This is a genomic window from Gilliamella sp. B14384G12, assembly GCF_016101825.1.
Lineage (GTDB): Bacteria > Pseudomonadota > Gammaproteobacteria > Enterobacterales > Orbaceae > Gilliamella > Gilliamella apicola_N.
In genome coordinates this window covers 57,672-115,342 of the sequence record NZ_JACFPU010000010.1, presented here as the reverse complement: position 1 = coordinate 115,342, position 57,671 = coordinate 57,672, and the positions used below count along the sequence as shown (strand labels likewise).

Genomic DNA, 57,671 nt, shown 5'->3' with positions numbered 1-57,671 from the left:
CTACGACTAACAATATATTCCAAATCCTCAACCCGATAAAACTCAAGGCGTTGCACAATACCAAAACGATCACGTAATGGCGAGGTTAACGAACCCGCTCGCGTTGTTGCACCAATAAGTGTAAATGGAGGCAAATCGATTTTAATTGAACGTGCTGCGGGACCTTCCCCTATCATAATATCAAGCTGATAGTCTTCCATAGCTGGATATAAAATTTCTTCTACTACAGGTGAAAGGCGATGGATTTCATCAATAAATAGCACATCGTTAGGCTCTAAATTGGTTAACATTGCAGCTAAATCACCTGCTTTTTCTAATACAGGGCCAGAAGTAGTACGTAAATTAACGTTCATTTCGTTAGCAACAATATTCGCTAAAGTTGTTTTACCTAGTCCTGGCGGACCAAAAATTAACACATGATCAAGTGCATCGCTACGTTGCTTGGCAGCTTGAATAAAAATTTTCATCTGTTCACGTACTTGTGCTTGCCCAATATATTCGTCCAAACTTTTAGGACGAATAGCACGATCCAGTGATTCTTCTTCCTTTTTGGCTTGAGGTGCAATCAAGCGATCCGCTTCAATCATAGTAAATCCCTATTTATAATGCTGATTTTAATGCTTCGCGAATAAGCGTTTCACAATCCATATCAGGTAATATAACTTTATTAATAATTCGACTGGCTTCTTGTGGTTTATAACCTAATGCGATGAGTGCTGATACAGCTTCGCTTTCTATTTGGTTAGATGATTTTTTAACGCTGCTGGCTTCTATAACTGTACTTATCGGTGAAAGCTGCTCAGCAAAACGTTTAAGGCGATCTTTCATTTCCACAATCAAACGTTCTGCTGTTTTAGTGCCAACACCTGGCAATTTAACTAAAGTTTTAATTTCACCCTGCTCAACGGCATTAATAAATTGTTGTGCAGACATTCCAGACAAAATTGCCAACGCTAATTTAGGGCCTACACCATTGACCTTAATCAATTCACGAAACAATTCTCGTTCTTGCTCTTGATTAAAGCCATATAATATTTGCGCATCTTCCCGCACCACAAAATGGGTTAATACAATGACCTCTTGCCCATTGTCAGGAAGTTCATAAAAACAGGTCATCGGCATAAAAACCTCATAGCCGACGCCACCCACTTCAATCAGAACTTTAGGTGGTTGCTTTTCAATAATGGTTCCACGTAGACGACCTATCACAATTTATCCTTAGTAATTTACTGTTGGTTGAAATAATTGACGGCTCTTGAAAATAAAATATTCATTATTTAATCATTAATTTTTATTTGACGAACAAGAGTAGCAATTAATTTGAAAGTAATTGGTCGTTAGTTTACCTGATAGAAAAAAATTAATAAAGAAAAACTGTATAAATAGACAGGCAATAGCTGAAAGAAATTCGCCGATTACTGTTTAATAATCGGCAAAAAAGTAAGATTAAATTAATATAATAAAATCAATTAAAACGGCATTTTAAAGCCTGGTGGTAACTGCATACCGCCAGTTACTTGTGCCATTCGCTCTTTTTGTGCGTCATCTAAACGACGAGTCGCATCATTGTAGGCAGCAGCAATTAGATCTTCCAACATCTCTTTATCATCTTCCGTAACTAAAGAGGGATCAATTTCAACACGTTTACAGTTATGTGAACCATTTATTGTTACTTTAACTAAACCAGCACCTGATTCACCTGTCACCTCTAATTTGGCAATCTCTTCTTGTGCTTGTTGCATTTTTGCTTGCATTTGTTGAGCTTGCTTCATTAAATTGCCCAAACCACCTTTTCCACCTGAAAACATATTTATTCCTCATTAAAAAATTTAGCCCATAATTATACAGGACGAATGCTCGCCTCATCAATCTTCGCTTCAAAATATTGACAGATCATCGATACTTTTGGATCTTCATTTATGGTCACCTTAGCTTGTGCAAGCTTTTGTTGATAAAGATCTTCACGCATTTCTAAAGGCGTTTTATTATCCTTATTATCATCAAGAATGATCTTAACATTTAATGCTCGTTGGCGATAATTAGCTATCGCTTTTTCAACTTTAGCCACATTACTTGATGAGTTGATCAGATGTTTTACCGCAGATCGCATATGTAAAATGATATTATTTTCATCTGTCTGTTCAATAAACGAATTACTGACAATTTGTTTGATAAGTGGCGATAAATCCAACTGTTCTATTTCAAAACACCACGCATCTTTCTCTGCCATTTCCTCAATTAATTTTTTTGTCATTTCAGGTGTTTTATCACCGTTGAGCGATTCCCGAAAAGTTTTAGTGTCAATAATTAAATCATCTTTAGTCTCAACATAACCACAAGCTTGCCACTGATAATTTTCAGCCGTAATGACTTCTTCTGTCTCATTGTCATGCTCATCTTCATCATTATCTTTAATATCGACTTGTTTATTATCAGCGAGTTGAGTAATATTTTTAGCATGAGTTAATGATGAATGAATTACCTCTGATTTTGGCTGCAAAGGCTCGACTTTGGGTTCAGACTTTTTTGTTTTTTGTTCTCCTTTGATTAACTGCATCCTCATTTCTAATATGTTTTTTGTAACAGAGGATGCATCATCAGGAATAGATAGATCTTGAACATTTGATTGAGCAATCGGTACAGGTTGAGAGTCAACAGGTATGTTGCTATTTTGATTTGAAGTTAAGTTAGATTCCGATTCTGGATTACTCTTTTTTTTTGATAAAATCTGAGTTGATTGTATGTGTGACTTAGGTTCAGCAACAATTGATGGCTCAACCTGTGGTTTAATACTCGGTTTAGGTGCTATAGTTGTATCATTATTTTTAGGCATGAAAGCTAAAGCACGTAAAAAACTCATTTCAGTACCAATTTTTTTATCTGGAGCATACGCCAAATCTTTTCTACCCATCAATAGGATTTGATAATATAACTGCACATCATTTGGCGCCATATATTTTGCTAGAAAACGAATTCGTTCTTCTTGATCGGTATAATCGCCTAATGCGGTTGGTACAACTTGCAACAAAGCAATTTGATGTAAAAGCGCAATACTTTCTGCTAATAAATTATCCCAATCTGCACCTTGTGCTGCTGCCATATCAATTTGCTGCATTAAGGCATTACCCTCATTATGGTACAGTGCTTCGATCAGTGAAAAAGGGATGGATTTATCAAGAGTACCTAACATCAACGTCACTGATGCTGTATCAACTTCGCCATTACCAAGTGCGATGGCTTGGTCAGTTAAACTTAATGCATCACGCATACTGCCATTAGCCGCTTTAGCCAATAACGATATCGCTTTTGGATCGTTTTTAATCTGCTCCAATTTTAAAATATGAGTAAGTTGCTCACCAATGAGCGACGTATCAAGAACATTTAAATGTAAATGCAAGCAGCGCGACAATATAGTAATAGGTAATTTTTGAGGATCAGTCGTAGCTAACAAAAATTTGACGTGTTCTGGTGGCTCTTCTAAAGTTTTGAGTAATGCGTTAAAGCTACTGCGTGATAGCATATGCACTTCGTCAATTAGATAGACTTTAAAACGACCCTTAGTAGGAAGATATTGAATGTTATCCAAGATCTCCCTAGTATCCTCTACTTTAGTTCTAGAAGCAGCATCAATTTCAAGCAGATCAACAAAGCGTCCTAACTCAATATCACGGCAATTATCACATTCACCGCAAGGTGTGGCGGTTATACCTGTTTCGCAGTTTAAACCTTTTGCTAATAGACGAGCAATAGATGTTTTTCCTACGCCTCGAGTACCCGAAAACAGATAAGCATGATGAACTCGTCCCAGAGATAGCGCGTTAGATAAAATTTTTAAAACATGCTGTTGACCAACCACTTCAGAAAATGATTTAGGTCGCCATTTACGTGCTAGAACTTGATAACTCATAATCACCATTGTTTATTACTAATGAAATTGGTTTTTATCATAGCATAAAGTCCTAAGTTAGTCTGCAACAAGACAATAACCGGCCTAATATTAGACAGCATCTTTTTACATAAATGTATACTTAACCTGAAACTTTTTTTCAAAGTAGTGATAAACTAATTAATTTAATATTAGACTTAATAGAATTGAAAAAGTAAATTCCTTTCGTTAAAAAATCCTTATTTAATAAAAAATAAGCAATCAATATTAACTAATAATTAAGAGCGAGTATCCAATCATGTACAGTCTCTTTATGATATGATATTTTTAAAACATTTTCTTATTAATGGAGAAAAATTTTGAATATATTAAAAACTCTAAATAATAAAACAGATATACCGTTTGAAATTTCAAAAGGAATTGAGATGAATTCATCATATATTGAATTTTTAGATACCAACCCAAAAATAAAAATAGGTTATGGAACTAAACTCAATTCCGCATCGATAACCGTTCGAAAAGGTGGAGAGTTAGAAATCGGCGATCTATGCGAATTAAGAGGTCGAATTATCATTGAACCAAATTGCAAATTATTTATAGGCAATGGATTAATTTGTAATGATATGATTTTTATACATGTGGCTGAAAATGGAGCAATTCATATCGGTGATGATTGTTTATTTGCCAACTGTAGGATTTATAACTCAGACATGCATGGTGTTTATGATATGCAAACACGCAAAAGAATAAATCCTCCTAAAGATGTTATCATTGAAGATAAAGTCTGGTTAGCCCGCGATACGATTGTATTAAAAGGTGCAAAAATCAATAAAGGCTGCGTTGTTGGTGCAAGAACTATTGTTAATAGATCATTTTCAGATTTTTCAATGATTGCTGGCTCTCCAGCCAAAACAATAAAAACAGGAATAATGTGGACACGCAACGCTTACGAAACACCTCCTGAACTTATTCATCCTGATTTTCCCCTCAGTAAGTTTTGTTCACTTGCTATGCAATTTAAACATGATGAAGTGATATCAATTGGCATGCTACTTTGGAGCAAGAGAAAAGAGATTACTGGATCAGATTATTATATTATTTACTACTTAGCCAGAGCTATTTTACTTGAGTATTTTAAGCAACAAAATGTTGATGTGGTAAAAATTGGTGATATAGACATAACACTTATTGAAATATATGATACGTTATACGATTGCTTTGAAAAAAGTAAAAGAAAAAACTGGCCATGTGGTTGTTACGCTCGACTTGCAGCTAAATGTGCAGGAAATACAGAACAAGCTGATCACTTATATAACACAATTAAACCTTTTTTTCCAAGTATTGATGAACCTTTATTTAATTAATAAATACTTTATTATTAATTAAATTTAATGAGTAAGTTAAGTAACAACAATGACTAATCTGTAGGTTCTAGGCAACGTATTTAAACAAAAAAGATGACCCAAAAATATGTGTTGTTGATAATAGAAGTCGTAGGTACAGAATGATGATATATTGAATTTTCAAATTTAGCTATAATCTAAAAAAAGCAATAACTCACAACACCAAATAGCCCAAGGAAAGCTATACTAAAAACAGAATTTTTACATAAATGTATAGCTACCCTGAAACTTTTTTACAAAATTTAATTTTGATTTAAATAAGCCCAAGCATATTGCGCATAGAATTCAGCGCCTAATGCCATACCATCTTCATCCACATTAAAACAACCATGATGATGTGGCCATTGGGTATCTTTATCAGGATTACCCGAACCAACTAAAGCAAAAGCACCCGGTATATTTTCTGTATAGTAACTAAAATCCTCACCACCTGTTGTCGGTGCTTCAAAGTATAGTGCTTCTTCACCAAATGATTCGACAATTACTTTTTGTGCTAGTAATGCGCTTTCTTTATCATTGATTACTGGCAAAGTGCCATAGATGTACTCAACTTCGGCTGTTGCGCGGTACATTGCAGCAACTTGATTAGCATAACGCCGAATTGCTGATTCAATTTTGTCACGCACGGCAACGTTAAAACAACGTACTGTTCCATCTAATACCGCATTTTCGGCAATAACATTAAAGCGTGTACCAACATCCATACGACCAATTGTCACAACAGCGGGATCAAGTGGCGACACTTCGCGCGACACAATGGATTGGACATTCATAACAAATGCGGAAGCAACCATTACTGCATCAACGGTATCATGTGGCATAGAACCATGCCCACCTCTTCCTTTAAAACGCACAGTCAATAAATCAGCAGAAGCAAAACTCGATCCAACTACACAAGATATTTTTCCAACTGGCATTTGTGACCAAATATGCATACCAAATGCACTATCTACTCCATCAAGCACACCTTGTTTAATCATGCCTTTGGCACCTTGAGCAACCTCTTCAGCGGGTTGAAAAACAAGTCTTACATTACCTTTTAGTTGATCGCGAATCTCATAAAGCGCTTTTGCCGCTGTCAGTAACATAGAAGCATGGGTATCGTGGCCGCAAGCGTGCATTTTACCATCAATCGCTGATTTATAATCAATGTTTTCACTCAGTTCTTGTACTGGTAACGCATCAATATCTGCTCTTAATAAAATTCTTTTACCTGGTTTACCTCCTTGAATTTCAGCAATAATCCCTGTAGGTTCCGTACGTCGATAGGCAATTCCTATTTTATCAAGCTCCTGAGCAATTCTATCTGTGGTTCTAAACTCTTCCCACGGTAATTCAGGATGACGATGAAGATCGCGACGAAAAGCGACCATCTCATCAATATTTTGTTGTATTAATTTTTTTATGTTTGGATTCGTCATTTTACTACCTTTAATATTTCAATTTGTTCTACTTTTATAACACTAGCCATTGTTGAGCTATCATTAAATAAATACTGTTAATTTCCATTAATTGCTATTGATAATGCTAATAAATGTGATTATCAAATTTTTTTGGATGTTATAATTAATTATTGCACTGCTGATGCAGGGCCTACTATCATATTTACCATAATACCTGCTAATACAACTGAAACGATAGTTACCGATATAAATCCTCCAATCAACATTGGTGCTAACATATGACTAGTTAGTATTTCTTTCTCTTTTGGATCTTTAGTTAAATTATTAATGACTTCATTAGTGATTATGTAATCGGCAGGAAAACCATACAACGCTGTAAGCGCAATTGAAAAAGCCAGTTCTTTACTCACTTTTAATATTTTGCCTACAATAACTGAAAAAATAAACATACCGACAACTGCAGATAAAATAAAGATGACTAGGGGCGTTAGCAAACGCATAAGCATTTCGGGTGTTGCTCGACTTAATGTATCAAAAATAAATAACATTAACCCCATCACAGTTATTCCAAATCCACCTGCTTTTTTTAATGGATGGCGTTCTAAAAAACCAAATGACGCAGCTATTACACCAAATAACAAACATAATACAAATGGACTTACACTAACTATCGGTTTTAAAACTTCTGAAACAAAGTAAGCTAAAAAACCGATGACCGCAATACGTAAAAAAATGAAATACGATGAATTATAGCTTGAGGGAATTTTTGCAAACAAACTTGGCATTGGATTTTCGTCTGACGATATTGCTTGTTGTTTATCAATGGAGGATTTAGGGTCATCACTTACATGCCAAGTGCCTGCATGATATTGCTTTAAAACTTTTCGCCCTTCGCGCTTTAGCATAATAGAAGTAAGTGGATAACCAATAAATCCTTGCATCACATAAATAATAATGGCAAAAACAGCCAAATCAGGCAATCCTGCGTCTTTTGCCCCATTAGCCATAATAATTGCCGAAACAATACCACCCACTAAAGGAGGAATAGCAACCACTACCGTATTAAAATCGAAGAGCAGATACCCAACTATGATAGCCACAATAATAATACCAACAATTCCTGCAAGAGAAATTAAGATGGTTTTCCATTGCAATAATAATTCTTTAACTGATAAAAGTGTACCCATGTTAACAATGAGTAAATACATAAACATAACAGCAACGACTGTTGGTACTCCTGCTCGTGCCACAATATCGGTAGGAAAGAATGTCCAATATCCTAATAAAAAAAGAACAGCGCAGATAAATACAGACGGAACCCATGCTTTGGTGCGGATCGAAACGATATCGCCAAGATAAAGAATAACCAGTAACAGCACTAATGCCAACATTTGTGGCATGTCATTCATTGGTGACATAAAAACTCCATTTTTACTATTTTTATTTACTATTTTGAAATACTATATTTTTTCGATAATCGTTATTATGGCGGAATTATTCATCAGATTATATATTTTTTACTATAAAATCTTTAATTTCCTCTAAAAATAGATTGCCATATTTTTCCAATTTGATTTTTCCAACTCCCGTAACATTAATTAGCTCTTTTTTACTTGCTGGCGTTGTTTGCACCATTTCTAATAATGTTGCATCGCTAAAAATAATATAAGGTGGTACATCTTCACTATCAGCAATATCTTTACGTAATCGTTTCAGATTATTGAATAACATACGCTCTTCAAAGGATAACATCGCTGTCATATTTATTGATCGAGCATAACGATTTAGGCGGCTTTTCTTAACAATTTCAAGGCGAGGTTTGGCTAGCGATAATGGAATTTCACCTCTGAGTATTTTTCTAGCTTCTTGAGTTAATTGTAAGGTTGGCAAACTTGAAGAAGTTGAAATATTTTGAATCAAATAACCTAAGTGAACCAGCTGTCGAATCACACTTAGCCAATAATTACTAGATTGATTTTTACCAATACCATAAACGGACAATTTATCATGACCATTTTCTTTAATTTGAGAACGAGCAGAACCTCGTAAAACATTAACGATGTATTGTGCGCCATAACGTTGTTCTACTCGATAAATGCAAGATAAAACTTTTTGTGCATCAACTAAGCCATCGTATTGTTCAGGTGGATAAAGACAGATATCACAATTATTACAAGGCTCCGTTCGTTTTTCGCCAAAATAGTTAAGCAATACAATTCGTCGACAAGTTAAACTTTGTGCAAATGACTCCATAGCCTCAATTTTATGTTGTTCAATCTCTTTATGTACCCCATCTGCTTTTTCAGCGATTTGTTGATAATACCAGTTCAAATCATTTTTATTAAACAATAAGATTGCTTCTGCTGGGACGCCATCTCGCCCCGCTCTGCCGGTTTCTTGATAATAGGCTTCGATAGTTCTAGGGCAATCAGCGTGCACGACAAATCTTACATTAGGTTTATTAATCCCCATGCCAAATGCAACGGTAGCAACAATGATTTGCACGTTATCTTTTAAAAATGCTTCCTGCGCTATTTGACGCTCACTGTAAGTAAGCCCTGCATGATAAGCCATAACGGAAAATCCCCGACTGGCAAGTCGAGTCGTCATATCTTCAACTTTGGAACGGCTAGAACAATAAATTATTCCACTATTTCCTTTTTGCGTTTCAATAAAAGAGACCACTTGTTCTGTTAAGTTAAATTTTTCAACAACGGTATATCGGATGTTGGGGCGATCAAAACTACGAACAACAACCAAAGGATCGACCAATTGAAGTTGATGAATGATATCCGTTTGTGTCATCTTATCGGCAGTGGCGGTTAACGCAACAATCGGAACGTTCGGAAATCGAGAGGACAACTGCCCTAATTGTCGATAATCAGGTCTGAAATCATGCCCCCATTGTGATATGCAGTGAGCTTCATCAATCGCAATGAGTGAAGGGGGATGGCTTTGAATCATTGATATAAATGAACCTACGGCAAGCCTTTCAGGAGAGATATATAATAATTTTATCGAGTGATTTAAATATTTTTCAACTACCTCTTGCTGTTCTGCCAAGGACTGGGTAGCATTGAGAAGCGCCGCCGGAATACCGTTAGCAAGCAATTGATCAACCTGATCTTTCATTAATGAAATTAATGGGGAAATGATTAACGCAGTGCTTGGCAATAGTACCGCTGGAATTTGATAGCATAACGATTTTCCCCCACCAGTTGGAATAATTGTTAATGTATCTCGTCCATCGATAATTGATTCAATAATTTCTTTTTGTTGATTTCTAAATGATTTATAACCAAATACATTGTGTAAAACATCTTCAATCTGATCTTTTATCGACATATTAACCAAAACAAATAACCCCCTTTATCAATTTAGGGAGTATAGCTAAAATAATTTCAACAAACCACTACCGACTTACATTTATTTGCTGTTTATATAATGCATAAAATTTTTCGGTTAACAGAAACAATGAGAAAACATTCATCTAACAATCATTTTTAACTTAACAATTAAATACCATTTATTGATTATTTTATCAACACTATGTTTCGACAGATTAAAAAAACGGCTATTTTTAAATTTTTTACTTGATACAAATCGAATTGCCCGTTAATATTTGCGTGTTTCCGATATACGCCCGTAGCTCAGTTGGTTAGAGCATCACCTTGACATGGTGGGGGTCAGTGGTTCGAGTCCACCCGGGCGTACCATTCTTCTTAAGAATTTATAGCTATTTTGATCTTAAGTCTGTTTCCTATAAAATTTTCACTAATCGAATATAGCTAAAATAGCAAGCAGTGATATAATAAAATCAATTAAAATAACAGTAAACTATCCTAATTTATAGATAGTAAGTTCTATTATTCGGCTTTTCTCGTTGATTTCTATTAAACTACATCGACAATATTCCTGTTATAAAGACTGGCAACACTATGTACCAAAAAAACGAAAGGAAAGCATCGTCATAAATAAAAAATTAATATAATCATGTTTAAATTATTTTAATAAAAACAAGAAAAATCAAACCAAAACTAATTGTTAAATATGGGCAATATCAACATTTGTTATCAATAATCATGGTAAATCACCACTACCTTATCACATTAAGATCTTCCCAAAGATATCAAAATAGATCTGTAGGTCGAATATTACCAATCTTTTTTAACCATTTAGCACTGGCTATGATTGAACCCGAGTTATTATCTTTGTCAAGATAAACTCCATTTGCCTTAATTTTATTAAGCAAATCTCTTATTTTCTCTGCTAAAAGTAAGTTATTATCATCATGAATTATTATTGCAGTAATTATTTGGTTAATAGAACTAATTAAATTGTTTACTTCATTAACTAATTCAACTAAAAATCATTATCTCAATTTCGACGTTTTAGATTTAGCAAATAGTTTGATGTAACTTCTAAATGTTTTATCATTATAATTTTTTTCTTGGTTAATTTCGAAATTGGCAATAAATCATATTTGAGTACCATTTCTAAAAAAATAAATTGTTTGATACACAAAAAATTATCGTGAGACCAATAAGATTTGGGAAAAGTCCGAAAATTCAAGAAATCAACCATATCATTTGGTTTATGATAATTAAATCCCTTTTTTTCGAAGATTTTTTATAATTTTTTTAAGTTATCATTCTCAAAAGTTTACCTGAAAAATTATCCTTAAATTAGCAATATAGTTCTTATTAATAATAACGAGTTTTATCTATAGAATATATTGGTTTATCCCTGTGTATACAGGGAACACAAATCATAAACCAGCGTTCCTACTGACTCGGACGGTTTATCCCTGTGTATACAGGGAACACGCAATGCTTCGCGTTCCCTCAGTGAGAAATTGCCGGTTTATCCCTGTGTATACAGGGAACACGGATTTTCAGTATTACTCACCGTTGGAGTTTGCGGTTTATCCCTGTGTATACAGGGAACACTTCTGTTCCTCTCCTCTCGATGTAAAGATCGCCCGGTTTATCCCTGTGTATACAGGGAACACCATTCAAGTGGCTCCGTGCTTTTATTGTAATCGCGGTTTATCCCTGTGTATACAGGGAACACTTTATAAAAAATATGTGGAGCGGGGTGAAAACCGGTTTATCCCTGTGTATACAGGGAACACATTAACGGTGCTGTTTACAGCCTCCCGTATACCGGTTTATCCCTGTGTATACAGGGAACACAATCAGATCGGCTTTGGCTCTGGCAAAAACCGCGGTTTATCCCTGTGTATACAGGGAACACTCTAATTATAACATACTGTTTTATAATTAAAATATTGACTGTCAAATTTCTACCGATTTTTTGGGATATTTTTCATTAAAATCACATTTTATAACACTATGTTTTTATTTAATTAATTAAAATTAATAGAAATTAAAATTACATTCTACGGGATTCTACCGATAAATTTATATTTTTCATATAATTAAAAAAATGGTAAACAATGAAATATATAATTGCGATTTTTGAATAGCAAAAAATGCTATGTAATATTGATGCCCGCCGATTTATCCTTGTGTGTACAGGGAACATAAGGTTAAGCTAAATTGTTTATTGATATTTATACTGAAACGTATGGTTAACCTAAAACTTTTTGACACATTTTACCCCTATATAGAGGAAATACCTGACTTTCTCGGCAACCAATACAAATATCAACTTTTTTGGTAATTGTATCGCCATGGTTATCATAATTTACTCTTTTGGTGAAATTAACTTCACCTTAAGTTTAATTTAAATGTTTATGGTTTTCAGACATAAAAAACCGCTTAATAAAAGTGTCCAACTTTATGGGATCACTTCATCGCCCAAAACGGCTATTTGCTTACTCATGACACATCCTCACATTGTCTTTATATCCACTGTGAATATGCATGTAGTTTATACAATATGGTTATATTAATCTGGTATTTCGTGTTAATAAGTGTAAATAGATATTTGGCTATGAGAGGTTATCTGAAAAAGTTAGAGATTTGACAAACCACATTTGTGCACCCTGTAATTCTGTAATGGCAATATATACAGGGAACATTAAATTAGCTGCATTCGACGAGGCATTGGAATTGGATTGATCCCTGTACATACAGGGAACACATTTATCTTATAATTAGTGATTTAATAGTTTACTTTTTTGAAAATCAAATTCTTCTTGTGTTAAAACACCACTTTCTTTTAGATCATGTAATTTTTTTAGTTCATCAGAAACAGATAAATTAGAATTATGATTTAATTTAATATTATTATCTTTTTTATTTGGTGACACTGCTGGGATTATTGTTAATTTGTCGCCCAAGCATAAAGGACATCGTTTTTTATAAAAAGGAATAAATAAAACCCAAATAAATCCTGTAAAAAAAACGCCAATTAGTGTGCCCACCCCGATTTTTCGTTTTGGAGTAACATTTCGTTGACAAAGGGTGCAATACTTTACGGCCATCTCAAATTCCTTAATGTTTTGAAAATGCTAATTATATCAAACCTTGTCAAATTTTCCACAAATACAAACTAATTTACTATGCCAATTAAAACCATATAAATCCCCGTTATGCTCTATTGATATTATTTTATAGTCACCATTATATTCGGTTAATTTCGATTCAATGCGAACTAGCGGTTTATCCCTGTATGTACAGGGAACATTTTTAGCAAATTGGCTTTTACCGCCTCTTGAAAGATGAAACAGATACTCTGATAATTTTATCTTCGCCTTAGGTTTAGTTAAAAGTTTAATATAGTTTATTTAAAACCAGACCGAAAACAAAGTAAAGTTTACTTTTTGCTTATTTAGTAAATACTAAATAAAATATAAAAAATAGGAGCTTCTATGAATAAAACTGAATTAAAAGAACTTAGAGCTAAAAATTTAAAACAATGGTTTTCAAATAAAACAGTTCCACCAAAAGAAAAGAGCTATATTTCTCAATTGATTAGTGGTAAGGCTTCTTTTGGGGAAAAATCGGCTCGTCGTTTAGAGTACGATTACGGTATGCCTCAATTCTATTTAGATAAAAATAATACCCAATTAGCAAGATTGAACTGTAATAATCAATATCAACTTGATAATAATACCTATGTAATTGAGGTTTTAAATATAAATGCCAGTGCAGGAAACGGATTTTTGAATAACGATATTGTAGAAGTTATAAAATGTATTGAGTTTTACAATGAACACGCAACAACATTATTTAATGGGATACCGTCAGAAAACTTAAAAATAATTAATGTTTCTGGCGATTCAATGCAAGGAACTTTTGAAAGCGGTGATGCTATATACATAGATATTACGGTTAATCAATTCCAAAGCGATGGTATCTATGTTTTTACTTTTGATCGTGGATTGTATGTAAAACGTTTACAATTAATAAAAAATAAGCTAATTGTTATATCTGATAATAAAAAATATCAAAATTGGGATATTAGTGAAGAAGAAATTGATCAGCTTTATATACATGGCAAAGTAATGTTGAGTCAGTCTATGCTTTTAAGAAAACATGGATAGGTAAGATTAATCATAAATAAATGTTTTCGAGTTTTTTAATAAATTCAAACCGATAACTGAAATGGCGTATATTTTGAGTGTAGGTAAATTGATGATGTTAAGATAGCACGGTTGTTACATCGATAATTTTTATAAAATTCAAATGGATAAATGGAGTGTGTTGAAGAATGGCTTCTGAGATTTGGGATAGCAGAGGGTTATTACCACCTTTCGGTGCAAATGGTTTAGAAATAGAAGATAGATATCCATATAAAACCAATATCATTAATTTTATTGATGTTTTTGGTTTTAATACTCAAAGATTGGATATATTGGATAAATTTATTGATTATATAAAAATAGTAAAAGAATCAGGGATGCAAATACATAAAATATGGATAGATGGTAGTTTTTGTGAGAACTGTGAGACTTTAAGAAAAAGACCCCCAAATGATATAGATGCTGTCATATTCTATACAGTTATTGATAAAAATTTACTAGAAAATAATCTTTATTTAATATCAAATAAATTTGAGGTTAAAACAGAATTTAAAACTGATTCTTATTTCCTGTTAATCCCTCCTAGTTACGCAAATTTAGAATATCAATATGCATTTATAGAAAAGATAGTCTATTGGAGTAGCTTATGGTCACATACAAGAGATTGTGACTGGAAAGGTTTTATAGAATTAGACAATTTTGATGTTGATAATTATAATACTGCCAAAGAATTAATCAAAAATAAGAGAGGTGAAATAAATGAATAGAAATGAATATTTCTCTCTTATGAGTGAAAAAAATACATTAATTAATTTAATATCAAAAACTCCTGATGATTTTCAGTATAAATTAGAGAAGATGAGTTTAAATTCAAGATTGGAGGAAGTAGAAAATAAATTAAAAAGAGTTAATATAAATTTCTTACACTCTCCCTCAAAATTAAAGGTAACTTTTCGAGGTGCTCCTGTATTAGGTACAACAGGTATTTCAAGCTACTTCGGTACAATTGCAATAAAAGCTTTAACTGATGCAATAAATTGTATTCTTAAATCTCTTAATTCGAATAAAAGTGAAAATGCCAATTTAATGATTACAGATATAGCTAAAGGATCATTCGGTTTTGTTCTGGAGGATATAGGAAATCAATCTTTTTCTTTATTACCTGAAGATGATAAAACCACAAATATAGCTATTAATAAATTACAAGAAATTCTAGGTTTTGCAAGCAACTCTGATTCAAACGAATTAATTGAAAATATAATTGAACTAGATCTTAATTCAATAAATAAAATTAAAGATTTTGTTGAAATATTGGATAAAAATAAAGCGGTATGTGCAATTAATTTTAATGAACACTCATTCTCATTCAAAAACAATAATGAAGTTAAAACAGCTTTATCTCACTTAGATATCGCAAAAAAATTAAATATAGATGAAATATTAAATGTAATGTTTCTAGGAGTTTTACCAAATAAAAGAAAATGTGAATTTAAACTTTTAGGTGATAATAATGTTTGTGTAGCAAGTATAGACAAAAAGATTAAAGAACCTGAACTCATAAATCAACATTTACATTCTTATGTTAACGTTTCTTTCAAAACCTCTCAGATCGAAGATAAACCAAAAAAATATTTATTAGTGGACTTACCCTGTTCTTGGTAATTAAAATTATTAAACCCTAATTAACCTGCTAAGCGGGTTTTTTTGTACCTAAAATTCAGTAAATCCCACTTTTATGTACATCCTTTGATTAAAAAACAGGCAATCAAATAATTATTTTAATTGCTTAACTCATTGTTTACTAAACAATTTACTTTTTACGCTTATAAAGTTTGGTTTTTGTTAAATTGTTTACTTTACTTTTGGTTAACTATTTACTAAACCAATCAAAACAAATCAACCTACCGAGCAATTAGCAATACCACGAGTTACTAATTAGGTAGCAAGATTCAAGTAGCTAGCAGGGGCATATGAACATACTGCGGTTTTGGAAAGTAGCAATCACAAGAGTACGCATCGGGTGAGCGACGCAATCACTCCTAGCCTCGAGAGAGACCGACTAGCCATCAAGTTCTGAAGTAAAGATTGCTAATTGCTGTTTATACAGCATTAAAATCAAAGCCCATTCAGTGAGTAATCAGTGAGCTTGAATTTGAATTAGGTATAAGGAATGGTTATGACAGTTAAATCAAGTTTTTGGATTCAGACATTGAATAAGCTATCCAAAATATGATAATCCAAATAGAGGAACAGGACGAAAAAAAGAGTGAATAGAATCATTAATAAAATAATTATATGAGAACATGAATAATGATGATTCTCTCGAAATTGAAGACAAAATTAGAATGGCATTTGGCTAGAAATTTGGTTATTTTAGTTTAGACAATAAAAAACCACATTAAATGGTTTAGAGAAAATGAAACTTTTGAAGTAAAAAGTGAAATTTTGCTTATCAAGATAAATGATTAGGCTTTATTATTTTTTTAATGTGCCTTTGATTATAATTACCTCTCAGGCCAAACCCGCAACATTCAATATGTTTCCCACAAACCACCTATTGTGTATTTAATTCCTTATGCACACTTAGGACTAAGCTCATCATCATAAATCTCACTCCCTTTGGCAAGATTCGGGCAAACATATATAACTTCATTGCAGGCTGGACATTCACATTTATCCTTTCTTAAGATGTTTTCTTTAGGATTTCATCATAACAATTAATTAAGCATTAAATAATAAATTCAATACGGTAAAAAATACCGTTAATTAATTTATGTTATCTTTGTACCATACCTCCGCCCTTGTTATATTAAATTGTGTTGAAATATCCTCATCTCGCGATACATTTTTACTAAAAATATTTCCAAAAATACCTGAAAATGGAAATGCAAACAGTGGCGAAATAACATGATGACTTAATAAGCCATACTGTTCGTTTAATGAATTCATAATAATATTGTTAGATTTATCAATATAGAATTCTAATAATAATTTACAATTTGTTTTATCCATAAAAATTGGGGTAATACCCTCTGCAGTGGTTGAATATGTTGTTTCATTTGTCTTAACCGATGACCTAATGACATGCGCCGATAAATTAGAGTCATCCAATTTAAACAGCATAAAGCCATCGTTATACATTTTACGCATACCTCTGGTTTGTGTTAGCACAATTCCATTTTGCTCTGGTCCTTCAAATTCTAAATATAAATATGTTTTTTTGCCGTCAACAAATAATTGCAGTGAATCCTGTCCAATCTGATCATACAGATCTCTTCTAATATAATTGACTATATTCTTGCACGCCGGGACTGTTGCGATACTCCGAATAGGGCCGGATTTATATAATAAATTACGGGGATTGAAATTAGATTCGTAATTTTTAACAAAATAAAAAAAACCAAAATAAAAATCAGTTGTGTCAATTTGTTTATCTTTACCATAAATATATGACAATTTATTTAACCCATATTTTAAATCGCACAGATACCGGGGAACATCAACCCCTCCATAACTGGTTTTCCCGTTTGTCATATCAAATCTAGGTAAAATCCTATACGAGTTAACTACATCCACTCATAATATCTTTGTGCATAACATAGCTACCCGTGGCATTTTCATATGAAGCTTGACGATAAACGCACGCAACGTTGTTAGTTTCACACCAAACATAAACTTCCATGGTTGGCTGGTTAATGAATTTCTTAACATCTTTCGCGAGTACAATTGATAAATATTTTGTACCTGTGCCAGTGTATTGGCTTGCATAACCAAATGGAGAATTAGATTTACTATCCATAAAATTAATTGATTGATACTGTGTGGAATCATTAATAATAACGGTATTTGAATATAAACGACTCGCTAGCCACATTGCTTGATATTTGTGTCCCAAATCACCAAAATGTAATCCGTCGGGTTGTAATTCCCCCCATTTATATTGATTGTTATTCTGTAACCAACTAATCATTGCATTGGATAAATCAAAAAATGGGATATTATATTTTTGGGCTAAATATTCCTTAGCTTGATTATATTGTTGAGTAACATCTATTTTATCCCTTTCGCTTCCGTCCTTTTTTGATAGGTATGTTAGATTACATGATAGCAACACAGGGGTTGAACCATCTTTTATAACTTTTTTAATTAATAGCTCTGTTTGATTAATATATCGATATAGCCGATTAGTTCTAGCGGCGTCATTTAGTCCAAAGTTGATGATAACCATATCACATACTCCGTAGTACGGATTTTTTGTGATATTGACCTCATAATTATCTGTTGCCCAACCGTTTTCTATTCGTTGTCCGCTAAATCCTGCATTAAAAACGTTTATATTATTATTATGATACATTTCTCTAAGCAACAATTGTAACTGAGCTGGCCACGCATTAGGGGCATTGAGATTATGATCTGTTCCTGTAATATTTTTTTTATGGTTTGTTGTATTGATACCATCGGTGGTCGAATCACCATAACATGCAATTTTAACATCTTCCCCGGTCGCCATTTTTGCCATTATTAGATGTAGCTTATTGTAGTCTTCGGGGAAAGTATCTAATATCCGCTGTTTACTTTCACCGGTTTGTTGCTTAATGACTGACATGATTTATCTCCTTACATATTCATGTTGTATTATTTTTGGAAAGTGTTTTGATTTTAACTGGTAACTTCTATTACTGCTTTTTAGTTACTAAATAATTATCTTTGTTAAATCATTTTTAGCCAATTAAGCAAAATTGTGACAAATTGAAATACAATATGAAAAGGTATTGTCGATCTATTAAGCAAAAATCAATGGTATTAACCATATTGGTTCATTGTTTTAGTAAATTGAGAGTAACGGAAATAAGAATGGTCGCCATTAACCTCACTGATAGATGGCTGGAGATGATGCAAATCGCCCTCTCTCATTAAACGTCACACCCTTTTTGTACTCTTTACGTCCACCATTGCGCTAACACTGCAAATGACATCCAAAAATTTTCAGCAAACATGACATACTCCCATTCTATACAAGATGTCCGTTCCTGATTTTTCTGAGTATATAACCGAACATAATAAAATCAGCATTACCCTTTTTACCATTAAACAGGAATTCATAACCGTAATAAAACGTGGTTAGTTCAAGGTCTGATGAGTAAATATGGACCAAGTGGGTTTTAGCATTGTTAAAAATTTTAAACTGAATTAGTAACAAAAAGGAGGAACAGCAGGAGAGCAAATTCAACGAAACTTATAATAAATCGGATATGTATCCTAAAACAAAAAGCCCTCAAACGAGAGCTTTATAAAATCCTATTATAAATAATTTAGTATACGGCCTTTCCCAGTGTGTACAGGGAACATTTACGAAAACAAATTTACAATCATATAAGAAGCTGCCGCTTTTATGGTTTCAAAGGTTAACTCACCACCTTTACCTTTAATAAGATTCTTTATTTTGTTCCAATTTGTATCACTTCTAATATTATCTAAAAATTCATGTCCTGCTAACGTTAAGTCTTGAGCATAATATTCATACATCATTCGATCACTACTTGAATTAATGGCTTCAACTAAACGTGCATCATTAAGTAGTTTTATATGATAACCAACAATCTCAGGATCATAGCCTTTAATCGAAAATGACGATATTTTCATATCACATGGAGAGTCTTCTATAGCTAGCATTATTTTTCTAATTAATTCCCAATCTCTTTTCATCTTTTAACACTGAAGTTCCAAATAGTTACAACTGAAATAAATAAAGTAATTAAATTATACACAATATAATTAATTGATCACTTTGATTTATGCCTAATTCTTAACGCTTCATTTTCCATTATTTAAATGTCGTTAAAAATAGTCTCGCTTTCTGCGATATTAATAATTTTCATAAACCACTGCATACAATTATAATCCAGACCAATTATACCGTTTATACTCGTTCACCACTATGTAGACATAGCCTTAAACAACTTGAACGCGTTAAAATTATCTTTCCATATCTCAACATACTCATTATCGTAATCCGACTCAATTAACCCAAACGTTGCCAATTCCTCCGGTTTATCCCTGTGCATACAGGGAACACAAATGCCTGCGCCTCGCGTGCGCGTATATTCGCGGTTTATCCCTGTGCATACAGGGAACACTCCAATTATAACATACTGTTTTATAATTAAAATATTGACCGTCAAATTTCTACCGATTTTTTTGGTTATTTTTCATTAAAATCACATTCTATAACACTATGTTTTTATTTAATTAATTAAAATTGATGGAAATTAAAATTAGATTCTACGGGATTCTACCGATAAGTTCATATTTTTCAGATAATTAAAAAATGGTGAACAATGAAATATAGAATTGCGATTTTTGAATAGAAAAAAATGCTATGTAATATTGACGCCTCCTGATTTATCCCTGTGTGCACAGGGAACATCGTAGTGGGCGGAATGCCCATTGAAACTTGCGCAGTTTATCCCTGCGCGAACAGGGAACATTGATTAGTTAGTAGAACAATTTTTTTGCAATTTTTTAAAGGCTTTTGCAAAGCCAGCTAGAGAGAACTCAAAATCTTTAGTTTTTGAATATTCAGCTCTAACCACTAACTTTTTCCCTTTTTTTATCAAATTATTAATTTCATTAATATCAGAAAATTCATATCCTATCTCTTTTTTAGTCCAATCCATTTCAAATGGAGTTTTTTTGTCCACTCTTAATACGACTTTTGTTGAATTTCCTCTCTCGTTTATTTTTGGTAAATCATTTATATCAAATGATAAGAGGCTAACTGAATTACAAGTAAATAAAAACGTAGCAGTTTCATTATTCAATTTTGTTTTATCAATCGTGAAGATTCTAACTGTTTTCTCATCAGTAATAGGGTCTTCATTGATATCAACTATCCAGTTACCGGTTTTTACTGAGCCGCAAAAAACAAAAAAGGGGACAAACAACAAGCAAAACAAAATTTTCTTCATACCATTTCCTTAATCTTTACATTTATTTACAATATTATTTTATTTAATAGATTTTGGCAATAAAAAACCCTCATTAGAGGGTTGAATTGATTTGATACTTTATGCTAAAAAACAATATTTTTAATAGCTACAACTAATATTATGCCATCGGGTTATTACTATTGAATCTTGCGCATCATTTACTCTTAATAATTTATTGTCTTTTAAGAAAGCCCAATATAATTTTTTTCCTGTGTAACTGCCAAATGAATTTTTAGCATTGACATATAGGCAGACCGAATATCCGGTGACAACCTCCCCATATTCAATTATGAAATCTTTCTGAGGTTTAGAAATGTTAGAATATTTTGCAGAATCAGGATCTTTCAATACGTCCCGAAAATACGATTTTATCTTAGGAAAAAAATTTACTGGTTTGTTACCAAATTTTTCATTCTCGAAGTCAATAGATAAATCAAGAGTACAATTACCCCATTTAAAAACAAGATTACCTATTTTAGTCGTAATCACATACTTTGTTCTATCATTTGCAAGAACATATACTTTCTCTGAGTCCTCTGCAATAGATAAATTATCTGCAAATTCTGTAAATTCTGTAAATTTAGGCGATTTATGCTCCTTGTGTGTTAAATCTTTAGCAACAAATCTATCATTGGTTACCCGAACAGTTCCATTCGCCAAATAGTTTAGATTTTCTTCTGTTTCAGTACCCATTGCATATTTACAATTATAGAAATCATCAGCAAATACAAAAAATGGGAATAACAGCAAACAATAAAAAATCTTTTCCATACCATTTCCTTATTCTTTATGTTTTTTTGCAATGGTATGTTATTTGATAAAGTTTGGCAATGAAAAACCGCCACGCGAGCGGTTTGTAGTAGTTTTGTATTTTATCCCTGTGCATACAGGGAACGCCGCTAATCATTTTTTTATATTTTCATTACAAACGGTTTATCCCTGTGTATACAGGGAACACGCTGAGTTGTCAGAACGAGATCTAAAAATAGGCGGTTTATCCCTGTGTATACAGGGAACACGATCTTTTGTAATTGGAACGGTTCTATTTCTCCGGTTTATCCCTGTGTATACAGGGAACACCCTAATTATAACATACTGTTTTATAATTAAAATATTGACTGGCAAATTTCTACCGATTTTTTTGGATATTTTTCATTAAAATCACATTCTATAACACTATGTTTTTATTTAATTAATTAAAATTAATGTAAGTTAAAATTAGATTCTACGGGATTCTACCGATAAATTTATATTTTTCATACAATTAAAAAAATAGAAAACAATAAAATGTAGAATTGTGATTTTTTTGAATAGCAAAAAATGCTATGTAATATTGACGCCCCGCCGATTTATCCCTGTGTGTACAGGGAACACAATGGAGCAACAGCGTCTCCTAGAGATTCCGACGGTTTATCCCTGTGCATACAGGGAACTCACGACATCGATTTGATCGGTGATGTTCATGAACGGTTTATCCCTGTGCATACAGGGAACTCCTCCATGTATTTCCTGTCGAGTTGTAGATGAACGGTTTATCCCTGTGCATACAGGGAACTCCCCAATTATAACATACTGTTTTATAATTAAAATATTGACCGTCAAATTTCTACCGATTTTTTAGGTTATTTTTTATTAAAATTACAATCTATAACAATATGTTTTTATTTGATTAATTAAAATTAATGGTGATTAATATTAGATCCTACCAATAAGTTTATATTTTTCATGTAATTAAAAAATAGAAAACAATAAAATATAGAATAGTGATTTTTTTGAATAATAAAAAAATGCTATGTGATATTGCACTAGGTTACGTTATGGCAGGTTCAACAAGTGACTTTTATATTTAGGGTGTAAATAGTTAGATTACTATAAATAAAAGATGGCTGTTTTAACAGCCATCTTTTTTCACAGAAAAATATTTATTAGTTCAATTTATTTAGAAGTTAATCTCAGTACCTACAAAGTAGCGTCGGCCTTCTAGAGTTTTACCAAAGTCAGCGTTTGAAACATCTTTGTCAAATAAGTTATAAACCCCACCATAAATCTTAGCATTTTTATTTATTTGGAAAGATGCCCCCACATCCCAGAAAGTATAGCCTGGATATTCAATTTTCTTACCACTACGATCCGTTGTACTTTCAACGCCATAATAAGCAACTTTAGTCCATAAATCCCAGTCTTGAGCAACATACCAATCAAGTTGGGTATTGAATTTTTGCTTTGGTGTACGGTTTAAAGGTCTCCCCTTATTATTTCCTGTTTTTTGTTCTGATTTATTCCAAGAGTAGTTAGAACTTAACAAGAAATCAGTAAATAATGGTGTTTTAAATGATAGCTCTAAGCCTTTAAGATCTGCTTTATCCACATTCTCACGCCCCTGAACAAAATCAAATTTTTCACGATATCCATTGATCTGGCAATTTCTAGATCCAGCTTCACCTCGGCAAATATAATAAGATTGGATTTTATCTTTATATTTGGTATAAAAAGCTGTTACAGATGCATCAACACCATATTCATTGGTATAACCAACACCAATTTCAAATGAATTCGTTTTTTCAGGTTTTAAATTTGGATTTCCCATTATCATCCCTCTATTACCTGTTCCTGATCCACCTGTAACTTGTCCCCAGTCAGAGACAACTTGGCGTAGTTGTGGTGTTGCAAATCCAGTTGAATAGCCACCTTTTAAAGTAAAGTTATCATCAATATTCCAAACACTATAAATTTTTGGATTCCAGTTATGTCCATAATTTTCATCTCTATTATAACGTACGCCAGCAGTGATACTCCAATTATCAACGATTCTCATCTCGTTATCTGCAAACAACGCATAACTCCAACGATCAATTTTTGTTAAGTTTGTATTTAACTGATTACCACCATCATGAAGTTCTTGATAAGTATATTCTCCACCAGCGGTTAATATATTAATTGAGAAAGGGATGGTCACACGAGAGTCAACATTAGTATTGCGAATTTTCATTTTTCTTTCTGGATTATTATTGCTTTCATGAGCAATAAAAGATGTCGTTGAGACATCACCAAACAAACCATTATGAGTCAAAGCAAAAGAGTTGCGACGGTTATCTCGGTTGAAATCGCCACGATTAACTGGTCTTGTTTTTCCTCCTGTAGCATTACTATTTTGTAAAGATCGCCCAAAGTCGAGATCAAATGTTTGGGTTTCAGTTGCATTAAGCGATATTTTACCATTTAGGCTACGTAATTTTTGTGCGGAATGACCATTTAAGAATTCATCTTCATGGCGTTTGGTATATTGACCATATAATTGAATTCCTAAAATATCATCAATAATGGGTCCCATTGTGGAAAAACTACCAATATAGGTATTTTTTTCATCTGAACGGTAAGGAATAACTGACTCAATACGTAAACCTCCGTGCCATTCGTTAGACACTTTTTTAGTGATAATATTAACGACCCCACCCATAGCATCTGAACCATATAAAGAAGACATAGGTCCACGGACAACCTCAATTCGTTCGATAACCGTTAACGGTGGTAACCACCCTTGCTCAAAACCTGAATTATCACTATTAGGTCTGGTTTCACGGGTGCTGACTTTTTTACCATCAATTAATAATAAAGTGTATTTGGCATCCATACCACGAATACTAATATCGGTCGAATCACCACCACCAGTTATAGTAACACCTGGTATATCTTTGAGTGCGTCAGTTACATCACGATAAGATTTTTTGCTAATTTCTTCTGGTGTGATCACTGAAATTGTTGCTGGAGCTTCTTTAATTTGTTGTGAAAATCCTGATGCTGTCACCACCATGGTATCAATGTCTTTATCGCTTGCAGCCATAGCTATGCTAGACAATGATAATAAAAGACTAGTGTTAATGACATGTGTTGCCAATTTAAACTTAGTATTCATTTGTATAACCCTATTATTTATATTGATATTTTCAACCTCAATCCGGACGTACAATATACTATATGAGAATAGTTATCAATATCTTTTCTAAAAATTATTTATTACTAGACAATTTATACACTTTAAACAATAATAGTTATCATTTGCGTTGTAAACAAAGGAACCTATATGAAAATCAAAAAAAAATTACTATTAAGCACATTAGCTGCACTTGTCTTAGGATTAGCAGGTTGTCAATCTTCAATGACAGTAACTACAGACAATAATCAATCAGTTGTAGTACCTAAATCACCAAGTAAAGTTGTCGTGATGAACTATGGTGCACTAGATACTTTAGATGCTTTAGGTAAAGGTTCAATTGTTATAGGGGCGCCTCTTTCTGTTCTACCTTCTTATCTTGAGCAGTATAAAAATGCAAACATTGCTGACACCGGTAATATGAAAGAACCGAGTATAGATGCAATCAAACAAGCTAAACCACAACTGATTATTATTGATGGTCGTCAAGCCAGTAAAACTCAAGAGCTATCTAAAATTGCACCTGTAATTAATTTAAGCGTTGATGCAAAAAACTACCTTGAATCAACTAAGAAGCATATCAATCTATTAGCAGATATCACTGGCACTGAAAAAACCGCAAGTACATTAATTCAAGCCCTTGATGTAAAAATAAATAATTCCCAATCTGTTGCTCAATCGAGTCCTAAAAAAGCAATTGTTGCAATCCATAATGATGGTAAAATGATTTTAATTAATGCAAGTTCAAGTGCAGCGTTAATCCATGATGTTTTAAAAGTAAAACGTGCCGTTCCATTTTTTATTCAACCAATAAATAATGGTGAAAGACCAAAACCAACTTTTATTGACAATAATTACGTCAGTGATGTTAAACCTGACATTATTTATGTCGTTGATCGTAGTAAAGCAATTGGTCAAACGGCTATGAAAGAAGACTTTTTTGATGCAAAAATATTAGCTGCAAGCAATACTCAAGTGGTTTATCTAACACCAGATCTTTGGTACTTATCTGGTGGTGGTGCAGAAAGTTTAGATCGTCAAATTGATGAAGTAATTAATGGTCTAAAATAATATTGTTATTGTTAATTGTTTAACTTCCTATTTGCCCTTATGCTGTTAGTAAGGGTTTTTTTATTATATAGGTATCTTAATTGTTTTTATCACTGTTCTTAGTATTCTAGAGTTTTAAAATACATTGTAAAGCTATCAATGCTGCTCAACTTTGGGTTTACTGAAAACAGTACCAAAAATTGCTGTATAATGATGGATTATTTGATACTTAAATGATGGCATGCCAAAAATTTAGATTTTATTATTGAACCAATAATTAATGTATGAAAATAATCTATCTATTTAACATGAATAAATTTATTATTTAAGAATAATCCTTTTGCTCTTATCAATACTTCAACTTTTAAGTAGTCCTTTTTTAAAATCTTAAAAATACGATTCCAATATGCTACTTTTAAATTTTTAAGATGACACATTTAATAAATGTAGTTCAAAAAGAACAAGTTTATAGTGCTCTCTAATTACAATATTATAAACCGTTATAAAATAGTGTATCGAATTTATTTGACGTAGATTATTTACCTAAACAACAATTAACGAGACTGATCCATCAGTTCCTATTAAAGATAAATTATAATTTACCTTCTATAATCAACAGTCATGTTTGATATAGGGCTTTTATAATTTTATTTTATATAAATCATAACACCCTAAAAATTTTTATTAGCATCAATTTAAATATGTTAGAATGCTCGCCTATTGTCTAAATCTAAATTGACAAACTTTTAAATTCTCGATAAATACCTCTATAAATTTTAAAATTATTAAAAATACTATGAATATATCATCCCCAACAATTGGATTTGTGAGCCTCGGTTGTCCTAAAAATTTGGTTGACTCAGAGCGAATATTAACTGAACTGCGTACCCAAGGTTATCAAGTGGTACCTACTTATGAAAATGCTGATTTGGTAATTGTTAACACTTGTGGATTTATTGACAGTGCGGTACAAGAATCGCTTGAAGCCATTGGTGAAGCACTTGATGAAAATGGTAAAGTGATTGTTACCGGTTGTCTTGGCGCTAAAGAAGATCAGATCCGAAGTGTACACCCAAAAGTACTTGAAATTTCTGGCCCCCATAGTTACGAAGCGGTGCTAAGTCATGTAAATAAATATGCTCCAAAACCTGCATATAACCCATTTACCAGCTTAGTACCCGAGCAAGGGGTAAAGTTAACGCCTAAGCATTATGCATACTTAAAGATTTCAGAAGGTTGTAATCATAGCTGCACATTTTGCATCATCCCTTCTTTACGTGGTGAGATGGTCAGTCGTCCTATTGGTAATGTACTTGATGAAGCAAAACGATTAGTTGACAGCGGAGTAAAAGAACTTTTAGTCATTGCTCAAGATACTTCAGCTTATGGTATTGACATCAAAAACCGCACCAACTTTTGGAATGGTATGCCTTTAAAAACCAATATCCAAACACTCTGTGAACAATTATCTAGTCTTGGTATTTGGGTGAGATTACATTATATGTACCCATATCCGAGTGTTGATGATTTAATTCCATTGATGGCGGAAGGAAAAATCTTACCTTATTTAGATGTCCCATTACAACATGCCAGCCCAACGGTTTTAAAATCAATGAAACGTCCTGGGACAATTGAAAAAACACTTGAACGAATTCATCATTGGCGTGAAATTTGCCCGGAAATCACTCTGCGTTCAACGTTTATCGTTGGTTATCCCGGCGAAACTGAACAAGATTTTGAATTATTACTCGACTTTTTAGAAAAAGCGCAATTAGATCGCGTTGGTTGCTTTCCTTATAGCCCTGTTGAAGGTGCAGCAGCGAATGAATTAGCTAACCAAGTTCCAGACGAAATCAAACAACAACGATTTGATAGGTTTATGCAGTTGCAGCAAAAGATATCAATGCAAAAATTACAAGCTAAAATAGGTAAAACCTTAGCGGTTATTATTGATGAAGTTGATGAAGAAGGTGCAATAGGTCGTAGTATGGCTGATGCGCCTGAAATTGATGGTGTTGTATATTTAAATGAAGAAAAAGATGTCAACGTCGGGGACATTGTTCAAGTCATTATTGAGCATTCTGATGAATATGACTTATGGGGAACGGTTAAACGGTAATAAATCATGAAACAACATTATAAACATGAAATAAAAAATCTTGGTAAATTGGCTGTACCAGTACTTATTGCACAAGTATCACAAACAGCCATCACTTTTGTTGACACCATTATGGCAGGACATTACAGTAAAACGGCATTATCTGGTGTTGCAATCGCCGTATCAATTTGGTTACCAACAGTTTTGTTTGGTCAAGGACTATTAACCGTTTTAACCCCCATCATTGCCAACTTAAATGGTGCAGCTAAACGAGACCAAGTTGCGAATCACACACGTCAAGGTGTAGTGATCGCCCTATTTTTATCTGTGTTGATAATGTTGATTTTATATCATTCAGACCAAATAATCGGTCTAAGAAGTTCCGTAGATCACCCTATTGATCCCGAAATGATGGACGTGGCCGTAAAATTTTTACGAGCAATCATGTGGGGAGTACCTGCATTCTTGCTGTTTTTAGTTTATCGCAATCAATGTGAGGGGTTATCCAATACTAAACCAGCTATGGTAATCATATTTATAGCGTTACTTGCTAATATTCCAATTAACTATGTTTTAATTTATGGCAAGTTAGGATTACCTGCATTTGGTGGTGTTGGTTGTGGCATTACTGCTGCCATCATTTTTTGGCTAATGTTTGGATTAATCCGCTTTTATACCTTAACTACTGCAAGTCAACGTGATATTCGTGAAACACAATTGACCAAATGGGTTGATTTTAGTGTAATCAAAAATATCGTTGTCCTAGGTATGCCTCTGGCACTAGCCTATTTTTTCGAAATGAGCTTGTTTGCTGTGATAGCTTTACTGATTGCTCCACTTGGTCAAGTCACTGTTGCTGCACATCAAATTATCTTTACTATCAGTAGTTTAACGTTTGCAATACCATTATCGTTAGGTGTAGCATCAAGTATCCGTGTAGGTTTTTTACTCGGTAATAAAAAAACATCATTAGCAAAACAAACAGCTTATATTAGTTTGGCGATATCGTTAATGATTGCCGTGATAGTGGCATTAGTTCTGGTTATTTTTAGAACGCCAATTATTCATATATTCACAGAAGAAGTAGATGTTATTACTATTTGCTTGCAACTGATCATTTTACTCGCTATCTATCAAACCTCTGATTATCTTCAAGTTGTAGCAAGTAACGTATTACGTGGTTACAAAGATACGAAAAGTATTTTTTACATCACGCTTATCTCTTATTGGGGCGTTGGTCTACCAGTTGGATACATTTTAGGATTAACTGATTTAATTATGCAGCCAATAGGTGCTGCAGGTTTTTGGATAGGAATTATATTAGGACTGGCGGTTGCTGCATTTTTACTTATTGCTAGAATGATCTACATTCAAAAACAACCCAAAGAAGTAATTTTAAATAAATCTTCAAGATAATATATAACATGAAAAGGATTAATATAGTTTTTGTTTCAATTATACAAAATATGTTAATCCTTTAATCGTTATGGACGCCCTACTATTCCATCAAAAGTGGGAACATTAACCCATGATAGTAAATTACACGAAACTGGAATTTCATTGTTTTTCTTCATGAATATCTGTTATTTAACTCGCTCACAATCCCATACGACAGTTGGTCCATATGAGTTATTCTTTATATATGTTACAAAATTCATACCTAAAAATATTTAAGGCATTTTATTGGTACTATAAATTATTAAGGTACATTGTTTCTAGCTATATGGTTTGTTTGTTATTTAAACGGTATTACTTACAGCTTAACCTCTTTTTGCACATTGATGATTTTTAACTGCTTAGTGCAATAATTCTAATGCATAGCATAACAAATAATCCAATATATTTATCTTCATTTAAAATAAATATAAGTTGATTAAAATAAAATTATTAATATAATTCTACATTTTATCAATTAATTGCATTAAAATGAATTTAATTGATATATCTGAACAAAAAAATATTCAAATTAAAGATTGGAATAATAAGTTATTTCCATTTAATGATTTGAAAAAAGATCCTAATCCATATTAAAAGATTTAATTTTTTGACTAAAAACATCATACCATCACTAAATTACTAGTGATGGTTTTTAAATTTAATTAAAAATAACAAAATCACAAAAAAATCAATAAATAACCAATCAACTTAAATCAAAACAAATGTTATCTCCAATATTCAATTTTGGAAATACATCTAGTTTAATTTCTAGTTAATATATAAATGGATTTTCAGGAATAGGATTGAATTTTCTAAAGAACATAAAATAAGCATAAAAAACTTCGCTAAAGTTATTAGCGAAGTTTTATTCTGTTAATCAGACTATAATTTATTTCAATAAACTTTTCGCCTGATTTAAGACATTATCAATAGTAAAACCGAATTCTTTAAATAGTTGATCGGCTGGACCTGACTCACCAAATGTTGTCATACCAACAACTTTACCGTTAAGACCAACATATTTATACCAATAATCACTGATACCTGCTTCGATCGCTAAGCGAGCCGTCACTGAAGATGGTAATACAGATTCTTTATAAGTTGCATCTTGTTTATCAAATGCATCTGTCGATGGCATTGAGACAACTCTTACTTTTTTACCAGCTTCGGTAAGTTTATGATATGCCTCAACAGCAAGTTCAACTTCCGATCCAGTAGCAATGATAATTAGTTCTGGTGTGCCAGTACAATCATTAAGAATATAACCACCACGATAAACATTAGCTAATTGCTCAGCACTACGTTCTTGTTGTTTAAGATTTTGTCTTGAGAAGATTAGCGCTGTTGGACCATCTTTGCGTTCTATCGCATATTGCCAAGCGATAGCTGATTCAACTTGGTCACATGGACGCCAAGTACTGACATTTGGTGTAACACGTAAACTTGCCATTTGTTCAACAGGTTGATGTGTTGGTCCATCTTCACCTAAACCAATAGAATCATGAGTATAAACGAATAATGAACGAATCTTCATTAACGCAGCCATACGGATAGCATTACGTGCGTATTCCATGAACATTAGGAATGTTGCACCATAAGGAATAAAGCCGCCATGTAATGCGATACCATTCATGATCGCTGACATACCAAATTCACGTACACCATAGTGGATATAATTACCATTTGGGTTGGCTAAAATCTCTTTTGAACCTGACCACATGGTTAAATTACTTGGTGCTAAGTCGGCAGAGCCACCTAAAAATTCAGGTAAGGTAGGAGCAAACGCTTCAATCGCATTTTGTGATGCTTTACGTGTTGCAATTGTTGCTGGATTTGCTTGTAGTTTATTCACAAAATCTTTTGCTACTTGTTGCCAATTAGCAGGTAGATCGCCACTTACTCGACGTTTAAATTCCTGAGCCAAATCAGGATAAGCTTTAGCATATGCGTCAAAACGTGCATTCCACTCATCTTCAACGTGTTTACCTTTGGCTTTTGCATCCCAAGCATCATAATATTCTTTTGGAATTTCAAAGGCAGGATAATTCCAACCAAGTTCCTTACGTGTTGCTTCGATTTCAGCATCACCTAAAGGCGCGCCATGACTTTCGTGGCTACCCGCTTTATTTGGTGAACCAAAACCAATAATTGTTTTACACATTAACAATGACGGTTTATCGGTTACTGCTTGTGCTTGTTCAATGGCTTCTTTTAAAGCTTTAGCATCATGACCATCAATGCCACGAATTACATGCCAACCATAAGCTTCGAAGCGTTTTGCCGTATCATCAGTAAACCAACCATCAATTTCACCATCAATTGAAATACCATTTTCATCATAAAATGCAATAAGCTTGCCTAATTTAAGAGTACCTGCTAATGAACATACTTCGTGTGAAATACCTTCCATCATACAACCATCACCCATAAATACATAAGTATGATGGTCAACAATGGTATGGCCTGATTTATTAAATTGCGCAGCTAATGTTCTTTCAGCAATAGCCATACCTACAGCATTAGCAATACCTTGTCCTAACGGGCCTGTTGTTGTTTCAACACCCGGAACATAACCATATTCAGGGTGACCTGCAGTTTTTGAATGCAATTGACGAAAATTTTTAAGATCATCAATCGTGACATTGTAGCCAGTTAAATGCAGCAAGCTATAAATCAACATAGATGCATGGCCATTTGATAATACAAAACGATCGCGATCCGCCCAATTAGGGTTAGTAGGATTATGTTTTAAAAATCCACGCCAAAGTACTTCCGCCATATCGGCCATACCCATTGGTGCACCTGGATGACCAGATTTAGCTTTTTGCACACCATCCATACTTAATGCTCTTATCGCATTCGCTAGTTCGCGGTGAGATAAAGTCGTTGCATTCATGTTGTAATCTCCAAAATATTTTTAATTAAAAATTCCTAATCTAGCAAGTTACTATTCTTAGCAACAAATGCTGTCACCTGCCAAATTTGTTAATCAAATCGAATTAAATAATGTAAAAATGGGGAGCTAGCTCCCCATTGTATTCTATATGTTTAAAGTAATGCACTAAGCATATCTTCTAATTTGCCTTGGTCAACAGCAAAAGCACGGATACCTTCAGCAAGTTTTTCAACTGCCATGGCATCACTATTGTGTTGCCATCTAAATTCAGCCTCGGTCATCGGTACTGGGCGATCGACTACCGGTTGATTTGGATTAAGTTTTTGTGTTACAGGAGCTGTTGATTGTTGCATTTCAGCAAGCAAACTCGGTGCAATGGTTAGACGGTCACAACCCGCTAATGCTAAAATTTGATCAACTTTACGGAAACTTGCGCCCATCACAATCGTTTTATAACCATGTTGTTTGTAATAATTGAAGATATTACGAACCGAAACTACACCAGGATCTTCGTCTGCAACATATGGATCGATTGGTTTTTTAGCTTGATACCAATCATAGATACGGCCAACAAACGGTGAAATTAAAAAGGCATTTACTTCAGCACATGCTCTTGCTTGTGCAAATGAGAAAAGTAATGTCAAATTACAGTTAATTCCCTCTTTTTCAAGAATTTCTGCTGCTTTAATCCCTTCCCACGTAGAAGCGATTTTAATTAAGATACGTGATTTATCGATACCTTTTGCTTGGTAAAGTTCAATAATACGACGTGCTTTGTCTATACAACCTTGTGTGTCAAATGATAAACGGGCATCCACTTCTGTCGAGATACGACCAGGAACAAATTTTAAAATTTCAGCACCAATATTAACAGCGACTTGATCACACGCATTAACTAATTGTTGTTCTTTACTCCCACCCAGTTTTTTAGCGGTTTCTACAGCAGAATCGATTAGATAGCGATACTGAGGAAGTTGAGCTGCTTTCAGTACAAGGGATGGGTTGGTAGTGGCATCTTCAGGGGAAAATTGTTTAATTGAATCGATATCTCCAGTATCGGCAACAACTACAGTAAATTTTTTAAATTCATCTAATTGACTCATACTTCTTTTATCCTCTACAGCTTTTAGTTTAATAAAAATATAATAGCATTTATTCAAAAATAAAACGACAGTGCCCTATTGCTATTTCGCACACATAATAGATTAAAAAACAGACAAATATAAGGTAAAATTAAATATCGAAATGTTCTCATTGTTTGCAAATTTAATCTGCTTTTAACCAAAAAAATTCTAACTAATAGTGATTATTTACTATAGAGCTGATCATAATGGTTGATACGCTCAACTTTAGTCGTCAATCCACCACCTTCAAATTCAGAATTTGACCATGATTGCACAAGTTTTTTAGTTAGCTCAAGGCCAATTACTCTAGCACCCATTGTCATAATTTGACCATTATTGCTCTTTCTGGCACGATCAGCCGAAAATATATCGTGACATTAAGCTGCACGAATACCGGGTAACTTATTTTATTGGCAGCAATGGCAACACCGATACCTGTCCCACAAATCAAGATACCTTGCTCTGCATACCTGCTTTGATAGAACAGACTACGTCTTTTGCAATATCAGAACAAAAAAGCGTTTTTTATCTATTTGTCACTACTATAATCAACAATTTCAATCCTTTATTTAGTCAAATAATCAACTATATTATTTCTAAATTCAAAAGCGGCATCATCAACACCAATGGCTATTGGTTTCATATTATTTTACCTCAATTTAATTCAAAAAATGAACATAGGTTCATATTAATATCATTTGATAATTTTTAAATATAAATTAATTCAATTATGTGATGAAAGTCTCGAAAATAAAATATTTTTTAAGAAAATATAGCAATAACTTATACTATTAATTACAAAAATCACTACCTAAACACAGTATCTATAGTAAAAATTTTTACATTATTTAATCAAAGGTTGATTGTAAAGACATTTGAACAGAATCATTTTAAAAAGATATGATTTATTTATTTAACCAAACATAAACTATTTGCTGAGTGACATTACAACCTGCACAGGTTTTGCATTGATTAGGTGTGCATGCGGTTTGATTATCCCCCATGATAATTCGCTGAATGCTTCCTTTTTTAATCCAAAAATCCAACATTTGTGCTGTGGCACTGTTAGGTATACGAAAATGTCGGGCAATGTCTTGCAACTCGGCACGATTTTTTAATTGCACATAATCTCGAATTGAAGTTACTAGCATAATAATAAAAGATGCAGGGTTATGTCCTGCATCTTCTCCTTAATTTATGATTGAATGGTTTATAAATAAGATGTTTTAAGGATCTGCTATTTAATAACAGCAGGATGAATTTTTAGAGTTAGATGAACTGACGGTTGTTTGATTAAAAATGGAATATCGTCCTAATATCCGCATAGTGATAATCATAATTAGCATAAATGCCCCACATCCCAAAAGCCACCAAACTGCCGATTGTGAATGTCCAATCAAAGTTGTTTGATAGTAAATTGTTGCAGATAACCAACCAATGATAAAAGTCCAAATGCCAACAAATATCATCCATCTTATACCTGCTTCACGATATACCGCCCCTAAAGCTGCAGCACAGGGAGTATAAAGTAATATAAAAATCAAATAAGCTATGGCGACCGATGGCGTCATAAAGGAATTTTTTATTTGTGATACTGCTGACGAATCCACTGCTAAATCGGATTGTAATGAGTCAATATCATCATTAACAGTAGATAACCCCAAAGGATCTAAAACAGCATCAGACAAATCAACTAGATTTTTAGGAATCGTTTTAAGTGCATCTAAAATCCCTTGCGACAAATTAAATGATTCAGCCTGTTGTGTGGTATCCGTTTCATCCATAGAATAAAGCGAATTTAAGGTGGCAATAACCGATTCTTTGGCAAAAATACCCGTAAAAATACCAACTGTAGCAGGCCAATTTTGTTGATTAATACCCATTGGGGCAAATACTGGTGTAATCTTTTGGCTAACTACAGATAGCATGGAATCTTGTGAATCTTCATGTCCAAATGTTCCATCTCGTCCCCATGAGTTAAGCAAACTCAATACAGTTACCATGATTATAATGGCTTTTCCTGCTTTGAAAATGAAATTTTTCAAACGTTGCCAAGTTAAACTGAGCAAACTGCTTAAAGTAGGAATTCGATATACGGGCATTTCCATAATAAACGGCGTAATCGAACCTTTTAATAAAGTAAATTTAAGCACAAATCCTGTGATAATTGCCACTGCGACACCTAACATATACAAACTAAAAACAATAAATGAAGCATGTCTAGGTGCGAAGATAACCGCAAACAACGCATATACTGGCAATCTTGCTCCGCATGACATAAATGGAATCATACAGATTGACATAATGCGATCGCGCGTGCTTTCTAATGTACGCGTTCCCATAATAGCTGGTACGCCACAACCAAAACCGACTAACATAGGTACAAATGCCTTACCCGGCAAACCGATACAGCGCATACCACGATCGACAACAACTGCTGCCCTTGCCAAATAACCCGAATCTTCTAAAAATGACATACAGAAAAACATTGCCCCAATTACAGGTATAAAAGTTGAAACAGTTTGAATACCGCGTCCGATACCATTGGCCAAAATGGCGATAAGCCAGTTAGGAGCCTGTATGGTTTGCAGTACATGTGCTGTACCATCCACAAACAACGTGCCACATAATCCATCAAAAAAATCAACAAATACTGATCCAAAATTAATCGACAACATGAACATGATATACATTGTTAACAAAAACAATGGAATACCTGTAATGCGTCCTAAAGTAATTTTGTCAAGCATATCAGAAAAGCGAACATTTAATTCACGAGGCTTGTCAATGACCGTTTTACAAATCGCATCAATCGTATCATAGCGCGCAGATGCTAGCGCTACATCAATTTCGTTATCGCACCATGCTGAAAGTGACAGACGACAAGCTGTTAGCTTTTCACTCTCAAGTTGGGTCAAATTGTAGTGTGAATCATCTAATAACACATCTTGCAACTGCCATGGGTTAAATCGACGTAGTTCACTGTCTTCAGGTAATTCATTAATATATCTATCAATAGTAGCTTGCTGTTCATCCCCCAACAAATTGATTGAAGGATTAGCTACTTGGGAAGATACTGTCATCGCTTCAATTTGCTGATACAGTGCTTGCAATCCTATTTTTTTACTTGATGATATCGCCACCACTGGACAACCCAGCAATTTAGATAACTTTGCAACATTAATCTGTTCACCCATTGCTTTAACCGCATCCATCATATTAAGCACAACGATCATAGGCAATTGCAAATCAACTAATTGACAGGTCAAATATAAACTGCGTTGCAAATTTGTCGCATCAATAATATTGACTATCATGCAATCATCTTCACTCAAAACAAACTGTCTTGCAATTAACTCATCTTGCGACACGCATAAGGGATCGGATTCAATTGAATAGGTTCCCGGCAAATCGACAATATCGTATTGCTTCTGATTATAGGCAAACAGACCCGTTTTACGTTCGACAGTAACGCCGGGCCAATTACCCACTCTTTGTTTGGCACCGGTCAACAAATTAAATAATGTTGTTTTGCCACAATTTGGATTACCAATTAGCGCGATCTTCATACTCCGACCTCTAACACTTCGATAAAAGAAGCTTCTTGGCGGCGTAAGCATAATAAAAATCCACGCATATTAATCTCAATGGGGTCACCAAGTGGCGCAGTCCGTACTACCTCGACTTTACAACCCGGTGTAATGCCCATAGCCAGTAATTTACGACGATAAGGTAACGATTTAGGTAAAAATCTAGAAATAACCGCCTCACGCCCTATCGGCAAGTGGTTAAGAGTTAAAGATGACATCATACTTCCTACGTTTATTTAGCTTATTTATTTTTTATCGCACAAATTAAAATGCGAACGATTCGCAATATTAATACACATTAATGTAGAAAAAAACAGATTTTCATGTAAAAAATGGAAAGAATGGTCAAATAATGGGGGTAATTAGAAAATTTTCAATTATTTTTGAATAAAAATGCAGACTATCTTCAGAAAAAACTATTTTAACCTCTTTTTTAAGGTTGGTGCAATTATCACCCGTTAATCTTATTAAGTATAATAAAACAAAATCAGAACGGATACTCTCATTAATCATCCTAATTGCTGATAATAACTTATAGCTGTTATAATCTTTTAATATATTAAAGAAATGGATCCCCCCAATTATGTATATCATCTATGGTATTAAAAACTGCAACACAATGAAAAAAGCGTTTACTTGGCTTGATGATCATCAAGTTCAATATCAGTTTCATAATTATAAAACCGATGGATTATCGGCTGACCTGCTCGACACTTTTTTACAATTAGTAGATTGGCAAAGTTTACTTAATACGCGCGGTACAACATGGCGCAAATTAGATGAGCAGGTTCGTGCCCAAATCAATAATGCACAATCCGCCAAAAAAATTATGTTAGACAATCCATCCATTTTAAAACGTCCTTTACTGATCGATGGTAAGCGTGCTTTGTTAGGATTTTCTGACGAAAGTTATTCACAATTTATATCGCAATCAAAATAAGAACAAAACTATGATGAATGAACCTGTTATTGCGCTGACTACTGCGCTTATTGCTGAAAAATCGATAAGTCCTGACGATAAAAACTGTCAAAACATAATTATCGAACGTTTAAAAAAAATTGGATTTACCATTGAAGAAATCAATATTGGGCAAACCAAAAATTTGTGGGCTTTTCATGGTGATCGTAAAAGTAAAACACTGATGTTTGCAGGTCATACCGACGTAGTGCCCGCAGGTGATGAAACTAAATGGCTTTATCCGCCTTTTACGCCTACCATTGATGAAAATGGTGTACTGTACGGTCGAGGTGCAGCGGACATGAAAAGTGGCGTCGCGGCTATGGTATGTGCAGCAGAAGATTTTATTAAAAGCAATCCGGATCATCATGGCTGTGTGGCTTTTTTATTAACGTCTGATGAAGAAGCTGACGCAAGCGATGGCACCGTTAAAGTAGTCGATTTATTAATCAAACGCCATGAACGCATTGATTATTGTATTGTTGGCGAACCTTCAAGCGATACCTTACTTGGTGATCAAATTAAAAATGGACGCCGTGGATCATTAACTGCAAATTTAGTCGTGCATGGTGTGCAAGGTCATGTTGCTTATCCTCATCTAGCAGATAACCCAGTGCATCGCTTTGCTCCTGCTTTAAATGAATTGGTCAGCACAATTTGGGATAATGGCAATGACTATTTTCCACAAACCACCATGCAAGTCGCAAATATCAACGGCGGAACAGGGGCTGAAAATGTAATACCTGGTGATCTGAGTGTTCAATTCAATTTTCGCTATAGCAGTGAACTTACCGAAACACAAATTAAAGAACGTGTTGAACAAATTCTTCAAAAGCATAATCTAAAATATACCTTAAATTGGCGTCTTTCAGGTCATCCTTTTTTAACCCCACAAGGCGAGCTAACCAATGCCGCTGCCAATGCCATTAAGGATATTACGGGAACAGATACCCGCCTCTCGACCAGTGGCGGGACATCAGATGGGCGTTTTATTGCTAAAATGGGTTGCCAAGTCATTGAGCTTGGTGTGGTTAACAAAACTATCCATAAAGTCAACGAAAATGCCCACTGCCAAGATATTATTAATTTAACCGCAATCTATAGACGTATTTTAGAGACTTTATTACTGGCATAATTAAGCCCGTTTCACTTATCTAAAAGGAGATAATATGGCATGGCTTAAAGATTATTGGTGGATTATTTTAATTATCTTAATTGGAATTTTTATCAACGGCATTAAAGCACTGAATCGGCTAAGTTATAAAAATTATCTGGAAAAAAAGAACGGGATAAAACCCATACCTTACAGCGATGATGATGACGATTGGCCATCATCAAATCAATCAAACAAATAAACTAAGCGTTACCGAAAATCTTGGTTGGTACTTTCAAATACAGCTTGATGACGGTAACGATCTACCCACATAGCTGTTGCACCACAGACAGCAATAGGCATCACAATCAAATTCAGCAACGGTACCATAGTAAAAAAGCTAACTAAACCACCAAACATCAGATTGTCGACTTTGTTTTGCTTTAAAAGTTCACGCATACGGTGGAACTTAATTTTGTGGTTATCAAATGGATAGTCCGCATATTGAATGCTGATTTGCCAAGCGGTAAATAAAAACCATACCACTGGCGTAACCGTTTGTCCAATGACGGGGATAAAATAGGTAAGTAAAATAGGAATAGCCCATAATAGATAATGACCTAATTTTTGCAGCTCACGATTTAATATTCGCGGTAAATCTTTAATTAAGCTCATCCATGTTGTATCGGGTGCAGGCATACCTGTTAATTGCGCTTCAACTTGTTCTGCTAATATTCCATTAAAAGGAGCAGCAATAAAGTTAGTCACCGTACTGAAAAAATAACAAAATAAAATCACCAGCGTTAGGATTACAATAAATACAATGATGTATCCTAACCACTGTAACCAGCTTGGTACATAAGACAATCCCCAATCGACCATGCCACTAAGAACGGTAAAAAACCAATAAAACAGCGCCGACATTAATACAATATTGGCAAGTAAAGGTAAAAAAACAAATTTCTTAATACCTGGACTAAAAGCTAACGACCAACCTTTAAAAAAATATTCAAACCCATTTCTAGCTTGATGATTTTTCGGGCGTGATTGCGTATGGGAATGTCGATGTTGGGTATTATTATCTAGTTGATTAGACGTCACATTTGGTTCCTTTTTATTTACAAGTCAGTCAATACCTCAAGTAGGCATAAACTGGTAATACATTAATATATCGTTTTAAATAAACAGTGCGATATTTTAAACATACCGCCTACTAAGCTCAATAACGTTTAATCATCTTTACTGGCTATTTTATTTACTATTGCATTATTTTAGTGTTAAAGTCCGTTGATTATTTACCAACCAAGTTTTAACTTCGTGTTTGAGGGCTTGCATTAACGCATTTTTTCCCGCTAATTGATAACGATTAATTATATCCATCTGATTATTTTTGCTATCAATTAAGGCTGATAAGATCGGTAATGTTAAGTATTGCTGATGTTGATGTGCATAAAGATTTAATCGACAAAGTGCAGGATAAGTCGCTTCAAATGGACGATAGTAATCACAAAAACCAGCTAATTCACTACAGTCTTGTGCAGTTAAGGATTGATTATCATCAAAAGTAATCATGTCGTTAAACGGTAATTCGATAATATCTTTAAGCCAATAAGCATTGCGCACAAGTTTCTGTTGCAATTGATCAGATAATTGCTGTCCTAACTGGGTTAAAGGTTTAATCGCCATAACTGAATAACTGCCGCTACGGGTCTCTTTATGACTACTAATGTGCACCAAATTAAACCCACATGCCATCCAAAATTGATAATTAGGCTGACTGTACGCAAAGCTCACCGATAAATAATCGATATTTTGGTGATTCGCTTCATCGTATATCGTCTGTACCAGTTTTTTAGCAACATGTTGTCGACGATATGAGTTAATCACCGCAATGCGATTGATGCGTACCGAGCGTAATTTGGCTGCCAGTTTTTCACCTGCATGAGCGACTAATGATTGCGCGACTAAATTACCCTTAGGACGACGCGTACCTTGCCACACTTGCTCAATGAGTGAATCGGATAAATTGCCTTCATTTAACGTAATTGCCGCAGCGATCTGTTGAGTTGTTATTGGATGATTTTGGGATAAGTCATTATTGACCGTGGCTTGCCAAACCGATAAATTTTGCGCATCAAAAAGGCGCCGTAAATCGACTAATGTGGTTTGATAATGAGCACTTTTTAAAAGGTAAAAGATCGTTGTTAATGCGTTTATATTATGTCGATCGAGTTTACAGTAGTTTATGGATGAATCAATTGATATTTGGTTTTCTTTCTCTTCCAATATTCCATTTAACAATAACCGATCGCAAAATAACTCTAATTTGTCACCCGTTTGCCAACGGATAGGGTTATCAAGATAAAAAAACTGATATGATCTATTTTCGAGCAATTTTAATAAAAAACCCTGCCCCGTACCTTCGTATCCTTCAACAGTAGTAGTGAGTAATACTCGACTGTTTTTAGTCTTAGCTAAATACAGTAATTGTTCAAGCATGGGAAGCGGTATCATGGCAGCTTCATCAATAATTAAATAATCAGCAAAATCGTTATGTTGCCAAGCGATTAACTCATCAGGCGCATAAAACGGAGTGTTTGGGTTAGCAAAGACAAAAAAACTATTGAGTGCCGCTTTATTCGGTGCAGTCACAATACAGTTCTTGTTATGACTAAATAACCCTGCTAAAGCCGATTTACCGCGACCACGTTTAGCTATAACGACATTAATGTTTTGTTTACTGTTCAATAATTTTTGTAACGTTACTTGCTGCTGAGTTAAATCGTAAGCTTGCGTGTCGATGTCCGACAATGTTGATAATGGCTGATTACTGTGTGATGATAAGACAGTGTGCTCAATTGCTATATCAAATTCAGCAAGTGTTTTTAGCAAATGATTTACAAAATTCGGCACAGTAATGGGGGTATTGGCTTCATTCCAGCGTAAACTATCTTGGTCTTGCCAAGTTTCAAGTTGCTTCGGTAATAATAAAATCAGCAGACTGCCTTTAACCAATGTACCCGTTAACATTGCAAATGCATCAAGATTAAATCCTATTGTTGCATCAAATATTGCATGCAGATACTCTTGCCCTAATAGCTGTTTGGTTTTAGTAGGTAATAAAGTATTTGGCAAAAAGTCAGGCACATTTGGCTGAATGGTAACGGTGATCCAATCGCCAAAATTTGTCGTTATGGTGTGATTAAGTTGCTCGAATAATTGTGTTGCTTCACCCTGTAACACCCATAATGTTCGTGTGCTTTTAAGGCATGACATGAGTTAACTTTTACCAATCAACAGTGACAATATGCCAGCGGCAATGAGAGGTCCAACGGGAACGCCTTTGAAAAACGCCACACCTATAAGTGTGCCAATGATTAAACCATTAACAATGGTAGGATGAGCACCAATTAACGATATGCCACGAGTACCTAGCCATGACACTAAAATGCCTACAGCGATGGCAACGAGAGATTGCCATGTCGTGAATGATTTTAAAATATCAGCGACTTTTAATGAACCATCGGCTAACGGAACCATCATAGCAGCAGTTAGGATCACAATACCAATAGTTAAACCATATTTATTTAAAAATGGAAAGTAAGCCGCTAACGGTGTAAGTTTAAACATTAGCAGTAAGAGTACTGCAAAAGTCACTGTGTTATTATGAGTTAAATAACACAGTGCTGCGAGACCTAAAAGTAGAAAAAAAGAAATATCAAACTGCGCAAACATTACAACGGAACACCTATTCGTGTTGCCACTTCTTCATAAGCTTCAATAACCCCACCTAAACCTTGTCGGAAACGGTCTTTATCCATTTTTTTCAATGTCTCTTTTTCCCATAGACGGCAACCGTCAGGTGAAAACTCATCACCTAAAGTGATTTCTCCTTTGAATAACCCAAATTCAAGTTTGTAATCAACTAAAATTAAACCTGCTTTATCAAATATATCTGTCAAAATAGTGTTAATTTTGAAGCTGAGTTCTTTCATCGTAGCTAATTGCTCATCTGTCGCCCAGCCAAAAGCCTTACAGTGAGATTCGTTGACCATAGGGTCATGCAGTGCATCGTTTTTTAGGAATAATTCAAACGTTGGAGGATTCAGTACTTTACCTTCTTCAACACCTAAGCGTTTAACTAAAGAACCTGCAGCACGATTACGAACGACGCATTCAACAGGTACCATATCGAGTTTTTTTACTAAAACTTCGTTATCCGACAACAAGGCTTCAACTTGAGTTGGTATACCTGCGTCACGTAGTTTAGTCATAATAAAAAAGTTAAATTTATTATTGACCATTCCTTTACGATCTAACTGCTCAATGCGTAAACCATCAAAAGCAGAAGTATCATTACGAAATTCCAATATTAATAACTCAGGGTTGTCTGTTGCGTAAACAGTTTTTGCTTTACCACGATAAAGCTCATCCAACTTTTTCATGTTTATAACCTTATATCAATTTGCCAACAAATAATTAAGGAGCTAAGCGCTCCCTAAATTCAAACTCATTGCTACTATTTTGCTATTACTTTTTTAAGCATAAATAGCAACTGTGTATCAGTTTATAGCTAAGATCGAGTCATAAAAGCTACAAATTTCAAGCCACACTATGAATTAAAGTTATTGTGAATTAGAAAGTTATAAATTTTCATATTCACAAAATTAAACTGTTTTATCACTTTCCACGGATCTGATCTTTAAGATCCTCTTTAATCCTTTTCATGGACTCAGTATCTTTATCAGCTCCTTTTTTCGCTTCATTCCCGTTCGAGTCTTTCACTTGTGGTTCTCGAAAAGATTGCGGAGCAATATCATCCATTAACGAATTAAATAAACCAACAACATAACGCTGAACTTCAATTGGTTGTGAAGAGATATCTTCAGCACCACGAGCTAACGAATCCAAGCTAAGAGTAATAGTTTGGGTATCACCAACAATTTTACGTTTAAAAGTAAACGACGCTTCCGCTGTTTGAGTTTCATCCGCTCGAACTATAAAAGCTTTGCCTGTTTTTATAGTTAAGTTATCACTACTACTTATAGGAATGTTTTTGTTGTTTAAAGTATTTGGAATTTTATTCCATACATCAGCACTGAGTGGTGAATTAAAAGTAAGGACACCATTATTATAAATAACAAAGGAATCAGAAACGGTTGGAATAGGTACAACAGGTGCTCGAATATCAACTTGTTTACCTAAATTACCCTTAGAATCAAGTTTATAAATATAAAAATCAGCTACTTCTGCTGGTATTGTCATACCTTTGGGAACAATTAAAGGCTTTAGAGCAGGTGAGTTTAAATAATCTTCATTACCATCAATTTCGCGCTTATAATTTTGATCGCTACCACACCCTACAAGGAATAGAGAAACGATAGCCGTCAAAATAGCGGTTTTTTTTACGACATAATTACGCAATATAGTTTTATCAAACATAGATATCTGCTTTTAAATTAATAGTTGTATGAAAATAAATTACAGTAAATTAGCATCTTTTAATGCTTGCTCTACCGCTGGAATTGAAGATTCAGACAGCGATATCATTGGTAAACGGATTGTACCATTGTCTATTAAACCTAATCGAGTACACGCCCATTTTACGGGTGTTGGATTTGGCTCAATGAACAAATTGTTGTGCAGTGCTAATAGACTGTCATTTACCGCTCGTGCTTCTTGAATTTGATTATTTGCAGCTAATTTACAAACCGCTGCAACTTGTTTTGCTGCAACATTTGCAGTAACCGAAATGACGCCATCTCCACCTAAAATCATAAAATCTAAGAAAGTTGCGTCATCACCACTTAAAAGTTTGAACTGATCACCGACTAATCTTCGGGTTTTATAAACACGAGAGAGATCACCGGTAGCATCTTTTAAAGCAACGATATTTTTAATTTTTGACAAACGTCCGACTGTTTCGGGTTTAATGTCACTACTAGTACGACCTGGTACATTGTATAGGATTTGAGGTAATTCGGTACTTTCAGCAATGGCTTTAAAATGCTGATACATACCTTCTTGCGTTGGTTTATTATAATAAGGAGCCACAGTTAAACAACCAATTACACCAATATTTTCAACTTTATTAGTCAATTCAATTGCTTCTTTGGTTGCATTTGCGCCTGTTCCTGCAATGATATTAATACGCCCATCAGCATAATCGATGGTGCGCTTAATAACATCAATATGCTCATTGTGATCGAGCGTTGCTGATTCACCAGTTGTTCCAACAGAAACAATAGCTGATGTACCATTAGCAATATGATATTCGACCAATTTTTTTAAGCTTACGTGGTCTACATTTCCTTTTGAATCCATTGGTGTAATAAGGGCGACCAGACTTCCTGTAAACATAAAATGACCTCTCATATTATCTGTTTTCAAAACAGCTTTGAAGATTATAAAAACTACGAATAAGTATGCGTTATTTCTAAGTTAAATTCAACTTTTGTTATGCTGGATTATCGATATCGACAAAAATACATTGCAAGCCATAGCGACTTGCTAACCATTCACCTAGCTTTTTTATGCCATAACGTTCGGTTGCATGATGACCCGCTGCATAAAAATTAATACCATATTCACGGGCAATATGAATAGTGCGCTCGGATACTTCACCTGTAAAAAATGCATCACAACCCAGTTGAGCTGCTTGCTCAATAAAGTCTTGTCCACCACCACTGCACCACCCAATACGCTCAATGATTTGCGGTGCATTATCACCACAAAACAATACTTGGGGCTTACCATTATGTAATACTTGCTCTAACTGTTGTTTAAACTGTAAGGCTGTAAGCGGATTGTTTAAGGAACCTGTGAACATGAAATCGGTTATATCATCGTGTTTATCAACCTTGATATCCAACAAATTCGCCAGTTCAACATTATTACCCAATTCAAGATGACCATCTAAAGGCAAATGATAACTGTACAAATTAATATCATGTGACAAAAGCGTTTTTATTCGTCGATATTTTATGCCCGTAATAGTTTGCGGTTCATTTTTCCAAAAAAAACCATGATGTACCAGCACGGCATCAGCTTGCAATTCCACAGCTTTATCTAACAATAATTGACAAGCCGTAACGCCTGTAACAATTTTCTTAACCTCATTTCGACCTTCTACCTGCAATCCATTAGGTGCATAGTCTCGGTATCGACTTATTTGTAATTCATTATTAATTATTTGTTCAAGTTCATTACGATGCATTTTATCTATCTTATTAAAAGAAGTTATAGTTAATAATTATAATCACTTTTATCAATTATCTCACCAATATATTTTATTAAGTGTTCTTAAGTTATTTAATCTTCTGACATTTACAAAAATCCTAAACATTTGTTTATTGATAATATTGCTAAATTATGAAAGTTTATTTAGACTTAACGCCGTGTCAAATTATGCTGTTTTATGTACATTCACTAAAAGGATATTATTGTGCCGTTTTTAGGAATTGGATTAAGTAGCGTTATTGCATTATTTTTTATATTCCATGCAATTCGTACTCAACAGGATAGGTATTGGATTTGTATAATATTTATGGTGCCATTTTTGGGCAGTTTGATCTATTTTGCCGCCATTTGTTTACCTAAGTTACGCTCTACGCCGGTTGGTTACCAGATTGGAACAAAACTACGTAAAACACAGGATCCTGAGCGCGAATTACTCGAAGCCCAAAAAAAATATGAAGCTTCGCAAACCATCAAAACACAAATCAATTTAGGCAAAGCGTTGGTTGACAATAATCGAGCTGATGAAGCTTTGACATACTACCAACAAGCATTAACAGGTAATTATGCAACCTCACCCGATATTTTGCTGCAATATGCTTATGCGTTATTTATGGATCATCAGTATACTAAAGCGAAAGAGACGTTAAATTTTTTAAGTGAAAAAAATCCCGATTATAATTCTGATGAAAGTCATTTACTCTATGCTAGAGTTTTGGTTTCACTCAACGAAAGAGATCAAGCTAAAAAAGAATTAGAAAATTTAATTAGCTACATCCCGAGTTTAGAAGCAATTTCATTTTATTTACAGACCTTAATTGGCTGGAACCAAATCGATAAAGCAAATAATGTATTACAAATCATAGAGCATCGTTTGAGTTACCTACCCAAACATACCAAACGTTTAAATGCTCAATGGATCAAAGATATTGAACAATCTAAACAAAAATTGATTCATATGATGCAAAGATGTTAATTGATTTAACCAATGCGTGCCATTTGTTTGATTTAGGAAAGTACTTCAGTAAAGGTAAAACTAGGCGAATACATTAAAAACTGGCATAATAATTTTCATTTTTTAACAAATAAGATAACTATTGTGCCAAACGCAAAATTATGTGAACGTTTTCGGGGTTTTTATCCTGTAGTGATTGATATCGAAACATCTGGCTTCGATCCTAAACAAAATGCAATTTTAGAAATCGCCGCCATTACGTTAAAAATGAATAAAGATGGCTGGATTGAGCCTGATCAAACCTTGCAATTTAATGTCAATCCATTTGCTGATGCAATTTTAGAGCCTACCGCGCTGGCATTTAATGGGATTGATCCCAATAATCCTTTACGTGGCGCAGTGGATGAGAAAATTGCAATTGAAGCAATTTTCAAAATGGTAAGAGCGGGTATAAAAGCAAACGATTGTAACCGTGCGGTAATTATTGCTCACAATGCTCACTTTGATCATAGTTTTTTAATGACAGCCGCAGAGCGTGCAGGAATAAAACGTAATCCATTTCATCCATTTGCAACCTTTGATACCGCATCCCTATGTGGTTTAATATTTGGACAAACGGTTTTGGCTAAAGCCTGTGAAGCGGCAAAAATCCCATTTGACCACAAACAAGCCCATTCAGCACTCTATGATACTCAAAAAACGGCTATTTTATTTTGTGAAATTGTCAATCGATATAAACGGTTAGGAGGATGGCCGCTTGCTGATATATCGCCACAAGCAAAGTTAGATAATGAGTTGAATGGTGAACAATTAAGCCCAGAGTCCGATCAACAAACAGAATAATAAAAAGAGCGCATATGCGCTCTTAAATGACCTTTGAATCTAAGTTAAGTTGAGAAAAACTATCCTAAATTGGATGTTTTTCCGCTGTTTCTTTAATTAGCGTTTGCAGTTCACCAGTTTGGAACATTTCGATCATAATATCACATCCTCCTACTAATTCACCTTCAATCCATAATTGTGGGAAAGTAGGCCAGTTAGCAAATTTTGGTAGTTCTGCACGAATGTCAGGATTCTGTAAAATGTCTACATAAGCAAACGGCACGCCACATTGAGATAAAACCTGCACTGCTTGAGCCGAAAAGCCACAACTTGGCAATTTTGGCGAACCTTTCATATATAAAAGGATAGGATTTTCAGCAATCTGCTTTTTGATTTTATCAAGTGTTGTCATTTCTTCAGTCGTCATAAACGTTTTTCCTTGGTAATTAATTGCTAGCCTATTATCTTAACGTAGATTATCCACGCTTGATACCGATAATAAGCAATTTTTTTGACCTATAACAAGATTTTAAATAAATATATATAATTATCAATCACTATTCAACACTGGCGTGGATATTTTCCAACCGAAACTATAAAAAATTTTTTTAGAATCCCATAAATAATAGATGTAAATGTAATTTTTTGTAAAAATAATTCAGGAGTCTATACCGTTTTAGATTCTTTTTACTCAATTAAATACTTAATTAACTTTCACGTAACTAAACAACACAAAGAAATGCCTTATATTGAAATTGCTAAATATATAATTCTCAGTTAATAAGCAACGCAGACATGAATATTTTTTGTGACCAAAAGTATGAAAAATTTTCTATTAAAAATGAATAATAGATGAAAATAGATTTTCTGTAAAAATAATTCAGGAGTCTATACCGTTTCAGATTCCTTTTACTCAATTAAATACTTAGTTAACTTTCACGTAACTAAACAACACAAAGAAATGCCCTATATTGAAATTGCTAAATATATAATTCTCAGTTAGTGCGCAACGCAGACATGAATATTTTTGTAACCAAAAGCATTAAAAGATTTCAAAAGCATTAAAAGATTTTTTAAAATCCCATAAACAATAGATGTAAATATTATTTATTGTAAAAATAATTCAGGAGTCTATACCGTTTCAGATTCTTTTTTACCCAATTAAATACTTAGTTAACTTTCACGTAACTAAACAACACAAAGAAATGCCCTATATTGAAATTGATGAATATATCATTCTCAGTTAGTGCGCAACGCAGACATGCATATTTGTTGTAACCAAAAGTATGAAAAATTTTCTATTAAAAATGAATAATAGATGAAAATAGATTTTTTGTAAAAATAATTCAGGAGTCTATACCGTTTCAGATTCTTTATCAAATTTAATAAGTAATGAGTTATCAAGTTATTAAAAATATCTAAGAAAAATTGACTCATATTTGAACACTCAAATTCATTAATCTAAGAAAAACATTCAATTCAGATGACGTTAAAATAATTAATAATATGTATATTAGTTATTGTTATTTTCAACCAAAAAATTCCACCCTCTTTAATAACTGTCAACAATATAGTATTCTACCCTCCATCTTATTAACTCTACGAAAACCAACATTTGTGCATCCTTTTATTTTGACTTTGCGTAAAGTCTTTTACAGCAGTAACCTTCTGTTTAGCATCCGCATGCTTATTAGCTTAACTGGCTCTACTCTAGTGCCTTGGTATTTTGGTCAGACAACACTGGTTATTCCGCTCACGCTTGGTGTGGTGGCAGCTGGATTAACTGAGATTGATACTCGGTTACTCAGCCGTTGTATTAATCTAGTATTGACGTTGTTCTGTTTTGCACTGGGTACGTTTTCGGTCGAGTTATTATTTGATTACCCTGCACTGTTTATGATTGGGCTGGTGTCTTCTACCTTTATTTTTATTATGCTGGGTTCACTCGGGCAGCGTTATGGAGTAATTGCCTTTGGATCGTTATTGATTGCTGCTTATACAATGCTTGGGCATAATTTATTTGATGATAAATTCACTCTACCCTGCTTTTTATTACTCGGTGCACTGTGGTACAACGTGGTATCGCTAATTGAATCAATCATTCAACCTATTCGCACGACTCAACAGTCACTTTCTATCTGCTTTATGAAGTTAGCGCAATATTTGGATGCCAAAGCAGCAATGTTCGATCCCGATGAAACTGACGGATTTAAAAAGCAAACCTTGCAATTAACCGAAAGTAATAATCAGTTAATTGGTGCGTTTAATGATACAAAACGCTCTCTATTTAACCGTTTAAAAAGTTATCGCGGACAGTCTTACATTCGTAAACTGCTAAGTTACTATTTTGTAGCGCAAGATATTCATGAACGTGCAAGTTCAGCACATGGACAATATCAAGCATTAAGTGAACATTTTAAACATAGCGATATTCTATTTCGCTTTGCGCGAATTTTAAATTTGCAAGCCAAAGCCTGCACGCAGTTAGCAATAGCTATCAAGTTAAACCAAACCTATCAACATGATTCACTGTTTGCGCGCTATTTTACTTATCTTGAGGAAGCCATCGCTCAATATCAATTCAGCAATAGAGCTGACATGCTTTTGATTAAATCCTTAAAAAATTTGCATCAGAATCTACTCTCTATCGATCTGCTGCTAACAAACATTGATACTGAACAGCACCTCTCTAAAGAGCAAGAAGATAATCAATTGATTGACGAAGAGCTAACTAGCTTTCACGATCTATTTGCTAAAATTAAGCGTAATTTGACCGTTAAGTCTCCACTATTTCGCCATGCAGTGCGAATGAGTTTAGTCTTTTTTGTGGGATATATGGCAATTCTCTGTTCAGATTTATCGCATGGATATTGGATCATCTTAACCAGTTTGTTTGTGTGTCAACCTAACTATTCCACCACAAAACATCGATTAAAATTGCGCGTTATTGGGACTATTTTAGGGATTGTGGTTGGCATTCCGTTAACCTTTTTGTTCCCGAGTGTACCTGAACAGTTAGTGCTCATTATTATAACTGGCTGGCTGTTTTTCTTATTTAAAAATTCCCAATATGCTTATGCCACCGCGTTTATTACGTTATTGGTATTCTTTAGTTTCAGTTTGATTGGTGAAAGTAGCATATCGGTTGCTATTTCACGAATTATAGCCACATTAATTGGATGTTTTATTGCTTGGCTTGCGGTGAGTTTTATCTGGCCTGACTGGAAGTTCAGAAACCTACCTAAATTAGTGGATCGTGTTTGTCATGACGACAGTCACTATTTAGCATTAATTGGACAGCAATATCTATCGGGTAAAACCAATGATCCTCAATATCGCGTCGCACGCCGTGCCGCACACGATAGCAGTGCCGATTTGTCATCACTAATTAGTTTAATGACTAAAGAACCTCATATGAATCAAGCAATCATCGATAAAGGCTTTCGCCTGCTCACCCTAAATCATATACTAATCAGCTATTTGTCAACGTTAGGAGCACATCGAGATAAAAGTATCTCCCCCAAAACCCTTGACCTATTTGACGATTTAACGGTTTATATTATTAATCTTCTCAGTGAAAAAAAACTAGACAGTGAATATCAAGCCATTAAACAGTTAGTTGCCGAATATGTTGAAACAATCTCAATCAATGACGATCAGACCAATAGCGATCTACTGGTAATGCAACAATTAGCTTTAATACTCGATATTCTGCCGGAAATCGTCACACTTGTTAGTGAGTTGGATAATAAGACAGCTTAACAAAGCTGTTTTAGATTTCTAACATATCAATAGAAAGGCACTTAAAAATCCATTTTTGCTGGTTTTATCAATTCATAAAATCGTCATTGATTTGAAAAATGTGGATACGTAGAATCATACAAAATAGGTTCAATAAAATGCCTTTTCTAATAAATAGTCAGATAATTAATACAAACAATCAGATATTAAAAGAGCTAATACAAACTTAAAAGTTAGCCACCTACACGTATAACCATGACCATTAATAAAAGCCTTTTTTAGATTTATTATTATCTATTAACATTTACTTGTGATTCAATTCAATTAAATACAAATGCAATAATTCTATAACAACCTTGAACCCAATTAATTTTAAAGAGTTATCGATAAAAAGTAGATAATAAATTGAAATCTCAAGTGATAGAGCATAATAAACTATGTAAAAAACTTATGGGCTAATTACTTGAAATTTAATCAATTGAACTTATATTTTATAAGATTGGGAATAGTTTAAGGTATAAAAATAATGGCGTTAGAAGCTGGTGGATTTTCTGAAAAAATTGGACATCGATATGAAGCAAATTGGATAGCCTATCAATTACTTCTTTTACTTGAAGAAAAAGTCAATTCGGTGATTGTTGAACCTATTGGAAATGATGAAGTGGGTGTTGATGTTTTAACCGAACTTAAGGATGGTAAAAAACGATATTACCAATGTAAAAGTGGTGCGGGTAATAGTGAGTATTGGACGTTACCTAAACTCAATGAGTACAATATTTTAAAAAATGCTCTATTCCAAATTCAACGTGACCAAAGCGAATACCACTTAATATCGCCATTACCATGTAAAAAGATCAACGATCTTAGAATAAGTGCTCTTAATAGTAATAATCACGAGGATTTTTTAGAATACCAAATCAAAGCCAGTAAAGAGCGGGAGAAAGATTTTAATAGCATTTGCCGATATTTGAATTTAGATGCTGAGGTTGAATCAGATTTACTACAGGCTATAAATTTTCTGCAAAAATTTCATATTATTGCTTATGATATAAATACTAAAACCATAGAAGAACTTAAGAGTAGAGCTGGTAATTTATTTATGGATGATTCTAGCAAACTTATCACTTTTCTAAAAAACTATCCTGAAGATTTTAATAAATTACGACAGACAATAACAGCAACCGATTTATTAACTGATTTAAAAGACAATGGATTTGAACCCAAAATTATTCCTGATGATGACAGAATATCAACGGTAATCTCTTCTTTATCCGATGAATTTCAACAATCAATAGAACCTTTTCTTATTGGTGATACATTAATTAAAAGAGGTGAATTAACCTCAGTTATTAACTCGATTGAAAGTCATGCCATTACTTTAATTTCAGCAGAAGCTGGTAGTGGAAAAAGTGCACTATTGTTGGAATTACATAATTACTTAACGACAAACAAAATTATATCAGTACCTATTCGATTAGATAGACGCCGTCCCGAAAATAATATTAATGATTTTGGTAAGTCGCTAGGCTTTCCTTATTGTCCAATCGGTAGTTGCAGTAAATATTCTTCACAAAAAAAAATCGTATTTATTCTTGATCAACTCGATGCCATAAGATGGACCGGCACTCATTCGAGTAATGCTTTAGAAATCTGTCGTAAAATGGTGGATCAAGTTCAAAGATTAAGAAAAGAAGGAAAAAATATTAGCATCGTTCTGGCGTCAAGAGACTTTGATTTAAATGAAGATATTGCTTTATCGAAATGGTTAGAAAGTGTCAAAAAGGATCGTTTTGACCTCAAGTTAACACTTTTAGATGAAGATACTATTAAACCATTAATTTCCCCTTATGAACCTTTTAGTTCTCTTTCTACACAAAAACAAGAGATATTAAAAATTCCTTTATGGTTGGGAATATATTTAGCAATAGCTCAACGCAACCAAAAGGCACCTCAGTTTAGTAATAAATTAGAATTAATTAAGAATTTTTTAGAAGATAGATTAATTCAGATTAAGCAATGTGGTATCAATGAACAATCAGCTTCGAATTTCATTAATACGATAGTTTCATTGATGACAGGTTCATCACAATTATCCATTTCGGAAAATTTACTCGATCCAGCTACAAAAGAACAACTTGGTGCGTGCCTTTCAGTCGGATTACTTAGTAAACAAAATAATCGAATCAGCTTTCGCCATCAAGCGTTATTTGATTACCACGTCGGTCTTGCACTTTTTCAAGCTGGAATTCAATCACCTCAAACTTTATTAAATCATATTGGTAATTATGAAGAACAAACGTTAACCAAAAGAGAACATCTTAAATATGCGTTAATTATGTTACTTGATTATAGCGAAAAAGTTTTTTGCAATTGCGCTGAGGCTATTTTATTTAATAACAATATTCGTTTCCATTTAAAAATTTTAGTTTTAAATACAATCAAAGAAATTAATCGTATCAAACAACCGATAAAATTACTTATTGAGAAAATTCTTGAAACACCTGAACTATTTGACAAATTTTTAAATATCACCTGTGTTTCGAATATTACTATTATCTCTTATCTATGTGAGCAAAGAATTATTGAAAATTGGCTCAAAAGTGATAATGAAAAGTTAATCAATCATGCTATCCAACTGCTTCGTTCTACTTCAACAGTTGAACCTGACTTAATTATTAATAATTTGACTGATTTTATTGGTCAGTCTGATTTATGGAATCAAAGAGTATACTCTACTCTTCCTTGGAGAGTTGCAGAAGACAGCGATAAATTGTTCGAATTTAGAAAAAAATTATCTAATTATGATTATGTACCGTATTACATTGACTGGAATACATTAATTAAAATAAAACCATTACGTGCATTTGATTTCATCAAAATAGTAATGGAACATTATAAAAATATTGTAGATGAAGATTCATGTTTACATGCCTCAAATAATATTAATAATGCAACATATTTATATTATTGGACTAATGAGGATATTGAAGAAATAAAACAACTATCTCAATTCATACCTAACCTACTGATTGAATTGATTTTGAATTATCTAAGCAGTATTTTTAAATCAGATTGCGATAGTTCCACTAATGAGTGGCTAATTGATGATAGATATATGAACAATGGCTTTGCTAGTAGTTTTCGTAAAGGTCTAATTATCATACTTGAAAATTCCGGAAAACAACTTTACCAACAATCTGATACATTATTTGATATAATTTCGCCTTATATGAAAAAAAACAATAAGGTGATCACTCACCTAATTGCCAAACTACTATTAAATTTATCTCCAGAATACGCAGATCAAGTTATAAGTTGGTTATTAGAGTCACCAAATGAACGTTTAACGTGTGGCAATGGATCGGAAGAACCGATCTGGTTACTCCCTAGTGAACTTATCAGTAAGTTTTCGCCATTTTGTTGCAATGAGTTATTTAGGCAGTTAGAAGAAAAAATTTATAACTTTCCACCATCTAAAAATATCGAGGAAATAAAAGGGTTATTTAAATTAACTACAAAGGGAGCAAATGTTAGTTATTGGGGAGAGTTACAATATTTTCTATTACCGACATTAGATAAGCATCGAATTTCTGCAAAATCAAAACAATTAAAAGGTGTTTTAAATCGTAAATTTAGTTCTTTTACAGGCTCGGATTTTTACAAAAATAATACAACTATTGGTGGTTTTATAAGGTCGCCTTTACCTGAAAGCAATAAACTTTCTAACAAAGCATGGCAAAAAATAATTTTGTCACAAAAAATTCCTCCTAAAATAAATAGATTAGTTCAAATAACTGATGATTTAGTTTCTGAAGCAAGTATTAGACAATTTAGCCGTAGTTTAATGGAAAGTGTAACAAAAGAACCCGACCGTTTTGCTCAATTTGCATTAACATTACCTCAGAATATTGATACCCAATATATCAATGCCATATTTGATGGTTTAGCTGTGAGTAATAACCAACAAAATAACAGTGATGAGAAAGAAACTTGCCCAATATCTTTAATTGAACAAGTGATTTTTCATTTTAATAAGCCAAAATGTGAATATTCTTTAGCCCAATTAATCAAAAGTAGAGCTGAGCGTTATTCTCAACCAGTAATTGATTTATTAATAGATCTTGCTAAAAACTCTAGCAATCCTGAAGCCAGTAAATTGAGTGTTAGGTCTATTAAGGACGGAGATTCTATAAATAATGCTAATGCCGATTCCCTAACAAGTAAAATGTTAAATTGTGTTCAAGGTATAGCATATCTGGCTATCTCAAAAATTTTTTGGCACAACCAAGAATTTGCTTTACAACACTTAGGCATAATTGACAACGCAATCAATGACAATCATCCCGCAGTTAATATTGCAGCAGTTTCTCTCTTAGCACCACTCCTCAATTATAATGATGATTATGCCCATCAAAAATTTATTGAATTATGTCATAAAGATCTGCGTATGACCTGCGCTAATGACGCTTATCGATTTTTTAATCGAGGTTTCGAAACAAAATACCGTTCACAATATATTGATTTAGCAATAAGAATGGTTAATTCACACATAGATGAGGTTAAAGAATTAGCAGGAATACAAATTTATGCTCGCTGTTTTTTTAATGATTTGTTTATAGAACAGCAACAATATTTATTAAAAGATACTATTTTAAAAAAAGGGTGTGCATCCATGTTGTGTCATTTATTACGGCAAGATAATTATAATGATAAGATTCATAAAATTGAGAATACTTATCAATTATTATTAAATGATAACGATACAAATATCTCAAAGGAAGTTGGTCGTTGCATAAACGATGAAAACTATTGGAAAAAACCAAACAGTAATAAGCTATTTGAGCTATTTATCACATCAAAAGCCGCTATCTATTGCTTTGCAGATTTGGTTTATTATTTAAATAAAACACCTAAAAGTTTATTAGGTTTTGGGCAACCTATATTGAGGTTAACCAATAAGTTCGCAATGCATTACGATAAAAATAAAGCTTCAACAGACTTTTATTTTAATGAAAGGCGCTTGGTTGATTTTTTAAAAAGACTATATGATGAAGCGGTAGAAGATGAAAATAGCACCGCTATTAATACCTGCCTTGATATTTGGGATACGTTATTAAAATCGGATATTTATTCTGCAAAAAATGCTATGGAGCAATTGAATACAGGTTTACTCAATTAAGAAGATATTAATTCTATAAACATAATATTGCTACAATATTTTAAATTATCACAAAGATTTTTTTACTACAGTTAGATCATCTTGTAAAAATTATTCAGGAATCAATGCCATTTCAAATGGCATTGATAAATGATATTCAATATAAAATGCAGATGACATTAATCAAAATCTCAATAAGCGATTTTTTCCTAAACTATTTTCTGTTGTTTGAATCACGTTATCCGTTAGTATTGTTTGATTTTTGGTTATGTTTCATCTTCCCTTATTACTATTGGTAATTGATAGTGTGTATTGTTCATTAGCTGGCATAGATAGGCTGTTTGTAGAATATGTTTGATTTCTATCGGTTGGTTTTGTGCTAATTTGTTTAGGGTGTGGCTTAACGTCG

42 protein-coding genes, 1 tRNA gene, 1 pseudogene and 2 CRISPR repeat arrays (2 of these 46 cut by a window edge) are annotated in these 57,671 nt (G+C 33.6%); of the genes and pseudogenes, 15 read left to right on the top strand and 29 right to left on the bottom strand.

The features are described 5' to 3' along the window. The 4 genes from ruvB to dnaX all read right to left on the bottom strand — a co-directional run. Nucleotides 1-587: the 5' portion of a Holliday junction branch migration DNA helicase RuvB gene (gene ruvB, locus H3S73_RS10575; protein WP_025315739.1), read on the bottom strand. 418 nt of this gene lie to the left of the window's left edge; the window shows 587 of its 1,005 coding nt (coding positions 1-587); it begins with the start codon at nucleotides 585-587; its stop codon lies beyond the left edge, outside the window. A gap of 13 nt (nucleotides 588-600) precedes the next feature. Next, nucleotides 601-1,209 carry a Holliday junction branch migration protein RuvA gene (gene ruvA, locus H3S73_RS10570; protein WP_198236583.1) on the bottom strand — a complete coding sequence of 203 codons (609 nt, stop codon included), beginning with the start codon at nucleotides 1,207-1,209 and terminating at the stop codon, nucleotides 601-603. 260 nt (nucleotides 1,210-1,469) lie between these two features. Continuing rightward, nucleotides 1,470-1,808, bottom strand: coding sequence for a YbaB/EbfC family nucleoid-associated protein (locus H3S73_RS10565; protein ID WP_025315741.1), 339 nt, complete (start codon nucleotides 1,806-1,808; stop codon nucleotides 1,470-1,472). 32 nt (nucleotides 1,809-1,840) lie between these two features. Then, nucleotides 1,841-3,907 (bottom strand): DNA polymerase III subunit gamma/tau, encoded by a 2,067-nt coding sequence (dnaX, locus tag H3S73_RS10560; protein ID WP_198236582.1) that lies wholly within the window; start codon nucleotides 3,905-3,907, stop codon nucleotides 1,841-1,843. A gap of 404 nt (nucleotides 3,908-4,311) precedes the next feature. Between dnaX and H3S73_RS10555 the strand changes: the two genes are divergently transcribed. Beyond that, nucleotides 4,312-5,250 carry an acyltransferase gene (locus H3S73_RS10555; protein WP_198228225.1) on the top strand — a complete coding sequence of 313 codons (939 nt, stop codon included), beginning with the start codon at nucleotides 4,312-4,314 and terminating at the stop codon, nucleotides 5,248-5,250. Nucleotides 5,251-5,531: 281 nt separating this feature from the next. Here the strand turns inward: H3S73_RS10555 and H3S73_RS10550 are convergent, their stop codons facing one another. The 3 genes from H3S73_RS10550 to recQ form a co-directional block, all read right to left on the bottom strand. Beyond that, nucleotides 5,532-6,710 (bottom strand): M20 family metallopeptidase, encoded by a 1,179-nt coding sequence (locus H3S73_RS10550; protein ID WP_198228224.1) that lies wholly within the window; start codon nucleotides 6,708-6,710, stop codon nucleotides 5,532-5,534. 149 nt (nucleotides 6,711-6,859) lie between these two features. Beyond that, complete coding sequence (locus tag H3S73_RS10545) at nucleotides 6,860-8,092, bottom strand: hypothetical protein (protein ID WP_370528803.1); 1,233 nt, start codon at nucleotides 8,090-8,092, stop codon at nucleotides 6,860-6,862. A gap of 106 nt (nucleotides 8,093-8,198) precedes the next feature. Next, nucleotides 8,199-10,037: a DNA helicase RecQ gene (gene recQ, locus H3S73_RS10540; protein WP_086308258.1), complete on the bottom strand. Its 1,839-nt coding sequence runs from the start codon at nucleotides 10,035-10,037 to the stop codon at nucleotides 8,199-8,201. Between the two features lie 294 nt (nucleotides 10,038-10,331). Between recQ and H3S73_RS10535 the strand changes: the two genes are divergently transcribed. Then, nucleotides 10,332-10,408: transfer RNA gene (locus H3S73_RS10535), tRNA-Val, on the top strand. A gap of 1,020 nt (nucleotides 10,409-11,428) precedes the next feature. Next, a CRISPR array of direct repeats spans nucleotides 11,429-11,948; the repeat unit is 29 nt; unit sequence CGGTTTATCCCTGTGTATACAGGGAACAC. An 865-nt stretch (nucleotides 11,949-12,813) separates the two neighbouring features. On the opposite strand, the gene H3S73_RS10530 is transcribed toward H3S73_RS10535, so the two are convergent. Beyond that, nucleotides 12,814-13,143 carry an SHOCT domain-containing protein gene (locus tag H3S73_RS10530; RefSeq protein WP_039128880.1) on the bottom strand — a complete coding sequence of 110 codons (330 nt, stop codon included), beginning with the start codon at nucleotides 13,141-13,143 and terminating at the stop codon, nucleotides 12,814-12,816. A gap of 387 nt (nucleotides 13,144-13,530) precedes the next feature. Here H3S73_RS10530 and H3S73_RS10525 point away from each other — a divergent pair, with 387 nt between their 5' ends. The 3 genes from H3S73_RS10525 to H3S73_RS10515 all read left to right on the top strand — a co-directional run bounded on the left by H3S73_RS10525 (nucleotide 13,531) and on the right by H3S73_RS10515 (nucleotide 15,846). Then, nucleotides 13,531-14,205, top strand: coding sequence for a helix-turn-helix transcriptional regulator (locus H3S73_RS10525; protein WP_198236580.1), 675 nt, complete (start codon nucleotides 13,531-13,533; stop codon nucleotides 14,203-14,205). Nucleotides 14,206-14,372: 167 nt separating this feature from the next. Next, nucleotides 14,373-14,951, top strand: coding sequence for a hypothetical protein (locus H3S73_RS10520; RefSeq protein WP_198236579.1), 579 nt, complete (start codon nucleotides 14,373-14,375; stop codon nucleotides 14,949-14,951). Further along, the gene (locus H3S73_RS10515; protein ID WP_198236578.1) at nucleotides 14,944-15,846 is read left to right on the top strand and encodes a hypothetical protein; all 903 of its coding nucleotides are present in this window, start codon (nucleotides 14,944-14,946) and stop codon (nucleotides 15,844-15,846) included. Before H3S73_RS10520 ends, H3S73_RS10515 begins: the two co-directional genes overlap by 8 nt. Before the next feature lie 1,104 nt (nucleotides 15,847-16,950). Here the strand turns inward: H3S73_RS10515 and H3S73_RS10510 are convergent. The 6 genes from H3S73_RS10510 to H3S73_RS10480 all read right to left on the bottom strand — a co-directional run bounded on the left by H3S73_RS10510 (nucleotide 16,951) and on the right by H3S73_RS10480 (nucleotide 25,086). Next, on the bottom strand, nucleotides 16,951-17,718 hold the full coding sequence (locus H3S73_RS10510) for a hypothetical protein (RefSeq protein WP_198236577.1): 768 nt from the start codon (nucleotides 17,716-17,718) through the stop codon (nucleotides 16,951-16,953). Between the two features lie 28 nt (nucleotides 17,719-17,746). Continuing rightward, nucleotides 17,747-18,790, bottom strand: coding sequence for an SGNH/GDSL hydrolase family protein (locus H3S73_RS10505; protein ID WP_198236576.1), 1,044 nt, complete (start codon nucleotides 18,788-18,790; stop codon nucleotides 17,747-17,749). A gap of 743 nt (nucleotides 18,791-19,533) precedes the next feature. Further along, nucleotides 19,534-19,890 (bottom strand): DUF2513 domain-containing protein, encoded by a 357-nt coding sequence (locus H3S73_RS10500; protein WP_198228205.1) that lies wholly within the window; start codon nucleotides 19,888-19,890, stop codon nucleotides 19,534-19,536. A gap of 785 nt (nucleotides 19,891-20,675) precedes the next feature. After that, complete coding sequence (locus H3S73_RS10490) at nucleotides 20,676-21,152, bottom strand: type VI secretion system-associated protein TagO (protein WP_198236572.1); 477 nt, start codon at nucleotides 21,150-21,152, stop codon at nucleotides 20,676-20,678. A 120-nt stretch (nucleotides 21,153-21,272) separates the two neighbouring features. After that, the gene (locus H3S73_RS10485) at nucleotides 21,273-21,944 is read right to left on the bottom strand and encodes a hypothetical protein (protein ID WP_198236571.1); all 672 of its coding nucleotides are present in this window, start codon (nucleotides 21,942-21,944) and stop codon (nucleotides 21,273-21,275) included. A 97-nt stretch (nucleotides 21,945-22,041) separates the two neighbouring features. Continuing rightward, a CRISPR array of direct repeats spans nucleotides 22,042-22,253; the repeat unit is 29 nt; unit sequence CGGTTTATCCCTGTGTATACAGGGAACAC. A gap of 859 nt (nucleotides 22,254-23,112) precedes the next feature. After that, nucleotides 23,113-25,086 (bottom strand): TonB-dependent receptor domain-containing protein, encoded by a 1,974-nt coding sequence (locus tag H3S73_RS10480; protein WP_198236570.1) that lies wholly within the window; start codon nucleotides 25,084-25,086, stop codon nucleotides 23,113-23,115. A 168-nt stretch (nucleotides 25,087-25,254) separates the two neighbouring features. On the opposite strand from H3S73_RS10480, the gene H3S73_RS10475 reads away from it, so the two are divergent. The 3 genes from H3S73_RS10475 (at nucleotide 25,255) to H3S73_RS10465 (ending at nucleotide 29,668) form a co-directional block, all read left to right on the top strand. After that, nucleotides 25,255-26,175: a siderophore ABC transporter substrate-binding protein gene (locus tag H3S73_RS10475; RefSeq protein ID WP_198236569.1), complete on the top strand. Its 921-nt coding sequence runs from the start codon at nucleotides 25,255-25,257 to the stop codon at nucleotides 26,173-26,175. A gap of 775 nt (nucleotides 26,176-26,950) precedes the next feature. After that, complete coding sequence (gene rimO / locus H3S73_RS10470; RefSeq protein ID WP_198236568.1) at nucleotides 26,951-28,273, top strand: 30S ribosomal protein S12 methylthiotransferase RimO; 1,323 nt, start codon at nucleotides 26,951-26,953, stop codon at nucleotides 28,271-28,273. 6 nt (nucleotides 28,274-28,279) lie between these two features. Beyond that, nucleotides 28,280-29,668, top strand: a complete 1,389-nt coding sequence (locus H3S73_RS10465; RefSeq protein ID WP_198236567.1) for an MATE family efflux transporter — start codon at nucleotides 28,280-28,282, stop codon at nucleotides 29,666-29,668. A 910-nt stretch (nucleotides 29,669-30,578) separates the two neighbouring features. On the opposite strand, the gene tkt is transcribed toward H3S73_RS10465, so the two are convergent. The 6 genes and pseudogenes from tkt to H3S73_RS10430 form a co-directional block, all read right to left on the bottom strand. Continuing rightward, complete coding sequence (gene tkt / locus H3S73_RS10460; RefSeq protein ID WP_198236566.1) at nucleotides 30,579-32,585, bottom strand: transketolase; 2,007 nt, start codon at nucleotides 32,583-32,585, stop codon at nucleotides 30,579-30,581. A gap of 152 nt (nucleotides 32,586-32,737) precedes the next feature. After that, the gene (gene tal / locus H3S73_RS10455; RefSeq protein ID WP_198236565.1) at nucleotides 32,738-33,688 is read right to left on the bottom strand and encodes a transaldolase; all 951 of its coding nucleotides are present in this window, start codon (nucleotides 33,686-33,688) and stop codon (nucleotides 32,738-32,740) included. Nucleotides 33,689-33,891: 203 nt separating this feature from the next. Further along, nucleotides 33,892-34,352: pseudogene (locus tag H3S73_RS14050) on the bottom strand (RpiB/LacA/LacB family sugar-phosphate isomerase). A 262-nt stretch (nucleotides 34,353-34,614) separates the two neighbouring features. Beyond that, nucleotides 34,615-34,860 (bottom strand): FeoC-like transcriptional regulator, encoded by a 246-nt coding sequence (locus H3S73_RS10440; RefSeq protein ID WP_198228188.1) that lies wholly within the window; start codon nucleotides 34,858-34,860, stop codon nucleotides 34,615-34,617. Between the two features lie 90 nt (nucleotides 34,861-34,950). Further along, nucleotides 34,951-37,278, bottom strand: coding sequence for a Fe(2+) transporter permease subunit FeoB (feoB, locus tag H3S73_RS10435; protein WP_198236563.1), 2,328 nt, complete (start codon nucleotides 37,276-37,278; stop codon nucleotides 34,951-34,953). Beyond that, nucleotides 37,275-37,517 carry a FeoA family protein gene (locus H3S73_RS10430; protein ID WP_086326735.1) on the bottom strand — a complete coding sequence of 81 codons (243 nt, stop codon included), beginning with the start codon at nucleotides 37,515-37,517 and terminating at the stop codon, nucleotides 37,275-37,277. The genes feoB and H3S73_RS10430 overlap by 4 nt, the downstream gene beginning before the upstream one ends. Before the next feature lie 365 nt (nucleotides 37,518-37,882). Here H3S73_RS10430 and H3S73_RS10425 point away from each other — a divergent pair, with 365 nt between their 5' ends. The 3 genes from H3S73_RS10425 to H3S73_RS10415 are packed head-to-tail and all read left to right on the top strand — an operon-like array spanning nucleotide 37,883 to nucleotide 39,612. Next, nucleotides 37,883-38,239 carry an ArsC family reductase gene (locus H3S73_RS10425; protein WP_198228184.1) on the top strand — a complete coding sequence of 119 codons (357 nt, stop codon included), beginning with the start codon at nucleotides 37,883-37,885 and terminating at the stop codon, nucleotides 38,237-38,239. Between the two features lie 13 nt (nucleotides 38,240-38,252). Further along, complete coding sequence (gene dapE / locus H3S73_RS10420) at nucleotides 38,253-39,392, top strand: succinyl-diaminopimelate desuccinylase (protein ID WP_198236592.1); 1,140 nt, start codon at nucleotides 38,253-38,255, stop codon at nucleotides 39,390-39,392. 34 nt (nucleotides 39,393-39,426) lie between these two features. Further along, the gene (locus H3S73_RS10415; RefSeq protein ID WP_086326737.1) at nucleotides 39,427-39,612 is read left to right on the top strand and encodes a YpfN family protein; all 186 of its coding nucleotides are present in this window, start codon (nucleotides 39,427-39,429) and stop codon (nucleotides 39,610-39,612) included. A gap of 8 nt (nucleotides 39,613-39,620) precedes the next feature. Here the strand turns inward: H3S73_RS10415 and cysZ are convergent, their stop codons facing one another. From cysZ to H3S73_RS10380, 7 genes are all read right to left on the bottom strand, one after another. Next, nucleotides 39,621-40,451 carry a sulfate transporter CysZ gene (cysZ, locus tag H3S73_RS10410; RefSeq protein ID WP_198236562.1) on the bottom strand — a complete coding sequence of 277 codons (831 nt, stop codon included), beginning with the start codon at nucleotides 40,449-40,451 and terminating at the stop codon, nucleotides 39,621-39,623. A gap of 165 nt (nucleotides 40,452-40,616) precedes the next feature. Next, on the bottom strand, nucleotides 40,617-42,626 hold the full coding sequence (locus H3S73_RS10405; RefSeq protein WP_198236561.1) for a GNAT family N-acetyltransferase: 2,010 nt from the start codon (nucleotides 42,624-42,626) through the stop codon (nucleotides 40,617-40,619). Between the two features lie 3 nt (nucleotides 42,627-42,629). After that, a complete protein-coding gene (locus H3S73_RS10400) occupies nucleotides 42,630-43,085 on the bottom strand; it encodes a DUF441 domain-containing protein (protein ID WP_198236560.1) in 456 nt (151 codons plus the stop codon). Continuing rightward, nucleotides 43,085-43,795 (bottom strand): phosphoribosylaminoimidazolesuccinocarboxamide synthase, encoded by a 711-nt coding sequence (purC, locus tag H3S73_RS10395; RefSeq protein ID WP_086326741.1) that lies wholly within the window; start codon nucleotides 43,793-43,795, stop codon nucleotides 43,085-43,087. The genes H3S73_RS10400 and purC overlap by 1 nt, the downstream gene beginning before the upstream one ends. Before the next feature lie 235 nt (nucleotides 43,796-44,030). Then, complete coding sequence (gene bamC, locus H3S73_RS10390; RefSeq protein ID WP_198236559.1) at nucleotides 44,031-44,792, bottom strand: outer membrane protein assembly factor BamC; 762 nt, start codon at nucleotides 44,790-44,792, stop codon at nucleotides 44,031-44,033. Nucleotides 44,793-44,831: 39 nt separating this feature from the next. Beyond that, nucleotides 44,832-45,710 (bottom strand): 4-hydroxy-tetrahydrodipicolinate synthase, encoded by an 879-nt coding sequence (dapA, locus tag H3S73_RS10385; RefSeq protein WP_198236558.1) that lies wholly within the window; start codon nucleotides 45,708-45,710, stop codon nucleotides 44,832-44,834. A gap of 97 nt (nucleotides 45,711-45,807) precedes the next feature. Then, nucleotides 45,808-46,566 carry a Nif3-like dinuclear metal center hexameric protein gene (locus H3S73_RS10380; protein ID WP_198228171.1) on the bottom strand — a complete coding sequence of 253 codons (759 nt, stop codon included), beginning with the start codon at nucleotides 46,564-46,566 and terminating at the stop codon, nucleotides 45,808-45,810. Between the two features lie 228 nt (nucleotides 46,567-46,794). Between H3S73_RS10380 and H3S73_RS10375 the strand changes: the two genes are divergently transcribed. After that, nucleotides 46,795-47,562, top strand: a complete 768-nt coding sequence (locus tag H3S73_RS10375) for a tetratricopeptide repeat protein (RefSeq protein WP_198236557.1) — start codon at nucleotides 46,795-46,797, stop codon at nucleotides 47,560-47,562. A 123-nt stretch (nucleotides 47,563-47,685) separates the two neighbouring features. Next, on the top strand, nucleotides 47,686-48,384 hold the full coding sequence (gene rnt / locus H3S73_RS10370; RefSeq protein ID WP_334320463.1) for a ribonuclease T: 699 nt from the start codon (nucleotides 47,686-47,688) through the stop codon (nucleotides 48,382-48,384). A gap of 64 nt (nucleotides 48,385-48,448) precedes the next feature. On the opposite strand, the gene H3S73_RS10365 is transcribed toward rnt, so the two are convergent. Further along, nucleotides 48,449-48,775 carry a Grx4 family monothiol glutaredoxin gene (locus H3S73_RS10365; RefSeq protein ID WP_198236590.1) on the bottom strand — a complete coding sequence of 109 codons (327 nt, stop codon included), beginning with the start codon at nucleotides 48,773-48,775 and terminating at the stop codon, nucleotides 48,449-48,451. A gap of 1,205 nt (nucleotides 48,776-49,980) precedes the next feature. Between H3S73_RS10365 and yccS the strand changes: the two genes are divergently transcribed. Beyond that, nucleotides 49,981-52,125: a YccS family putative transporter gene (gene yccS / locus H3S73_RS10360; RefSeq protein ID WP_370528801.1), complete on the top strand. Its 2,145-nt coding sequence runs from the start codon at nucleotides 49,981-49,983 to the stop codon at nucleotides 52,123-52,125. Between the two features lie 505 nt (nucleotides 52,126-52,630). Next, complete coding sequence (locus tag H3S73_RS10355) at nucleotides 52,631-57,283, top strand: ATP-binding protein (protein ID WP_198236555.1); 4,653 nt, start codon at nucleotides 52,631-52,633, stop codon at nucleotides 57,281-57,283. A gap of 245 nt (nucleotides 57,284-57,528) precedes the next feature. Here H3S73_RS10355 and H3S73_RS10350 read toward each other — a convergent pair whose 3' ends face one another. Further along, nucleotides 57,529-57,671: the final stretch of a hypothetical protein gene (locus tag H3S73_RS10350; RefSeq protein ID WP_198236554.1), read on the bottom strand. The gene runs 1,972 nt beyond the window's last position; 143 of the gene's 2,115 nt are visible here — the last part of the coding sequence; its start codon lies beyond the right edge, outside the window — the gene reads right to left on this strand; its stop codon occupies nucleotides 57,529-57,531.

What these genes read in the sequence shown, in the direction of transcription:
- H3S73_RS10415 (WP_086326737.1), top strand. Translation starts at nt 39,427, where the DNA reads ATGGCATGGCTTAAAGATTATTGGTGGATTATTTTAATTATCTTAATT.
- dapA (WP_198236558.1), bottom strand. Translation starts at nt 45,710, where the DNA reads ATGTTTACAGGAAGTCTGGTCGCCCTTATTACACCAATGGATTCAAAA.
- H3S73_RS10505 (WP_198236576.1), bottom strand. Translation starts at nt 18,790, where the DNA reads ATGTCAGTCATTAAGCAACAAACCGGTGAAAGTAAACAGCGGATATTA.
- recQ (WP_086308258.1), bottom strand. Translation starts at nt 10,037, where the DNA reads ATGTCGATAAAAGATCAGATTGAAGATGTTTTACACAATGTATTTGGT.
- H3S73_RS10485 (WP_198236571.1), bottom strand. Translation starts at nt 21,944, where the DNA reads ATGGAAAAGATTTTTTATTGTTTGCTGTTATTCCCATTTTTTGTATTT.
- H3S73_RS10510 (WP_198236577.1), bottom strand. Translation starts at nt 17,718, where the DNA reads ATGACAAACGGGAAAACCAGTTATGGAGGGGTTGATGTTCCCCGGTAT.
- H3S73_RS10565 (WP_025315741.1), bottom strand. Translation starts at nt 1,808, where the DNA reads ATGTTTTCAGGTGGAAAAGGTGGTTTGGGCAATTTAATGAAGCAAGCT.
- H3S73_RS10405 (WP_198236561.1), bottom strand. Translation starts at nt 42,626, where the DNA reads ATGTCATGCCTTAAAAGCACACGAACATTATGGGTGTTACAGGGTGAA.
- bamC (WP_198236559.1), bottom strand. Translation starts at nt 44,792, where the DNA reads ATGTTTGATAAAACTATATTGCGTAATTATGTCGTAAAAAAAACCGCT.
- H3S73_RS10525 (WP_198236580.1), top strand. Translation starts at nt 13,531, where the DNA reads ATGAATAAAACTGAATTAAAAGAACTTAGAGCTAAAAATTTAAAACAA.
- tkt (WP_198236566.1), bottom strand. Translation starts at nt 32,585, where the DNA reads ATGAATGCAACGACTTTATCTCACCGCGAACTAGCGAATGCGATAAGA.
- H3S73_RS10530 (WP_039128880.1), bottom strand. Translation starts at nt 13,143, where the DNA reads ATGGCCGTAAAGTATTGCACCCTTTGTCAACGAAATGTTACTCCAAAA.
- H3S73_RS10515 (WP_198236578.1), top strand. Translation starts at nt 14,944, where the DNA reads ATGAATAGAAATGAATATTTCTCTCTTATGAGTGAAAAAAATACATTA.
- H3S73_RS10430 (WP_086326735.1), bottom strand. Translation starts at nt 37,517, where the DNA reads ATGTCATCTTTAACTCTTAACCACTTGCCGATAGGGCGTGAGGCGGTT.
- H3S73_RS10550 (WP_198228224.1), bottom strand. Translation starts at nt 6,710, where the DNA reads ATGACGAATCCAAACATAAAAAAATTAATACAACAAAATATTGATGAG.
- feoB (WP_198236563.1), bottom strand. Translation starts at nt 37,278, where the DNA reads ATGAAGATCGCGCTAATTGGTAATCCAAATTGTGGCAAAACAACATTA.
- rimO (WP_198236568.1), top strand. Translation starts at nt 26,951, where the DNA reads ATGAATATATCATCCCCAACAATTGGATTTGTGAGCCTCGGTTGTCCT.
- tal (WP_198236565.1), bottom strand. Translation starts at nt 33,688, where the DNA reads ATGAGTCAATTAGATGAATTTAAAAAATTTACTGTAGTTGTTGCCGAT.
- purC (WP_086326741.1), bottom strand. Translation starts at nt 43,795, where the DNA reads ATGAAAAAGTTGGATGAGCTTTATCGTGGTAAAGCAAAAACTGTTTAC.
- H3S73_RS10380 (WP_198228171.1), bottom strand. Translation starts at nt 46,566, where the DNA reads ATGCATCGTAATGAACTTGAACAAATAATTAATAATGAATTACAAATA.
- H3S73_RS10440 (WP_198228188.1), bottom strand. Translation starts at nt 34,860, where the DNA reads ATGCTAGTAACTTCAATTCGAGATTATGTGCAATTAAAAAATCGTGCC.
- H3S73_RS10545 (WP_370528803.1), bottom strand. Translation starts at nt 8,092, where the DNA reads ATGCCACAAATGTTGGCATTAGTGCTGTTACTGGTTATTCTTTATCTT.
- H3S73_RS10365 (WP_198236590.1), bottom strand. Translation starts at nt 48,775, where the DNA reads ATGACAACACTTGATAAAATCAAAAAGCAGATTGCTGAAAATCCTATC.
- H3S73_RS10465 (WP_198236567.1), top strand. Translation starts at nt 28,280, where the DNA reads ATGAAACAACATTATAAACATGAAATAAAAAATCTTGGTAAATTGGCT.
- H3S73_RS10490 (WP_198236572.1), bottom strand. Translation starts at nt 21,152, where the DNA reads ATGAAGAAAATTTTGTTTTGCTTGTTGTTTGTCCCCTTTTTTGTTTTT.
- dnaX (WP_198236582.1), bottom strand. Translation starts at nt 3,907, where the DNA reads ATGAGTTATCAAGTTCTAGCACGTAAATGGCGACCTAAATCATTTTCT.
- H3S73_RS10400 (WP_198236560.1), bottom strand. Translation starts at nt 43,085, where the DNA reads ATGTTTGCGCAGTTTGATATTTCTTTTTTTCTACTTTTAGGTCTCGCA.
- dapE (WP_198236592.1), top strand. Translation starts at nt 38,253, where the DNA reads ATGAATGAACCTGTTATTGCGCTGACTACTGCGCTTATTGCTGAAAAA.
- H3S73_RS10355 (WP_198236555.1), top strand. Translation starts at nt 52,631, where the DNA reads ATGGCGTTAGAAGCTGGTGGATTTTCTGAAAAAATTGGACATCGATAT.
- H3S73_RS10500 (WP_198228205.1), bottom strand. Translation starts at nt 19,890, where the DNA reads ATGAAAAGAGATTGGGAATTAATTAGAAAAATAATGCTAGCTATAGAA.
- H3S73_RS10555 (WP_198228225.1), top strand. Translation starts at nt 4,312, where the DNA reads ATGAATTCATCATATATTGAATTTTTAGATACCAACCCAAAAATAAAA.
- H3S73_RS10425 (WP_198228184.1), top strand. Translation starts at nt 37,883, where the DNA reads ATGTATATCATCTATGGTATTAAAAACTGCAACACAATGAAAAAAGCG.
- H3S73_RS10480 (WP_198236570.1), bottom strand. Translation starts at nt 25,086, where the DNA reads ATGAATACTAAGTTTAAATTGGCAACACATGTCATTAACACTAGTCTT.
- H3S73_RS10475 (WP_198236569.1), top strand. Translation starts at nt 25,255, where the DNA reads ATGAAAATCAAAAAAAAATTACTATTAAGCACATTAGCTGCACTTGTC.
- H3S73_RS10520 (WP_198236579.1), top strand. Translation starts at nt 14,373, where the DNA reads ATGGCTTCTGAGATTTGGGATAGCAGAGGGTTATTACCACCTTTCGGT.